This is a genomic window from Halostella sp. PRR32 (assembly GCF_034808085.1).
Lineage (GTDB): Archaea > Halobacteriota > Halobacteria > Halobacteriales > Natronoarchaeaceae > Halostella > Halostella pelagica.
On record NZ_JAXHGL010000007.1, the window covers coordinates 110,420 to 162,026 of the forward strand.

Annotated in this window: 59 protein-coding genes and 1 pseudogene (1 of these 60 only partly in view); 46 read left to right on the plus strand and 14 right to left on the minus strand. The window is 59.3% G+C overall.

All coding sequences use genetic code 11. The features are described 5' to 3' along the window. From SM753_RS18300 to SM753_RS18305, 3 genes are all read right to left on the minus strand, one after another. Positions 1 to 510, minus strand: partial view of a heavy metal translocating P-type ATPase gene (locus tag SM753_RS18300; protein ID WP_004594558.1) — the start only. Its footprint begins 2,175 nt before the window's first position; only the first 510 of its 2,685 coding nucleotides appear in the window; it begins with the start codon at positions 508 to 510; the stop codon falls past the left edge of the window. 126 nt (positions 511 to 636) lie between these two features. Continuing rightward, positions 637 to 825, minus strand: coding sequence for a hypothetical protein (locus SM753_RS21465; RefSeq protein WP_004594557.1), 189 nt, complete (start codon positions 823 to 825; stop codon positions 637 to 639). A gap of 20 nt (positions 826 to 845) precedes the next feature. Then, a complete protein-coding gene (locus tag SM753_RS18305; protein ID WP_004594556.1) occupies positions 846 to 1,250 on the minus strand; it encodes a hypothetical protein in 405 nt (134 codons plus the stop codon). Between the two features lie 481 nt (positions 1,251 to 1,731). Here SM753_RS18305 and SM753_RS18310 point away from each other — a divergent pair, with 481 nt between their 5' ends. Both SM753_RS18310 and SM753_RS18315 read left to right on the plus strand, forming a co-directional pair. Beyond that, positions 1,732 to 1,998, plus strand: a complete 267-nt coding sequence (locus SM753_RS18310) for a hypothetical protein (protein WP_004594555.1) — start codon at positions 1,732 to 1,734, stop codon at positions 1,996 to 1,998. Next, entirely contained in the window at positions 1,982 to 3,493 is a 1,512-nt protein-coding gene (locus SM753_RS18315; RefSeq protein ID WP_004594554.1) for a hypothetical protein, read from the plus strand. The genes SM753_RS18310 and SM753_RS18315 overlap by 17 nt, the downstream gene beginning before the upstream one ends. Before the next feature lie 60 nt (positions 3,494 to 3,553). Here SM753_RS18315 and SM753_RS18320 read toward each other — a convergent pair whose 3' ends face one another. The 4 genes from SM753_RS18320 to SM753_RS18335 all read right to left on the minus strand — a co-directional run bounded on the left by SM753_RS18320 (position 3,554) and on the right by SM753_RS18335 (position 7,873). Continuing rightward, positions 3,554 to 4,624 carry an iron transporter gene (locus SM753_RS18320; RefSeq protein WP_011222433.1) on the minus strand — a complete coding sequence of 357 codons (1,071 nt, stop codon included), beginning with the start codon at positions 4,622 to 4,624 and terminating at the stop codon, positions 3,554 to 3,556. Positions 4,625 to 4,853: 229 nt separating this feature from the next. Next, the gene (locus SM753_RS18325) at positions 4,854 to 5,915 is read right to left on the minus strand and encodes an iron transporter (RefSeq protein WP_004594552.1); all 1,062 of its coding nucleotides are present in this window, start codon (positions 5,913 to 5,915) and stop codon (positions 4,854 to 4,856) included. After that, positions 5,902 to 7,209 carry a twin-arginine translocation signal domain-containing protein gene (locus SM753_RS18330; RefSeq protein WP_011222434.1) on the minus strand — a complete coding sequence of 436 codons (1,308 nt, stop codon included), beginning with the start codon at positions 7,207 to 7,209 and terminating at the stop codon, positions 5,902 to 5,904. The genes SM753_RS18325 and SM753_RS18330 overlap by 14 nt, the downstream gene beginning before the upstream one ends. Before the next feature lie 76 nt (positions 7,210 to 7,285). Next, entirely contained in the window at positions 7,286 to 7,873 is a 588-nt protein-coding gene (locus SM753_RS18335; protein ID WP_004594550.1) for an isoprenylcysteine carboxylmethyltransferase family protein, read from the minus strand. A gap of 230 nt (positions 7,874 to 8,103) precedes the next feature. Here SM753_RS18335 and SM753_RS18340 point away from each other — a divergent pair, with 230 nt between their 5' ends. Beyond that, positions 8,104 to 8,382: a hypothetical protein gene (locus SM753_RS18340; RefSeq protein WP_225935279.1), complete on the plus strand. Its 279-nt coding sequence runs from the start codon at positions 8,104 to 8,106 to the stop codon at positions 8,380 to 8,382. After that, positions 8,379 to 8,897 (plus strand): winged helix-turn-helix transcriptional regulator, encoded by a 519-nt coding sequence (locus SM753_RS18345; protein WP_004594548.1) that lies wholly within the window; start codon positions 8,379 to 8,381, stop codon positions 8,895 to 8,897. The genes SM753_RS18340 and SM753_RS18345 overlap by 4 nt, the downstream gene beginning before the upstream one ends. A 71-nt stretch (positions 8,898 to 8,968) precedes the next feature. On the opposite strand, the gene SM753_RS18350 is transcribed toward SM753_RS18345, so the two are convergent. Continuing rightward, positions 8,969 to 9,262 (minus strand): PadR family transcriptional regulator, encoded by a 294-nt coding sequence (locus SM753_RS18350; protein ID WP_004594547.1) that lies wholly within the window; start codon positions 9,260 to 9,262, stop codon positions 8,969 to 8,971. 133 nt (positions 9,263 to 9,395) lie between these two features. Here SM753_RS18350 and SM753_RS18355 point away from each other — a divergent pair, with 133 nt between their 5' ends. The 4 genes from SM753_RS18355 to SM753_RS18370 all read left to right on the plus strand — a co-directional run bounded on the left by SM753_RS18355 (position 9,396) and on the right by SM753_RS18370 (position 11,807). Further along, the gene (locus tag SM753_RS18355) at positions 9,396 to 9,563 is read left to right on the plus strand and encodes a DNA-binding protein (RefSeq protein WP_004594546.1); all 168 of its coding nucleotides are present in this window, start codon (positions 9,396 to 9,398) and stop codon (positions 9,561 to 9,563) included. A 75-nt stretch (positions 9,564 to 9,638) separates the two neighbouring features. Further along, on the plus strand, positions 9,639 to 10,691 hold the full coding sequence (gene xseA, locus SM753_RS18360; RefSeq protein ID WP_004594545.1) for an exodeoxyribonuclease VII large subunit: 1,053 nt from the start codon (positions 9,639 to 9,641) through the stop codon (positions 10,689 to 10,691). 3 nt (positions 10,692 to 10,694) lie between these two features. Then, the gene (gene xseB / locus SM753_RS18365; protein WP_011222436.1) at positions 10,695 to 10,877 is read left to right on the plus strand and encodes an exodeoxyribonuclease VII small subunit; all 183 of its coding nucleotides are present in this window, start codon (positions 10,695 to 10,697) and stop codon (positions 10,875 to 10,877) included. Between the two features lie 705 nt (positions 10,878 to 11,582). Further along, on the plus strand, positions 11,583 to 11,807 hold the full coding sequence (locus tag SM753_RS18370; RefSeq protein ID WP_199242302.1) for a hypothetical protein: 225 nt from the start codon (positions 11,583 to 11,585) through the stop codon (positions 11,805 to 11,807). Positions 11,808 to 11,827: 20 nt separating this feature from the next. On the opposite strand, the gene SM753_RS18375 is transcribed toward SM753_RS18370, so the two are convergent. Continuing rightward, positions 11,828 to 12,031, minus strand: coding sequence for a hypothetical protein (locus tag SM753_RS18375; RefSeq protein ID WP_004594541.1), 204 nt, complete (start codon positions 12,029 to 12,031; stop codon positions 11,828 to 11,830). 139 nt (positions 12,032 to 12,170) lie between these two features. Here SM753_RS18375 and SM753_RS18380 point away from each other — a divergent pair, with 139 nt between their 5' ends. The 8 genes from SM753_RS18380 to SM753_RS18415 are packed head-to-tail and all read left to right on the plus strand — an operon-like array spanning position 12,171 to position 26,061. Then, on the plus strand, positions 12,171 to 12,593 hold the full coding sequence (locus SM753_RS18380; protein WP_004594540.1) for a hypothetical protein: 423 nt from the start codon (positions 12,171 to 12,173) through the stop codon (positions 12,591 to 12,593). Next, on the plus strand, positions 12,583 to 14,274 hold the full coding sequence (locus SM753_RS18385; protein WP_004594539.1) for a hypothetical protein: 1,692 nt from the start codon (positions 12,583 to 12,585) through the stop codon (positions 14,272 to 14,274). The genes SM753_RS18380 and SM753_RS18385 overlap by 11 nt, the downstream gene beginning before the upstream one ends. Then, positions 14,274 to 15,176: a hypothetical protein gene (locus SM753_RS18390; RefSeq protein ID WP_011222439.1), complete on the plus strand. Its 903-nt coding sequence runs from the start codon at positions 14,274 to 14,276 to the stop codon at positions 15,174 to 15,176. The genes SM753_RS18385 and SM753_RS18390 overlap by 1 nt, the downstream gene beginning before the upstream one ends. Beyond that, positions 15,169 to 16,542 (plus strand): hypothetical protein, encoded by a 1,374-nt coding sequence (locus tag SM753_RS18395; protein ID WP_004594537.1) that lies wholly within the window; start codon positions 15,169 to 15,171, stop codon positions 16,540 to 16,542. Before SM753_RS18390 ends, SM753_RS18395 begins: the two co-directional genes overlap by 8 nt. A 6-nt stretch (positions 16,543 to 16,548) precedes the next feature. Continuing rightward, positions 16,549 to 17,562, plus strand: a complete 1,014-nt coding sequence (locus SM753_RS18400) for a hypothetical protein (RefSeq protein ID WP_004594536.1) — start codon at positions 16,549 to 16,551, stop codon at positions 17,560 to 17,562. Next, positions 17,559 to 19,643: a VirB4 family type IV secretion system protein gene (locus SM753_RS18405; RefSeq protein ID WP_004594535.1), complete on the plus strand. Its 2,085-nt coding sequence runs from the start codon at positions 17,559 to 17,561 to the stop codon at positions 19,641 to 19,643. The genes SM753_RS18400 and SM753_RS18405 overlap by 4 nt, the downstream gene beginning before the upstream one ends. Then, positions 19,636 to 24,006 (plus strand): type IV secretory system conjugative DNA transfer family protein, encoded by a 4,371-nt coding sequence (locus tag SM753_RS18410; protein ID WP_004594534.1) that lies wholly within the window; start codon positions 19,636 to 19,638, stop codon positions 24,004 to 24,006. Before SM753_RS18405 ends, SM753_RS18410 begins: the two co-directional genes overlap by 8 nt. A 39-nt stretch (positions 24,007 to 24,045) precedes the next feature. Further along, entirely contained in the window at positions 24,046 to 26,061 is a 2,016-nt protein-coding gene (locus tag SM753_RS18415) for a hypothetical protein (RefSeq protein WP_134671650.1), read from the plus strand. A gap of 43 nt (positions 26,062 to 26,104) precedes the next feature. Here SM753_RS18415 and SM753_RS18420 read toward each other — a convergent pair whose 3' ends face one another. Next, positions 26,105 to 28,084, minus strand: coding sequence for a hypothetical protein (locus tag SM753_RS18420; protein ID WP_004594522.1), 1,980 nt, complete (start codon positions 28,082 to 28,084; stop codon positions 26,105 to 26,107). A gap of 525 nt (positions 28,085 to 28,609) precedes the next feature. Between SM753_RS18420 and SM753_RS18425 the strand changes: the two genes are divergently transcribed. From SM753_RS18425 to SM753_RS18455, 7 genes are all read left to right on the plus strand, one after another. Further along, positions 28,610 to 28,900 carry a hypothetical protein gene (locus tag SM753_RS18425; protein ID WP_004594521.1) on the plus strand — a complete coding sequence of 97 codons (291 nt, stop codon included), beginning with the start codon at positions 28,610 to 28,612 and terminating at the stop codon, positions 28,898 to 28,900. After that, positions 28,900 to 29,226, plus strand: a complete 327-nt coding sequence (locus tag SM753_RS18430) for a hypothetical protein (protein ID WP_011222441.1) — start codon at positions 28,900 to 28,902, stop codon at positions 29,224 to 29,226. Before SM753_RS18425 ends, SM753_RS18430 begins: the two co-directional genes overlap by 1 nt. Before the next feature lie 156 nt (positions 29,227 to 29,382). Next, positions 29,383 to 29,733, plus strand: coding sequence for a hypothetical protein (locus SM753_RS18435; RefSeq protein ID WP_004594520.1), 351 nt, complete (start codon positions 29,383 to 29,385; stop codon positions 29,731 to 29,733). 6 nt (positions 29,734 to 29,739) lie between these two features. Then, positions 29,740 to 30,069, plus strand: a complete 330-nt coding sequence (locus SM753_RS18440) for a hypothetical protein (RefSeq protein ID WP_004594519.1) — start codon at positions 29,740 to 29,742, stop codon at positions 30,067 to 30,069. Positions 30,070 to 30,153: 84 nt separating this feature from the next. Next, positions 30,154 to 30,411 (plus strand): HalOD1 output domain-containing protein, encoded by a 258-nt coding sequence (locus tag SM753_RS18445; RefSeq protein WP_004594518.1) that lies wholly within the window; start codon positions 30,154 to 30,156, stop codon positions 30,409 to 30,411. A 587-nt stretch (positions 30,412 to 30,998) separates the two neighbouring features. Next, positions 30,999 to 31,859 (plus strand): hypothetical protein, encoded by an 861-nt coding sequence (locus SM753_RS18450; RefSeq protein ID WP_004594516.1) that lies wholly within the window; start codon positions 30,999 to 31,001, stop codon positions 31,857 to 31,859. A 231-nt stretch (positions 31,860 to 32,090) separates the two neighbouring features. Beyond that, entirely contained in the window at positions 32,091 to 33,428 is a 1,338-nt protein-coding gene (locus SM753_RS18455) for a helix-turn-helix domain-containing protein (protein WP_011222445.1), read from the plus strand. Positions 33,429 to 33,433: 5 nt separating this feature from the next. Here the strand turns inward: SM753_RS18455 and SM753_RS18460 are convergent, their stop codons facing one another. Next, positions 33,434 to 34,183: a hypothetical protein gene (locus SM753_RS18460; RefSeq protein ID WP_011222446.1), complete on the minus strand. Its 750-nt coding sequence runs from the start codon at positions 34,181 to 34,183 to the stop codon at positions 33,434 to 33,436. Positions 34,184 to 34,404: 221 nt separating this feature from the next. On the opposite strand from SM753_RS18460, the gene SM753_RS18465 reads away from it, so the two are divergent. The 3 genes from SM753_RS18465 (at position 34,405) to SM753_RS18475 (ending at position 36,712) form a co-directional block, all read left to right on the plus strand. After that, positions 34,405 to 35,325: a transcription initiation factor IIB family protein gene (locus SM753_RS18465; protein ID WP_049938512.1), complete on the plus strand. Its 921-nt coding sequence runs from the start codon at positions 34,405 to 34,407 to the stop codon at positions 35,323 to 35,325. Positions 35,326 to 35,588: 263 nt separating this feature from the next. Beyond that, a complete protein-coding gene (locus tag SM753_RS18470) occupies positions 35,589 to 36,458 on the plus strand; it encodes a hypothetical protein (RefSeq protein ID WP_011222448.1) in 870 nt (289 codons plus the stop codon). Positions 36,459 to 36,511: 53 nt separating this feature from the next. Continuing rightward, the gene (locus SM753_RS18475; protein WP_264084018.1) at positions 36,512 to 36,712 is read left to right on the plus strand and encodes a transcription initiation factor IIB family protein; all 201 of its coding nucleotides are present in this window, start codon (positions 36,512 to 36,514) and stop codon (positions 36,710 to 36,712) included. Here SM753_RS18475 and SM753_RS18480 read toward each other — a convergent pair. Together SM753_RS18480 and SM753_RS18485 are read right to left on the minus strand one after the other, a co-directional pair. Beyond that, positions 36,709 to 37,197 (minus strand): hypothetical protein, encoded by a 489-nt coding sequence (locus SM753_RS18480; protein WP_011222449.1) that lies wholly within the window; start codon positions 37,195 to 37,197, stop codon positions 36,709 to 36,711. The two genes, SM753_RS18475 and SM753_RS18480, sit on opposite strands and share 4 nt — an antisense overlap. Positions 37,198 to 37,214: 17 nt before the next feature. Then, positions 37,215 to 37,766 (minus strand): hypothetical protein, encoded by a 552-nt coding sequence (locus tag SM753_RS18485; protein WP_049938513.1) that lies wholly within the window; start codon positions 37,764 to 37,766, stop codon positions 37,215 to 37,217. Positions 37,767 to 38,101: 335 nt separating this feature from the next. Here SM753_RS18485 and SM753_RS18490 point away from each other — a divergent pair, with 335 nt between their 5' ends. From SM753_RS18490 to SM753_RS18540, 11 genes are all read left to right on the plus strand, one after another. Beyond that, a complete protein-coding gene (locus SM753_RS18490; protein WP_004594506.1) occupies positions 38,102 to 38,290 on the plus strand; it encodes a hypothetical protein in 189 nt (62 codons plus the stop codon). 86 nt (positions 38,291 to 38,376) lie between these two features. Next, the gene (locus tag SM753_RS18495) at positions 38,377 to 38,757 is read left to right on the plus strand and encodes a hypothetical protein (RefSeq protein ID WP_004594505.1); all 381 of its coding nucleotides are present in this window, start codon (positions 38,377 to 38,379) and stop codon (positions 38,755 to 38,757) included. 67 nt (positions 38,758 to 38,824) lie between these two features. Next, entirely contained in the window at positions 38,825 to 39,487 is a 663-nt protein-coding gene (locus SM753_RS18500; protein WP_004594504.1) for a DUF6735 family protein, read from the plus strand. Positions 39,488 to 39,524: 37 nt separating this feature from the next. Beyond that, entirely contained in the window at positions 39,525 to 39,809 is a 285-nt protein-coding gene (locus SM753_RS18505) for a hypothetical protein (protein WP_004594503.1), read from the plus strand. Between the two features lie 61 nt (positions 39,810 to 39,870). Next, complete coding sequence (locus tag SM753_RS18510; protein ID WP_004594502.1) at positions 39,871 to 40,620, plus strand: helix-turn-helix domain-containing protein; 750 nt, start codon at positions 39,871 to 39,873, stop codon at positions 40,618 to 40,620. A 59-nt stretch (positions 40,621 to 40,679) separates the two neighbouring features. Next, on the plus strand, positions 40,680 to 43,043 hold the full coding sequence (locus SM753_RS18515; protein WP_222923974.1) for a cation-translocating P-type ATPase: 2,364 nt from the start codon (positions 40,680 to 40,682) through the stop codon (positions 43,041 to 43,043). A 120-nt stretch (positions 43,044 to 43,163) separates the two neighbouring features. Further along, a complete protein-coding gene (locus SM753_RS18520; protein ID WP_011222452.1) occupies positions 43,164 to 43,586 on the plus strand; it encodes a hypothetical protein in 423 nt (140 codons plus the stop codon). 108 nt (positions 43,587 to 43,694) lie between these two features. After that, a complete protein-coding gene (locus SM753_RS18525; RefSeq protein ID WP_011222453.1) occupies positions 43,695 to 44,195 on the plus strand; it encodes a hypothetical protein in 501 nt (166 codons plus the stop codon). Between the two features lie 6 nt (positions 44,196 to 44,201). Next, a complete protein-coding gene (locus SM753_RS18530; protein ID WP_135306299.1) occupies positions 44,202 to 44,567 on the plus strand; it encodes a hypothetical protein in 366 nt (121 codons plus the stop codon). A 72-nt stretch (positions 44,568 to 44,639) separates the two neighbouring features. Further along, positions 44,640 to 45,035, plus strand: a complete 396-nt coding sequence (locus SM753_RS18535) for a hypothetical protein (RefSeq protein ID WP_011222455.1) — start codon at positions 44,640 to 44,642, stop codon at positions 45,033 to 45,035. Between the two features lie 82 nt (positions 45,036 to 45,117). Further along, positions 45,118 to 45,693 carry a hypothetical protein gene (locus SM753_RS18540; protein ID WP_128904646.1) on the plus strand — a complete coding sequence of 192 codons (576 nt, stop codon included), beginning with the start codon at positions 45,118 to 45,120 and terminating at the stop codon, positions 45,691 to 45,693. Positions 45,694 to 45,706: 13 nt separating this feature from the next. On the opposite strand, the gene SM753_RS18545 is transcribed toward SM753_RS18540, so the two are convergent. Then, on the minus strand, positions 45,707 to 47,071 hold the full coding sequence (locus SM753_RS18545) for a restriction endonuclease (RefSeq protein ID WP_128904647.1): 1,365 nt from the start codon (positions 47,069 to 47,071) through the stop codon (positions 45,707 to 45,709). Between the two features lie 122 nt (positions 47,072 to 47,193). Here SM753_RS18545 and SM753_RS18550 point away from each other — a divergent pair, with 122 nt between their 5' ends. The 9 genes and pseudogenes from SM753_RS18550 to SM753_RS18590 form a co-directional block, all read left to right on the plus strand. Continuing rightward, complete coding sequence (locus SM753_RS18550) at positions 47,194 to 47,598, plus strand: DUF6166 domain-containing protein (RefSeq protein WP_128904648.1); 405 nt, start codon at positions 47,194 to 47,196, stop codon at positions 47,596 to 47,598. A gap of 19 nt (positions 47,599 to 47,617) precedes the next feature. Continuing rightward, a complete protein-coding gene (locus SM753_RS18555) occupies positions 47,618 to 47,896 on the plus strand; it encodes a hypothetical protein (RefSeq protein WP_128904649.1) in 279 nt (92 codons plus the stop codon). A gap of 39 nt (positions 47,897 to 47,935) precedes the next feature. Continuing rightward, complete coding sequence (locus tag SM753_RS18560; RefSeq protein ID WP_128904650.1) at positions 47,936 to 48,607, plus strand: RNA polymerase subunit sigma-70; 672 nt, start codon at positions 47,936 to 47,938, stop codon at positions 48,605 to 48,607. A 73-nt stretch (positions 48,608 to 48,680) separates the two neighbouring features. Then, positions 48,681 to 48,902 carry a hypothetical protein gene (locus SM753_RS18565; protein ID WP_128904651.1) on the plus strand — a complete coding sequence of 74 codons (222 nt, stop codon included), beginning with the start codon at positions 48,681 to 48,683 and terminating at the stop codon, positions 48,900 to 48,902. A gap of 53 nt (positions 48,903 to 48,955) precedes the next feature. Then, positions 48,956 to 49,255: a hypothetical protein gene (locus SM753_RS18570; RefSeq protein WP_128904652.1), complete on the plus strand. Its 300-nt coding sequence runs from the start codon at positions 48,956 to 48,958 to the stop codon at positions 49,253 to 49,255. Positions 49,256 to 49,410: 155 nt separating this feature from the next. Beyond that, positions 49,411 to 50,097, plus strand: coding sequence for a DUF6166 domain-containing protein (locus SM753_RS18575; protein ID WP_128904728.1), 687 nt, complete (start codon positions 49,411 to 49,413; stop codon positions 50,095 to 50,097). Further along, a complete protein-coding gene (locus SM753_RS18580) occupies positions 50,097 to 50,252 on the plus strand; it encodes a hypothetical protein (protein ID WP_164932745.1) in 156 nt (51 codons plus the stop codon). Before SM753_RS18575 ends, SM753_RS18580 begins: the two co-directional genes overlap by 1 nt. After that, entirely contained in the window at positions 50,249 to 50,785 is a 537-nt protein-coding gene (locus SM753_RS18585; protein WP_128904653.1) for a hypothetical protein, read from the plus strand. The genes SM753_RS18580 and SM753_RS18585 overlap by 4 nt, the downstream gene beginning before the upstream one ends. A 171-nt stretch (positions 50,786 to 50,956) precedes the next feature. Then, positions 50,957 to 51,529, plus strand: a pseudogene (locus SM753_RS18590) (hypothetical protein); the annotation flags it as partial. Between the last annotated feature and the right edge of the window lie 78 nt (positions 51,530 to 51,607).

The window sequence follows — 51,607 nt, forward strand, 5'->3', positions numbered from 1 at the left end:
TCCGGTCGTCGGCTGGGTTTCGAATGTTGTAATTCCCTCGACCCTCTCGAGAGCGTTCTCGATTTTGCCAGCACACGACGGGCAATCCATTTCCGGAACCGTGAATTTCGAGGACACTTCGCCGGTGTCCTCCACGGTGTACCCGGCCTTTTCGACCCGATTAGCAATCGCGGTGGCACTCGTTTGTTCGCCGTCGTATGAAACGGTCAGCGTCCCTTTCGTCACTTGCGGGTCGACGCTGCGGATTCCGTCCAGTTTTTCGACGCTGTTCTCTACCTTTCCTGCACAGGATGGACAATCCATCTCCGGGACCGCGAATTGTGCAACGTCCCCTTGGTCTATGGGTGGAGAAACGTCGTCGACGCCCTGTTCTGTGTGTTGGGCGTGTTCGTGATCACTGTGGTCGTGGTCATGCGTGTGACTATGCTCGTGGGACCCTTCTTCGTGTTCGTGGGCGCGATCCGGTGGCTCACCACTCCTGTTGTGGGAATCGTCGTCGGGGGAGGTCATCACTCTCCCCTAGCCACTACACATTTATTAAATCGACTGCTATAAAACACCCATTTTCTGCCAATACCTAATAAATACTTTGCCCTATATTATTAACTCGGCCGTTGTCTCATCTCAAATGCAGACCTAAGTATGGTTTGCTCGATACTCACCGTGTTTGACCTCGAGGAAGAGCGTAAAGACTCCAAACACGACGAGGCCGACGCTCACCATCATGACTGTACTTTTGCTCGTCGGACTCATCATCGTCCCACCAATTATGAGGGTGAGCAGGACCCCGAACGCGATTACCGTTTTCGTGTTATCGAATTCCATCGATAGTTTGTTACTGAAACTCAATCAGATGTTGTTTCCGACGTCTCTGCTGTCGATACCGTTGCGCGGGTCTTCCTTCGAACGAAGCCTACCCAGACAAGTGCACCAACGAGACACAGGATACCAGCGATCGCAATCGATTGACCGCGGATTGTCGTCCCGGTCTGGTTCTGTGTGATCAGCAAGATACCGATGCCGAAGAGGACGAATCCTTGAACACCTGCTGCTTTCGCTGGTTCAGTAATATACTCCGCCTCTGTGAGAATGCCAGCAACAGATCCGACGAACAACAACAGTCCCGCAACAGAGACAGGACGAAGGCCGAGAACGACACCGACCTCCGAGAGAGCAAATCCAATAGCGACAAAGAGTGGCCATGGACTCGCTCCCGTGAAGGTTGAATCCGTGTCTTCGGAATCGCTCATTATCTCGAGTTGAGCTTCACGATATAATAAATCGGCTGTTATTGATACCCCTATAGTTAATAGAAAATGGCTGTAATTCAGCCGTTAGTTAATATTGGTGCGGTATAACCTCACAGTCTGAAGCTGGTAATACTGCTTAGTCCCGATTCTCCGCGCTATCCCATCTTACGGTCAAATGGTTTTATAGAGACGCTCTGCCTACTCTTTTTTATGTGCATCTACTGCGACGCCTACGAAGAAGAGCGAGAAACGGAGAGTCAGTCTCCAGTCGAAGACAACCACTCTGAACAAAAGACTACTTCCACGCTGTCAAAGGGAGCGTTTGGACAACTTCGTTCTTCGCTAGCAGATCTGTTGTAACCGACCATTCTGGCCATTGATGACGCCACGTAGGTCGATACGCGAGCGGAGAAGTTCGAACGTCGAACCAGAACGGTTTCAACGCTGACTGGCCTACGGCCGAATAACAGCTTTCGAGAGTATGTCATACGAAGGCACTACGGTTCCACGGCGTGACTCACCTGCAGGGGAGTGTGATTACTGTGGGCATCCGTTCCCGACGACCGACCGCCTCGTCCTCCACAAAGGCTTAGAACATCCCCAAGAGCTGGATGACGACGAGGAGGACGCATTCCTCTCTGCCCGAGCAGACGAAGAAGACGAGTTGCGTACACTCCGTCTGAAAGCGCTTGGAGCCCTCGTGCTCCTGTACTTCGGTCTTCTATTCATGTATGCTATCTTTGCCTGACTCAGATACGAACACCGGGGCAAGCGAAGAGGTACACATAGAGTCAGGTCCAGGGTCGAGGCTTCGTCATTGGGTCGTCTCGAACACGAAGCTCAGACTCTTCGTACAGTTTGTACTCTGGGTCTCGATACTGACGCTGTTTACCGAAACAGTCGCTGCCGGTAACGGGATGACGCTCTCGAAGCAGCCTCGGGATACCCTTGCCGTTCCCCGATGGCTGTATCTTGCCACTGGCGGCGCCACGATCGGCGCCTCTGCCCTACTTGCGAGCTTCGTTACTGATCGAGCCTTTATCCGCTATCTCCACAACTGGTCACTCCCCGGTCCGACGGTCGACGACTGGTGGACACCGATTCGATGGATCGGACGTAGTTTTGGGATTGTCGTCCTTGGACTGGCAGTGTATCTCGGACTGACCGGACCGCAGCTCCCGACAGCAAGCTTCACCATTCTCGTCACATTTGTCGTCGTTCGAGCGGGCTTGCCGATGCTTACGTATCTTGGAGGGAACGTTTGGCCAGCACTGAACCCCTGGCGAGGGATCGTCTCGCTTCTCCCAGCTGGACACAGAACGTATCCAAGAGAATTAGCCCGATGGCCAGCTGTCGGTGGCCTATTACTCCTTGTGTGGATTGAGGTGATTTTCCCTGTCAGCACGATTCCGTCAATTCTTTCGCTTGCGATCCTCGGCTACAGTGCCGTCACAATCGCAGGCGCAGTACTCTTCGGTCCTGACGCGTGGTTCGAGAACGCAGATCCGTTATCCGTCCTGTTCCGATTTTTCGGGGCTGTCGCCCCTGTAAAACGGCGGGACGGGAAGCTCACTGTAAAACTGCCCGGTAGCGACCTGACTGACTCAGACTTAATCACGGACACCTCCGATGTTGCGTTCGTCATTGCGCTGATTTGGGAGCTCACGTACAGCGGCTTCATCACGACGCAGACGGGCGCAGCAACTACCGAGGCACTCGTCAGCCTCTCCAATATTGGAGTGGGAGCCGTACAGATTCGTGCGATCCTCATCTACACACTCCTTTTCGTCAGTGGCTACGTCGTTTTCTTCGCCGCGTATTGGTATGCGGGCGTACTCTCTCGGCGACGGACCGGGACATACATCACAGCGAAACGTATCGCCTTTCGGTTTGCACCCTCGCTATTGGCCATCGCAGCGGGATATCACCTCGCCCACTACACCGGACTGGCTGTATCCCTCAGTCCGGCTCTAGGCATGGCAATTCTCTCTCCACTGTCGCCCCCAGCGAATCCCCTGACATTGTCTCCACCTGGGTGGTTCGAGGGTTTGAGTATCGCCTACGTGCTCATCGGGCATCTCCTCGCTATCTGGGCAGCGCACGCGACCGCCTACGAACTCTTCTCGAGTCGTCTCGTCGCAATCCGGAGCCAGTACCCGTTCATCGGTGTGATGATCGGGTACACCGTTATTAGCCTCTGGATTCTCTCACTTCCAGGAGCGACGCCCCCATATCTACCCTGATTCTGGTGGTTTCGAGAGAACAACGGATCGCACACTAAGGTCAGAACTCAACCAGAAAGATCACTCGGCAGTGAACTCAATCGGGTCCATGTCGAGAAACGCGGTTTCGTAGCCGTCGTGGCGCGCCAGTTGGGGTGGTGTCTCTACAGTGATTCTGACCGTATCGCCAGTCTTGAGTTCATCAATACCCATCCCATAGAAACTCCCGAGGTCAGGATCAAGGGACGCTTGGAGTGTCCCTTGTGTGATTGTATCCCCTCCACGGTCGAGTGTTGCTGAAAGAGCCATCCTCGGGAGCATCACGCGATTGTAGGGTGTGCGTGGAGAAACGATTAGGAAGGGTCCTTCAGTATCACTAAACCGATGGTCACCGTCAACGAGAGCAACCAGCATCGTTGCGTCACCGGATTGCCCTTCGTGGAGTAGTCGACCGGGAAGCTCGGATTTTGTCGGCACGACCGGTTCAGGAATCATTTCCATATCCATTAGATCGACTGTCCCACGGGTGCCTGCTTTGTCCCCTAACCGGCGAATCTCCAAATTGTACGTCTCATCCGTATCGAACGTGAACTGCATCGTGGCAGACTGTCCCTCTGTAAATCGCCCGTTGAATGGACTCGTACGAGCTGTCTGCAACGGGCCAACCTGGAGCGTCACATCGTACTGTCCTTCCCCCGGGAGAGCGATATTGTCGCCGTAGTGGAACCCCATATTCGGCGAGATCATCGGCCAGAGGTTGGTCGAGGACACTCGACCGTCGCTGTTACTGATTTCGACAGAGACGTCGACCGGGAGGATCGTCTCCGTCTCGGTGTCCCAGACACTCGCCATCAGATGCACCGAATCATCCGACTGAACGACGACTTTCGTCTTTCGTGAGCCAGTGAGGTTCCAGAAACGGTGCGGGAAGGAGTGCATCAGTGCAAATCCGAGACTGCCTGCCGTCGTCGTTCCGTACATTCCCATCCCTTCGATGATTGCCGGATAGTAGACCGCGTCAGGTCGATCCTCCACGATCGGTGGATCACGCCATGCAGACTGCGTCTCGAATCCGAGCCGCCCCAGGCAACCAGACAGTACCAGGCCCCCCGAGAGAGCAGTCCCCTGTTTGAGAAACGTTCTCCGATTCATGTTCTCCTCTGAGATACTATGTTTGGTAGATTCATTGAGTCGACCTCGCTGTCGTCAACCGGGGGTTTCTGTAACTGCCAGCCTCGGCCATTCTGTGACTGTCTACGCTAAGCGAACGACGAATCCGGTGAGTACCAGGAGTGAGACAACGCCAAGTAACGTCGCCAGTAGGAGGTGCTTCTCTTCCATAGATTTGGCTTCGGTTGGAATTCTAAAGACACCTTTGGAACTACAACGTCACCTGCACATCTGGCATATCAACGAAGGCTGTCTCGTATCCTTCATGGCGAGCTGTTTGTGGGGGCGAATCGACCGTGATCGTCAGCTCATCTCCCGTCTGTACATCTGCGACCGTCGCTCCGTAGTGATAGCGGAGCTCTGGATCGATGGTTGCCTGTAGAATTCCGTCGAACACTGACATCCCGTCACGGTGCAGTGTTCCCGAAAGCGACATCATCGGCAGCATCGTTCGATTGTAGGGTGTGCGCGGAGAAACAGCGAGATACCTCTGCTCCTCGTCCCCACCGAAACGTGACGCGTCTTCGAGGATCGTAACCACGAACTTCGCGTCCCCACTCGTCCCCGAGCCACGAACGTCCCCCGGGAGCGCGTCCGGTGTCGGCACTTGCGAACTCGGTAACATCTCCATGTCCATCAGGTCGACAGCACCCTTCGTGCCTTCTCTGTCGTCGGGAATGTCCGTATACGAGATCTCGTTGAGCGTCGATTCGCTGAATTCGAACTCGAACGTGAACGAGGCGTTCCCCTGATTCTCGGCCAGCGACCCCGTCCGTCGCGTCGACGGCCCGCCGATGCTGACCTCGACAGTGTATGTGCCGTCGCCCTGGAGCTGTGCGTTATCGCCGAAGTGAAACCCCATCGGCTGGGAGAGCATCGGCCACGGTGCGAACTGGTCGACCTGCTCGCCGTCCTGTGTAATCGTGAGCTGTGGATTGATATCGGGTGGGATGATCCCCGTCTGTGTCTCCCAAACGACCGGCATCAGGTGAATCGAATCTTCGGATTGAATCTCGACCTTCGTGATCCCATTCGGCTTCATCAGCCAGAACCGGTGCGCATACGAGTACGTGAGCGCACAACTGTACCCGCCCTGTTCCTTCATTCCGGGCATTTTCATGCCCTCGTAGTGGGTCGGATAGTAGACTGCGTCCGGGCGGTTCTCGGGGAGCGGTGGTGCCCGCGCTGACCGCGTCTCAAACAGGCCGGTACACCCCGCGAGCCCCACGAGTGACGTGCCCCCGACCGCCCGAAGCACGTCACGACGATTCATGCGTCACCTCCTGTGCGTTCTCGACCGGTCGCGCAGGCGGCAGCGAACGCAACGACCGTGGGGGGACGAGGAAATTACCGCGACGCTCCGTTCGGATGTACTGCAGGATGCCGTTGTTGTTTCGCTGACCGACGGCCGACTGCTCGGTGACGTCAGTGCCATTCATCGCTTCTCTCGTGTCGACGAAGTCGGTGATCCGTCGCTGGAGCGCAAGGAAGTGGAGGCTGGCGGTTTCACCGTCGGTAGAATCGAAGTCGCGCCGAAGGATGAGAGGCGAGTCATCGTCATCGCGAGCGCGGGCGGATTTCTGGGAGTGACCGACGACGCCCATCTCGCGGGCCGTCTCATCCGTTGGCTGACAGTCGTCGATTTTGCTGCTGGTTCCGAGATTGTCTCCAGCGCCCTCGATTACGTCGTTCTCGGCGTGGTACGGACAGAACATCTTCGCCTCACGCTGCCAGCGATCGTCCTGATTGTACCACTGATTGAGATTGAGCTGGAGCTTGGAGATGTGCTGGGTCGTTCCACCGGCGAACGGCCCCGACTGGATTGTCACGCGATCTTCACTGGCCTGGTTCTTTTTGAATCCCGATTTGAATCCCATAAACAGCGGCGCGTCCTCTGGGACCTTATCTGCCGGAACACCCTCTGCATCGTCAGCATTCTCCGCCGGCAACCCGTCCCCAATAAAGCCCGTCCGCCGGTCGGCGATTGAGAAAACATCGGTCAGTGTAGCGTCAGGCTGATCGACACCGTTGAGGGTTGATTTGTTCCCTTTGAGGGCTTCTTCGGCACCGAGCACCACCTGTGCCGTGTTACTCGCGAGATGGACGACTGCATCGGGCGTATCGAACTCGGGATCCTCAAACGGCGCAAGTGCTTCTGGATCAGGGAGGTCAACGTCTTCGGGAAGCGATTCGTCGAATCGGTCGAAGTATGCCGGAGAATAACTCACCGTGAGCAATAACCCGCCCCCGCTTCGCTCGTAGGCGTGTTCGATCCCACGGAGAGCTGTTTCAACTTGGTCACGGTCGTCTTCGTTCGGGGGCCCGTCTCGTCGGTAATTTAGATAGAGGAGCACACGATGGCTCGGAGCGACGACGTTCCCGTGGTCGTCCCGTGGGAGGGCCTCATTCCAAGCGTGCTGACGTTGTGGATACGACGAGAGATCATCCGGCCCTGTTGGGACGTCAACATCTTCACGGCCTAAACAGGCACTGAATGCCGCTGCGCCTCCGATAGCGACGGCCGACTTGAGGAATTCTCTGCGAGGGATACCTCTCTCATCAGTCATTGACGACAGTTAGGAAGCCAACGGAAAAGGCGGTTCTGGTAGAGTTCTTGAATCCCCGCTCAAGGTCGGTAGTAGACTATCTGGTGATGAGCTTCTTCACCAAGTTCCACCCGATAAATCGGGGGGCCCGCTTGCGGTATTGCTCGTATTCCTGGCCATACTGCTCTCGCAGCCACGGTTCTTCGGCAAACGGGAACAGTGCGTACACGAGGATGGTCAAGATGCCGTGTACAGCCAGTTTCCGGGAGTTCACTGCAATGATCGCGCCGACGATGAACGTAATGAATCCCACGCTCTGAGGGTTGCGCGTGTACTGGTAGATACCGTTCGTCCGAAGTTCCCCTTCTCTTCCACTGCTTTCCATCCACCCAAGTTCGAAGAGTGCTGAGAGGGCAAATCCCATCCCGAGTGCGGCGATACCGCTACCCGTGAGTTTGCTCCAACGTTCGGTGAAAATGAAGGAGTCCCGATCGAGCGCGCCCAGCACGGGAAACCCAGCGAACACGACGGAGAGCGCTGACCAATTGAACCACCACCGCCAAGAGCTGTCACCGATGGGCCACACTCGACGGTCAGGATGAACCGCACTGATGGCGTACCCGAGAATCAGCGTGACATCCGCGACGACCGCCGTCAGGAGCGCACGATCTGAGAACGAGGACATACGTGTATGTCGTGATAGTGAAGGACAAAAAAGTGAGACAATCTTGGGTTCGCATCTGGGTACTGCTCCCTCTGAAGAGGTTTGGAACCACCAACCACTCTCTACAATTCTAACATCCGGAGTAACTCGAATCGACGTTCTCAGGTAACTGCGTTTCAAATTCAGCCCACATGGCGGGATTTGTCCCACTCCATAGCGGGTTTACCGGTTCGCAGTCCCTTCCGTTGCTCGTGGTGATCACCGCCGCGGCTGCGGGTACAGCGGTACTTCTGGGACTTGCGATCGGCGCGTTCGTTCAACGCCAATCCCGTCCATATCTGTTAATCGTCGCTGCATTGGCTGCCCTTCTTGGACGCTCTGCGGTTGCGGGGATCTCCATCGTAGGCCTGTTTTCACAAGCCGAGCATCACCTCCTCGAACACGGGCTTGATGTCATTCTTGTAGCGCTCGTTATTGCTGCAGTCTATCACTCCCGAACCATTTCGAACGAGACCAACTTCGATACATGACACACCAACGTGACCGAATTCACGAGTATATTGCCACCCACCCTGGAGAACACTTCAACGCGCTCACGCGGAGACTCGACCTCGCACCAGGACAGGTACAGTACCATCTCAGGAAACTCCAGAATCAAGAGAGAGTGGTCAACCTACCTCTCTATGGCCGGACCCACTATTACACACCGGAATATGATGCGTGGGAGCGGGGAGCAATCGCTGTCCTTCGCCGGGAAACAGCACGCGACATCTTATTCTGTGTTCTCGAACAGGGAACATCCAGCCCGAACGCTGTCACAGAGTCCCTCGGGATTGCTCGGGGAACCCTTGAGTGGCACTTGGATCATTTGACGGAACAGAATCTCATCGAGAAACACCGAGATGTCAATAATCACGTGACGCTGGTCGCAGCCGAGCGGACTGAGACCGCTCGCCTCCTCGAAGAGATCTCCCCCTCGCTGTCCGATCGGATGATCGACCGGTTCACCCGCCTCGTCGATAACCTATTGGCGGATGGATCGTAACGAGCCCTCGGATGTATTTCGTTGAAACGAGAACTTGATTGTTCGATTACTGCACCCACTTGGATAGAACGCTATGCAGTCCCTGAGTCCACGGTTCCCAGATACTGGGTTTCCCACTCACGACGTGCCTCTATTTCACGCTGACCGCGCTGTGTAACTGTGTATACGTTCGTCCGCCTGTCGAGTTCACCCTTCTCGAGCAGTCCTTTGTCGACGAGGTCGTCGAGATTCGGATAGAGGCGCCCGTGGTTGATCTCCTGTTCGTAGTAGTCGTCGAGTTCGTCTTTGATTGCGAGCCCGTGTGGTTCCTTGAGCCCGGCCGTTACATACAAGATGTCCCGCTGGAACCCAGTTAGATCGTGCATCCGTCTGTTCTCTATTTTGAGGGGTGGCATATGTTCTCTCTGGTACCCCGAGGCGATTTTGGCTTGACTGGGTCGGGATATCGCGTGAAAACTTCGAACCTTTATATAGTGGACAGGTGAATTCCGCGATGGAATGTCTGACCTAATCGTCAAAGCAGCCGTGAAGGACGCACTCTCGGACAACAACGTCTCGGCAGATTTCTACGACACGCTCAACGAGGAGGTCGCCGAACTGCTCGACGACGCCGCAGAGCGTGCCGAGTCCAACGACCGGAAGACGGTCCAGCCCCGCGACCTGTAGGCCTGCGTAACGCAGCCAAGCCCGTCACTCGAACGTAGCTTTTTGAGGTTCCTGTACAGAAGTTAGGAAACGAAGATGGCGGACGCACCGGATACTGAACGGCAGGCGGTCGAGCCTGAGGCAGGAGACGTCCTCAGCGTGTCACAGCTGAACGACCGAATCGCCTCGGTCGTCGAGGATGCGCCTGCCCTCGACGGTGTCCGCTGTATTGGCGAAGTCACGGATCTCCATCAGAACAGTACAGCGCTCTACTTCACGCTTACCGATGGCGACGCCGAGCTCCCCTGTATGATCTGGGCAAACCGCTATCGGAAGATGGACGCCGAGCTCGAGGACGGGACTGAGGTCATCCTGGAAGGCGATATCGACTACTGGACTGAAGGCGGGAAAATCGACCTCAAGCCGTGGGAAGTGATCGTCGTCGGCGACGGCGACCAAGCGGCCGCGGTCGAGCGACTGCGCAGCGAGCTCGAAGAGCGTGGCTGGTTCGACGACGAGCAGAAACAGCGCCCGCCAGCGTTTCCGGAACGGGTCGGTGTTGTGACCTCACTCCGAGGGGATGCTCGGTACGACATCCAGAGCGCGATCCACGAGCAAGACCCTACAGTCGACATCCTGGTGAAGGATGCGACCGTCCAAGGGTCAGAGGCACCGACGTCTATCGCGAACGGGATTCACCATCTGGACCGCTCCGAGGACGTCGATTCAATTATCGTCGGCCGCGGCGGTGGGAGCGATTCGAACCTTCAGGCGTTCAACACCGAGCGGGTCGCGGAAGCGATCTTCACCGCGAACACCCCGATCGTCACGGCAATTGGCCATACTGACGACCGGCTAATCGCGGATCGGGTAGCGGATATGGCCGCGATCACACCGACAGCGGCCGGCGAGTACATCGCGAAGTCTCGGAATGACTTCCTGGCTAGCGACATTGGCCCGCTTGAGCAACAGCTTGAGGCCGCGTACGAGACCTTTGAACAGGAGCACGAACACGAACAGGAACTGGCCGAGGCAGTCGAAGAGGCGACCGCGCCTGAGGGCCTGTCGCCAGTTTACTACAAGGTTGCAATTGTCGTGCTCCTAGTGCTGTTGCTGCTCATTACTGCACTCTGGCTGGGGGTGATCTAATCGATGGCAAAAGACACGGACATCAGGAGTCGGATGAACCGAATCGAAGAGATTATCGACCAACTCGACGCGGATGAGGTGTCACTTGATGAAGGGAGTGAGCTGTACGAGGAAGGGCAGGAGTTACTAACTGAAATCCGCGAGCGACTCCACGAAGGCCAGGGCGAGGTCATCGAGATCAAATGAGGAACGGCAGCGGTATCGACTGTCTCTCCGCGTTAACCAACAGCCTGCCGTTGTTCACGAGCTTGTTGGTTAAGGTCGCTAGCCACGGTTACCCTTCAGGCTTATCTGCGATGTCCTCCCATTTCGAACCGTTCGACGGTAGTTCCAATGTTCCATGAGACGGTTCTGATATTCGGCGTCTACCTACTCGCGTGTGGTGTAGCGTGGATCCTCCATGAGTCCGCACACTACGCCGTCCACAGGCTCTATGCGGAATCAGTCTCGTTCGGTGTCAATCGACGTGGCCCATACGTTGACGCCGTTTACGCCCCGTCTGCTCCGACGGTCGCTATCCGACTCGGTTCGATCGCGCCGACTCTCCTCTATACCCCTATTGTCGTACTCGGAATTGGAGCCTATCTCTCGTCGAATCCGGTTCCACAGTTGGATCCAGTCGGGTGGTCGCTTGTCGCCGTTCCTCTCGTGATTTTGACTTTTCCGACTGGTGCTGATATCCAAGCGTGTCTCAACGCCTCAGAATAGCGTTTCTTAACGTGTATTCGGTCGGCGTCAGACAAACACTTCATTAGTTACATAGTCAGATTTTAAGAAAGTCATTGGCCGTCAGTATTTAGTAGATAAGACGCAAGTATGTGCAAATGTATCATGGCACAAGCCAGTCCCCGCAGTACCCCCCGTGAAACTGATACGGACGAGCGGTCCTCCGTGTCAGTTGAAGCGTGGTTGGAGGCGGTCAGTAGAGAACTGGATCCCGCCGAGTGTGAGGACCTCTCCGAACTCGGCATCTACTCGATCCACGAACACAGCAGCGCCCGCACGATCACCCTTCCTGAGGATGCGGACGAGTTCGAGGACGCGACGACGGTAAAGCAGTACTATTTCGAGGGCGAGGATTGCCCGCTTCTCATCGTTGCTCCGCTGCAGGTCTAAGTCGCCCTGTGGGTCGCAGATCAGCAGTCGGTGTCATCTTCTTTGTGGTCGGAATAGAACTGGATGAGGTACTGGAATCGGCCTGTATCACTCGTGAATGAGTCGAGTTCTTCCTGTAACCACTCGTATTTGTCCTGCGGGATTCGCATATTGATTCGGGCCACATCGTCGCTAACATCCGAGTCGGAGTTGCTGGCGCTGGTTGCTGTGTCCGCGTCTGACATTAGTTCGACCCAGGCTATGCGGTCGCATATATCCCAGTAGAATGAGAACTTCTCTAGAGAACTTGGAGAACTTTGAAGATCTACAAATTCATTCAAATTTTCTGACCTCTTTTGGTCGTGCTATCCTTTCCCACAAACGATGTGTGCTAAGGTCCCCTCCGGCGAGACGCCGGCCAGTACTGAGGAATCGACGTCCGTCATTCGGATCATCCACAGGTCCATCGGCCCGATTCTGCTGGCGCTCCTCCCGCTGATCCTGTTCGTGGGGACGGCGGCCGCACAGTCGGATCCGGGGAGCGCATTCTGCGACTCGAACATGGCCGACACCATCCAGAACATCTTCACCATCATCCAGTTCGGTGGGCCGCTCATCGGCGGCGTCCTCGCGCTCGGCGCGACGGTGGCGATCCCGTTCACCCGTCGCTCGGACTGGAAGAAGGAGATGAAATCTGTCCGGAATCAGGGCCTGCTCTGGGGCGTGATCGTCGCCCCCCTCGGGACGGAGATCGTCCAGTTCATCCTGAACAACATCGTGGTCGGTGGCACGAGTTGTGGATTCTAACCACGCACCAGGATTCGCACTCGTCATGTCCGCCGTCCTCGTCGCATCGACAGCCGCCGTTCCAGTGGGCGCCCATCCCCCGAATAGTACTGACCACGGCGTTCCGGAGGAGACCTTTCACAAACTGTGGTCGGGGGATCAAGACGGTGCGACCGACGGTGCGAATCTGAGTAACGGGTCGGCGGTCGAGCAGCTTGGCGAGGGGACCGATGTCCCGTTCGATTCGCCCCCGCGTGCAGTTGAGCGATGGAACCGTGGCGACCACTCGGAGTTCCCGGCGACCAACAGCTCCGTGTCGATCCATCCACCAGATGCGGACCTCACCAGCGACCAGTTCATCAAGGAAGCCTATACTGAGGTGTTCGCCGTTCAGCCGTCCACCCGAGCGCGCCTCTCGTCGTCTAGACAGCCGCTTTACGTCGCTCCAGACGGGACGCTCCGCGGGACCGTCGATTACCGGGTGGCGGTGCCGCCTGACGACACCTCCGGCGATCGACGTGTCTACTGGAGTCTGGAGAGCCATCAGGTTGAGGAGACGAGACTCCTCGTCGACGGCGACGAGGAGACGACGGCTGGTGGTTCCCACACGCCGGCACTGTCGTACTCCTTGGATGGATACGCCGGCGAGGACCACCAGCTCACGCTCCAGGCGAATATCTCGGTCCGACTTCGGAAGGAGGTCGAAGTTTGTACCGCTCACAACGACGAAGGCGATTGTACCAACTGGGAGAGTTCCGTTTCATACCCGACCGAGACCGTCACGGTAACCGATTCCATCGAGGTCACGAAGTATGACCTCGCGGTATCAGGGTTCATCGCGGAGTATCCGAACGGTGATCTCGGCCTCGTCGTTTACAAGAACCAGCCGTGGCTCGGCTACCAGTTGCCCAACGGTGATGTCCGAGGTGTCTGGCGGTTCTACTCAGCCCGAGACAAGGACTGGGATACGCTGGTCTACAGCTCGGACGACGGACAGCGGACCGCCCACTCACCGCTCCATCCACTCCAGGTGAACGCGTACCCCATCGAGACGGGGCCGACGCCGTCGCCCCGCCGGAACGTGACGATACTGGATGTGTACGGGACGTCGACGTCGCCGCCGACGCTCCCGTCGAACGTTCACCTGGATGTTCTCACGGAGTCGTACACGGCCAGCTACGGCATCGCGACGCGGGCCACGACCGACGAACAGCCCGAGACTGTCCGTGCGTGGGGGCTCGTCAGAGGGGTTGAGGCAGAACGGCCCGCCGATGAGTTCGCTCGAATCCAGATCGACGAGAGCAACCTCTCTCTGGAGGTGGTGAACCAGACCGAAGATACGGTCACCGTCCGGGTGACCCTCCAGAACGCGAACACCGGCGCACCAATCAATACCGACGAACGGGACGGCTACGTCGTCGTCAACGGGCAGCGGGTGAACACGACCGGGAACGGAACCGTCACGACGACGATTGAACGTTCCCCTGGCGGTGTGTCGGCCCGATACGAACCCGGCCACTGGTGGCTCAATCCTCCCGGCTATACCGGCGACTCGGATACTGTCCTGCTGCAAGGCTCAGTGCTCCAGTTGGTGTCGACGCTGTTCCGGATCGGCGTTCCCGTCTCGCTGTTCCTCCTTGCAGTGTTCTTCATCGATCGGATTACAGGGTGGCGTATCTGGCCCCCGTGGAGGTCACTATAATGATCAGAGAACATTCAGAATCCCATGACCGGAATTCGGAACGGTGGATTAGTCGACGCCGTCTTTTGGCTTCGTCTGGAACAGCCCTGCTTGCAGGAGTAGCAGGGTGTTCCGGAACCGATGGTCCCGGCAACCAGACTGAATCCCCAACAGGTTCGTCCTCTACGTCGCCGTCTACAGATTCGGTATTTGAGGAAATCAGCTTCGCGGGACCCAACCTTGTGGTGACGCTGGCTGATGATCACGATGTCGACCAACTCAATCTGATTGGTCCAGATGGTACTACGTTCGAACAGTCAACCGTTGCACAGGGAGCTACAAGAGTCGAAATACAGATTGTCTTCAAGACTGGTGGGACGTACTCTGCCGGCGAGTACGAGTTAGTCGCCGTTTCGGGCGAGACATCTGAGTCGATGTCCCTGGAGCTTCGGCCCGATATCCAGATCGTCGATGTCGAACCGGAGTTCGATGAAGATGATGGCTACAGTAGCGGTCGGCTCTTTGTGACGGTCGAGAACGTCGGTACTGGTCCCTCTTGGGTGTATAATATTGGCTTCCGGAATGCGCCGTATCGGAACGCACCTGAGGTAATCGAAGGAGACGGCGTTGCTGATACCACGTTCGAGCGTCCGGAGGCGAGCGAAGAATTCCTCAGCCCCGGTACTGAACGGGAATTCCTGAAACAACGGGGTGTTCTCGTCATCGATGACAACGACGATGTCTCATGTGAGAGTGATACTGCAGAATTAACCGTTGTTGTTCAGACCCCACACGGAGATATTGAGCAACCGATTCGGGCGGAACTGTCCGGTGGATACCACATCGACGATCAAGGCGCAATCCAACACCCGTGTAAAGACGTCCAGATTGAACTACTGGACGGGGGTGGAGACAATGCGTAGTCCCGTCCGATTCCTAGTTCGCTCTATCTTCGTCTTTTTCGGGCTACTGACTACGGGCACTGCTCCGGTTTTAGCTCAAAGTGACGGAGGCAGCGATGGAGGTGCTCTTGGAGACATTATCATCAGCGCTATCCAAGAACTCCTTGAGATACTCTTCAGCCCTATAGAGACCGTCATAGAGAATCACGGTGATGCAGTCTTGCGGACAGTGGTGGGTACTCCCCATCCAGATTCGGTGTTCAATCAGCCGACGAACGCAGCGTGGCCCGGAATTTATGACTACTACTGGGAGATGATTATCCCGCTTTCGCTATCGCTGTACGGCCTCTCGATTGGAATCGTCATTTTCCTTGAATCGACGAGCCACTTGTTCAACGGATACCATCGCTCGAAGCTCAAGAAACGCGCCTTCGCTGGACTGCTCGGTATCTTGTCGTGGTGGTGGATCTCAGCGCTATCGTTGCGGTTTATGGATGCATTGGCTGGGTTCCTCGTCCCCTCGGTGTCAGAAATCTCGCTATTCCAGACGCTGTCGTTCACTGGGATGGGCGTGCTCGGCACGGTCGTCGCTCTCTCAACGAATTTGCTCCTATTCGTGTTGATCGGCCTGATTTACCTAGCGAGACAACTGGCACTCTACCTATTTGTGTTCCTGATGCCACTACTCATTGTATTCTGGATCCCTGGCGTCGGGCCGTTCGCCCTAGTCTCGAAATTCATGAAGAAGTTGGCCGGGTTCTACGTCCCTTTCCTGTTTATGACGGTTCCAGTTGCTCTCCTGTTCCGTCTCGGGGACATCTTGGGGACGAGCTTCGGCCCCTCAGCCGGTGAGTTCGGGGCTTGGTTGACGGCACTCGTTATCCCGCTTCTCGCCGTTGCCTCTCCGTTTGTTTTGTTCTGGCAGGCCGGGGCGTTGTTCTTCATCGCCGACAGGGCGGCCAGGCATATGTCTGCTGAGAAGGCCCGTAGTCGGTTGTCTAGAGGGCGTGAACAAGTCCAATCGGCCAAACAGGGTGGGAGAAACTTCGTTCGAGGAGTGCGCGATGAGCCCGCAGTCAAGAGCGGTGGCCAATACGTCTTGAACTCTGGTGATTCGAGAGCCCACTCTACCGGCCAACGACTCAATACGACTGGCTCTCGCCTCCGTGAAGCGATCACCGACGGCAGCGGTGGAGGGGGAGGAAACAGCGGAGGCGGAAACCTCGGCGGCGGAAATGATGATTCTACGGCCGGCTCCACCACCAGCGAGGATAGTAGTGGGAACGACGGAGGCGAGGAATTCGATCGAGACGATGCGTTCCGGGACCCCCAGACTCGGAACCGGAATCCAGATTCAGCAGATGACCCGCCACGCTATATCCACTAACAACCCATGAGCTCCGCAACTGACCCCGCGAAACGAATTCCGAAGTCACTCGGTACCGACACCCAGTTCCTCGGGAAGTACTCGCTGACGGACCTCGCCGTCGCCGGTCTTCCCGGTGTACTGGTAGTCCTGGTGACGCAGGTCGTTATCCCACCGTCACTCACCGTTCGTGGCATTCCGGTGTCCGCCCTCACGATCCCCCTCGCAGCGATTGCGATCGCCTTCGGTGGGCTGTTCGTCTACCTCACGCCCGGCTACACCAACAGTCTCGACTGGCTCGGTCTGTTCGTGAACTTCCACCGCAGCGAGACGGAGATCGCCCACGAGGAGGCGAAGGAGTACACTCACGTCGAGCGCGTCTACCCGCGACAAGACGCCATCGAGCGGACGGACCGGGCTCTTGTCGGAGCCGTTCAGGTGTCGCCACCGACGATGGCGCTCGCGACCGACGAGGAGTGGGCCCAGAAGGCGGAGGCCTTCCAGGACTTCGTCAATACGACCGTCGAGTTCCCGATCCAGATTTACTCGACGACGCAGGCGTTCCCCGCCGACGAGTACGTCGGGCGGTACGAAGACCGGTTGAGCGACCCGGACGTCAAATCGAACGAGAAACTCCAGGCGCTCATCGAACACTACGTCGACTGGTACGACCGGGAGCTGGCGCAGCGTCAGATGACCATTCGCGACCACTACGTCCTGATTCCGGTACGACCTGAGGAGGTCCGATACGAACGGGCCAGCCTCCTCGAAAAGCTCGCTAGGATCCCCGTACTGGGCATCCTCATCCAGATTGTCACGGCGCCGCCGGAGGAGGAAGAGCGAGCCGCGATGCTCGAGGAACTGGACGAGCGGCGCCGGCGGGTCGAGCGCGGCCTCCGCGGCATCGAGGGGTGTGACACGCGCCCCGTTGATGCGGCCGAACTCACCCGCCTCATCGCGGAATACTGGACCGGCACGGAAATCGAGTACGGCGACCCCGAACAGGTGCTTCGAACGTCCCCCGTCATCAACAAGTCATGATTGGAAACCTGCTGCCCTTCACCGGCTCGGATAGTTCAGAAACTGACGACGAGGCGACCGCAGACGAGGCCCCCGACGAAGAGGGGGAAGATGCTGAATCACAGTTTACCGTGGACTACGAGGCCGACGGTGAGGCAGTCGACGGCATCCCCGAGATCCATCAGACCGTCGTCTCGCCGTCGAGTATCGAGCGAACGCCCAGCGCCCTCCGGACTGACACCCAGTGGGCGCAGAGTCTGTGGGTCGGTGAGTATCCCGATGCTCCGATGGATGGCTTCCTCGAAAAACTGTACGCGGCCGCCGAGACCCAACAGACAGATGTCAGCATCCACATCGATCCTCGTGATACGCGAGAGACGTTGGATTCGCTGGAGAACAAGATCGAGGACCTCGAAGCCGACTACGAGTACCTGACCGAGAAGCATCGTGCGAGCGCCCGGGGCGTCGAGAAAGACCTCGAGGACCACCAGGAGATGTACGACGTCCTTCGGAACACGACGATGCAGGCGTTCGACGTCTCGATGTATCTCACGGTCAGGGGCAACGATCGCGAGAACATCGACGCCGAGTCGGTGTCGACGACAGCCCGACAAGCGCCTGCGAATCTGACGCCGGTGACGCCCCGGTGGTCACAGCTGAAGACGTTCACCTCAGCGAGCCCGATCGCCCTGGATCAGTTCAACGAGACGCTCGACAGCAAGACGCCGATGCTCGGCGGGGCAGTCGGCGCGATGTTCCCCTTCGTTTCCGGTGCGTTTGCGGAACCCGGTATCGAATACGGGACGTACGCGCTGAATTCGAGTCCACTCATCCTCGACCGATTCAAACGGCAAACCGGCTACTGTATGATGGTTATCGGCCGGCTCGGCGCAGGCAAATCCTTCGCGACGAAGCTCCGGCTCGTGCGGCGGGCGATGTTCGACGAGGATACGGTCGTCATTATGCTCGACCCGATGCGGGGGTTCGCCGGCGTCAACGAGGCGCTCGATGGCGAGCGGATCACGGTCGGTGGCCGGCGGGGGCTGAACCCGCTGGAAATCAAACCGACGCCCGACCACGTCCTGCAGGAGGTCGACGACATCGACCCGTGGGGCGAGCAGATCAACTGGGTGATGACCTTCTTCGCGACGTTCTTCGAGCACGTCGCAGACCATCCACTCGGCGAGCGCAACCAGACGCTCCGGCGGGCCGTCCAAGAAGCCTACGAGAAGCGCGGGATCACCCGCGATCCAGAGACGCACACCCGGGACTCGCCCACCATCCACGACGTCATCACGGTCCTCGAAGAGATGGTCGAAGACCCCGAGGAGTACGGCTACGTCACGGATGGGGAGCAGGAAGCCGTCCAGTCCGATGCTCAGTCGCTACTCAAGGACCTCCGACCGTCATTCCGCGAGGGCGGTGAACTCGAGAATCTGGCTCGCCCCTCCGAGTTCGACCTCGATTCGAAGGTCATCTACCTCGATCTCCACCAGGAGGAGGGGACCCGTGGCCGGGCGGAGACCAGCCTGATGATGCAGGTGCTGTTCAACAGCGTCTACGAGCGGGTCAAACAGACCGACAAGCGCGTCGTCTTCTGTATCGACGAGGCGCACTACCTGATGAACGACGCCGTCTCGTTGGACTTCCTGGAGACAGCCGTCCGGCACAGCCGCCACTTCGATCTGAGCCTCGAATTCATCACGCAAACGGGGGGTGAATTCGCGCTGACGCCGGAGGCACGCACCATCGCGAACCTCTGTTCGTTGACCGTCCTCCACCGCGTCAATGAGGAGAAAGAGAAGATCGCCAAGTGGTTCGACCTCAGCGAGCGGCAGGTGAACTGGGTTACCTCCGCGAAGGCCGGGGAAGACGAGGACGGCTACTCTGAGGCGCTCGTCGGTATCGACCAGGAGGGATGGTTCCCACTCCGAATTCGGGCAAGTGACTACGAGGCTCACGTTATCGACGGCGGCGCTGCGGACGTGGCCGAGCTTGAACCCGAGCCGACGACGAGCGTGACGAATCCAGATAGCCGACCCGCCGGAACGCGTGCCGACGGCGGTGAACCAACTAGCACTACCACTCAGGAGGATGACTGAACAGACCCCGTCAGAAATCCCGTCAGTGGCTAACGGCGACGAGTACATCCGGATCACTCCCTCCCGGAGCGATCTCGCGCCGGAGACCGTAGTCCGTCAACTGGCCGGCCTCCACGGCCTTGACGCTGGCAACGACGGACTTCTCGCAAGTATCGGTCCCTTCGGCGATCCGCCACCGGTGTTCGAGTTCCTCGCAGTGAGTGAGGGGGCAGACGAGCCGGTCGAGTTCTATTACGGGGCCGACCGCCGGTTAGATGCCTTCGAAGAACGCCTCCGGACGCTGTATCCTCCGACCGTCACGTTCGAGCGGGTCACCCTTGACTTGGAAACGAAGCTACTCCCATCGACAGCAGACCCGTCTCAGGACCACAGTGCCGGAGGTGACGATAGCCACGGAATGAACCCCAGGACAGCTGAGGAATTCTCCGGAGACCCGAATTCGGATTCAGAGCCCGTGACTCTCTTCGATTCGACGGGGCAGGAACCGGTCGGTGATGGCGGAAGTGTGCTGTCGGAGAGCACTATGTCGCAGGACGAGGACGAAGTCTTGTTCGAGGCCGATTCGAGTGACGAGTCCACAGCGGCTGGTCCGTCCGACTCCGAACTCGATGCCGATCACCAGCCGGCTCATACGCAACCGACCGTCGATGAGACGACCCCACTCGGAATCAGTTGGCACGGGCAGGCTACCCGGCGGGAAGACTGGATGACGACACTACCCCAATTCACGAATACGGAAGACGACGATGACGATCACGCTCGGGCCCCGCTCGCGTCACTCATCGATCAGCTGACCCGGGCCGAACACCCGATCGCGTTCCAGGTACTCTTTCAGCGGAAATCGGACTGGACGCACGAGGCACGAGAGCGCCAGCGGAAGCTCCGTGAAGGCGAAGACCGGGTCGTCGACTGGTTCTTCGGAGAACTCCTCGGAAACACAGAGAACGAACCACAGAGTCCGTCGAACACCGGGCGACAGCGTCGGTATCTCGACATCGGTGGGCGAGAGCGGGTCGAGGCTATCGACGAGAAGGAGCCACAGCACACGTTCACGGTGAATATGCGGGCACTTTCGCTCGTGACCTCCGACCGACAACGAGAGCGGGTTGACCATCGTCTCGATGATATCGGGTCGGTATTCGATCACCTGAACGGGCCGCACTATCGGCTCCGACCGAAGCGCATCCGCCGTGGGCTTCGAAAGGGGCGGCGAGCCAAGAAGCACGCCGACCGGGTACTCAACGCTACGTTGGCTACCAAGAGCGACTGGCGGAAGACCCGCCCCGATCTCGTCCTCGGGCCGGCTGAGTTGGCGAACTTCGTGGTCGTTCCGCCGGCAACTGACCTCACGACCGAGGGCGGGCGGGGGTCCGACGCCGAACCCGAGAGCCGGACGCCCCTGCCACTCCCGGCGCAGGACCACATGGATGCGTTCACGGACGCCGGGATGGCGATCGGCCGCGGTCTTGGGGAAGACGGTACGCCCACGTCGGAGCCGATGCGGATTCCCCCGCATCTACTTCCGTTCCACGTCGGCCGGTTCGCGAAGAGCGGCGCCGGCAAATCGGTCGCGCTTGAAAACGACGCCCTCTCGCTGTACGACCAGACGAACGGGCCAGTGTTCATCATCGACTCCAAGGGCGGGAATTTCCCCGAGAACTATATGCGGGCTCACGCGAAGCGCTTCGGCACCGACGACCTCGAGGAGAACGTCCTCCACTTCTCGGTGCCCGACATCCTGCCTGGCTTCGCGTTCTTCGACATCACGCCGGCATTGGAGGACGGCGTCCGACGCGTCGACGCGATTCAGGACAAGGCCGACCACTACGAGGAGCTCATCAAGCTCGTGATGGGGCCGGAGCGGTACGAGGACGCCATCGCCTCGCCGACGCTCATCAAGTACCTCATCAAGGCGATGTACGACGAGGAGTACGGCCTCGAAAACGGACACTTCCGGCAGGATACAAACTACTTCACCCACGACCAGTTTGAGCAGGCGGTGACCCAGTTCCACGCCGCCGGGCCACCAGATTCGACACCCGAAGATGCACCGCGAGCCAGCGACCCGCAGGTCGCCGAGAAACTGGAGCGACACCTGCGCTCGAACCCGGCGACGTTCTCGAACGTCGTGAGCGGCATCAGCAACCGGATGGACTACATCACGCAGGACGCCCATCTCCGGCGGATCTTCAACAATACCGAGTCACAGTTCGACTTCCGCGACCTCCTCGACGAGGACAAAGTAGTCATCTTCGACCTCGGCGATCTCCGCGACGAGGCCGCCCGTGTGATGACCGGCGTCATTCTGACGCAGCTCTACGATGCTGTCAAGCGTCGCGACGGCGACGAGCTGGCCCGCAAGCCAGACGACTACGTGGCGAACCTGCTCATCGACGAAGCGTCGTCGGTCGTCGTCTCTGATACGCTGACGACGCTGCTCGAAAAGGGGCGGGAGTTCCGGCTATCCATCGAACTCGTGACGCAGTTCCCTGAGCAGATGAAGGAGGCCGGCAACCGCGAGGTCTACCTGAACGTCCTGAACAACATCGGCAGTCCGCTCGTCGGGAAGATCGCCGTCGACGCCGACATCGCCGAGGCACTCTCACACGAGGCAATGGATCCCGTCGAGTTCAAGAATCGGATCAGTTCCCTCCCGCGTGGCGAGTGGATCGCACAGCTCCCGAGCCCAGAGTTCGGCGAAACCGGCCCCGACCCGTTCAGTATCGAACCCCTTCCGATTCCACCCGGTCATCCCGATAGCGAGCAGCCACTGACCGGGACGCAAGAAGAGCGATTCCAAGACGCCTTGGACGCCGTCCACGAGCATACCCGCGAGGAGTACGGGGTCGCCGGCGGGACGACCGTGGAGAGCCGTGACGCTGCGACTGACGTCGCTCTGGAGAACGCGGATGACCTACCGTTGGAAGTCGCGATGGCCCGTGCGATTCGCGCCGTCCAGCTGTCGAACGACGTACGTGAGACGAACGGCTGGGTCTCCGTCGAGGACGTCGATGAGGAACTGCTCTCGCGCATCGAGGAAGACACCATCGAGGCGCAGGGCTACGAGACACTACCAGAAGTGAGGGAGGCGTCCTCGCTCATCGAGGTCGATCTCCCGGACGGTGGTTCGTCGGTGCAGTGTCGGCTCACAGACGAGGGTGAGCAAGCAGCCGCGCCCGACACGTCGACATCACCGACCGGCGGGGGCGAGCACCACGATGCAGTCCTTGAAACGGTCGAGCAATCCCTCGCAACTGCGGGGTTCTCCGTGGAGGTCCTCGATCAGAACGGGGAGTCCCGCCCCGATGCCATCGCGACGCATCCGGATCTCGACCGGGAGCTCCAGGTGGAGGTCGAAACCACCACCCACGTCCGGCCGGCGAAGGTCCTCACGAACCTCCGGAAGGCCCAGGAACAGGAGCGAATCCCGCTGTTCGTCGTCGCAGACCACGACGATCAGCCGGCTGACGAGATTGCCGACCGGCTTGCGAAAATCCTCAGCGAGCCGCGAAATCAGCTCTCCTCCGGGGAAACACGGCTGTATACGATGAACCACAACGTCACATTCAACGGTGGTGCGCGAGCCGCGGATGGAGTGACGGCCGTCCGACCGGCCACTGGTGGTAGTCGCCACACCCGCTGGTTCGAGCGGGACGGTGCGTTCGTCCTCGAGGATAGTGCCGGAGACCAGCACGCCCGGATCGACTCCTTCGACGCTGTGTCGAAAGATCAGTTCCCGGCGACGTACAGCTACGACGCCGAGAGCGAGTCATACACCGTCTTTAGGCCGGGAGAACTTCCCGAGTCCTACGAGTCACGTGAGGCGTTCGAAGCGGATTGGGTACCTGTCAAGCGCCCGTTCGTGCCCAGTACCGACCTACCCGTTCCGGAGTACACGGATGATTCGTATGCGATAGGTGTCATCGAGGATGAGCAGAATCTCGAGCTCTACACTCGAGACTCTGACGCGACCAAAGACCTTGCTGGGCTCATTGAGGCGATCGAAAACAATGAACTCCATCTGGCAGGTGTGGAGCCAGACGAACCTGCCGATAAGCAATCTATGAAGCAGGAAGACCACGAGAACGATCCGTTCGGCATCCAAGCATTCGTCCGCGATAGCATCGTTAAATCCGGCGACGGGGTCGTCGCGGTCGCTGAGGTCTACGATGCGTACGAGCAATATGCGACGGCCGAGGAGTACGAGGTGAAGCCAAAAAACCGGTTCACACGTACGCTTCGCGACCACGTTGCGTTCGAGCGTGACAAGAAGTGGTTGGACGGTCAGACGCGACGCTGTTACGTCGGAATCGAGCTGGACGACGCCGGCGACCAGGAGGAACCGAATGATGCCAGTGCGTAGTCGTTTCGCTCCCGCTCAGGAGGTGCAGGAGCACACGAAATGACGCTCTCCGAGGCAGCCATCCGCGAGCACTACCGTCGTGCCAAACCCATCTACGAGGCGCTGGCGACTGTCAAGAACTATCCAACCATCGGGTTGAACGACTTCGTCGGATGGTACATCAAACGCGACCACGACGACGTCGAGGCGATTAAGGCCGGGTATCCGCAGCGCGGACGGGTTGCCCGCCTCGATCGTGACTACGACGAGATTCACGACCGCCTCAACCGGACCCTCTATGCCGTCACCACCTACAAGACACCGACCGCCTTCCAACAGTGGGAACCCTGTCGCTACGACGAGTCTGAGGGGACGACCGTTTGGCAGGATGAGCCCCCAACCCCCGGGTATGCCGACCTCCGGGCAGTTCCCACCTGGGGCGATATTGACCTCGCCGACGACATCAAGCCGCAGCGAGGCGACCTGGATGGCGAGACGCGTGCCCTCGTCGAGCGTACCCTCGACGCCTACATCGACGAGTATGCAACGCTCTACGGCACGCGGAAGGCGGTGTATGCGCTGGACTCCGTCGGGGGCGCGTACGTCTTTGGGGCCCCGGAGGCCACACTACCAATTGCGGACCACTTCAATGACGATCCGGATGCGCTCGAACGGGTGTTCAACGAGTTCCTCGACCGCTCGAACGCATGGCTCCAGAAGGCAGAGGCCCGCGTGAACGAGCGCGTCGACGGCGCCGGCGACGTCATTCAGCCCGATTGGGTGAACAACAAGAACCGCCAGTACAAGCCGCCACTCTCGATCCACGCCGACCACGATGCCGTCGTCACGCCCATCGCGACCGACAACGTCCGCTACGAACTCCGTCCGTTCGAGGGTGTCGACGACGCACTCCTCGAGCAGGCGGTCAGTTGGGCCGATGACCTCACGCGAGTCGAGCACACGGACTGCGTCGACTCGCTTGTCGCGACGCTCTGGCCGGACCTGTACGAGGACCACGGGGGGTGGCAGGCCACGCTGGAGGAATGGGTGGAAGCGGAGCGTGAGCGGGAACGGGAGCGCCAGCGACAGCGTGAGGCAGCGCTCCAGCGACGCGAAGAGCGAATGGCAGAACTCGACGGTACCCTCGAAGGCCGTCCCGTTACGCCGTTCAAAGAGGACGTCTACGAGGCTGTCGAGGATATCGACATCACCGAGATTGCCCGTCACTACGCGAGCGATGCCTACGATACGGATCCGAACCAGCCGCGGCCGCAGTTCGACCCGTGCTGGCGCCACAGTGAGAGCGGGCAATCCTGTTTCGTCGACGAGCAGGCCAATACCTTCGGCGATTCGAAGGTTAACGCCGGGGGCGGGCCGGCGAAGCTGATGGCGCTCGCGACGGGGATTATCTCCGCCGCCGATGCGGACCTCGACGGGGAGGACTACTGGGCTGCCGTCGACGAACTGCGGAGCGCCGGCTACGACATTCCGGTGTGGGTTCCAGAGGCCGGATCGGACCGCGTCGACGGCGGGACCTACGACCAGATGCCGTTCTGGGCCGTTCGGAAAGCGGCTGTCGCGCTCGAGATTTGTCCGGAGAATGCGTTCGTCGATCGTGAGGGCGAGGAAGGAACCTACGAGGGATTCCCCGGGTACGAAACCTACAACGAGACGCTAGAAGCCATCGAAGACACGGACCTGAACCACGGGCGCGAGCGGGTCACGCCCGAGGAGAACGCAGCTGACGATGAATCGAAGTCACCCCCCGAATCTCCTACGAGTGACGATCGACCTGGTGACTTGGACCGGGCTCACCTTCGCGAAAAGAACCGTCTGTTGACAGCGAAAATCAAGCGTCTCGAATCTGAACTGGAGGAGAAATCGGAGCAAATCGAGGGGCTGGAAACAAAGGTCAACCATCTCCAATCGGAGCTCGCTACCGTCCGCTCTGAACGTGATCGGCTAGAGGCTGCTCTCGAAGAACGTGAGTTCGAGCAAGAGCCAAATCAGGGAAACCAGGACGAGAATCGATCCCCACTTGACAGGGCGAGAAGGTTCATTTCATCCAATCGGTAGACATCTCACTCACTCAGCATCAAATCTTAAACTACCTCAACAGTCACGTCTCCGGCGAATCCTCTCTATCAAACGCCCCCTCAGACACTGGGAAGATATCGATAACGTGCTTATCAAAGGTTCCCCACATAGTCTCGTGCCCGAAACGAATCCGATGACTAAACTCCGATTCAGCCTCCTCCCTATCAACCTCCGAACGCTGGAGCTCACCGACCGTCTCCCCATACCCTTCTCGCAGCTTATCAAGTAACTCATCAGGTGTATACTTCGTCGACTCAGGGTGTGTCCAGCGTACTTCCCCAGGAAAACGTTCCATATCATCCGCATCCTGAGATTCGCTCAAACCCATTATAGCACGGAGCTCGCCTAAATCCTCAGCGTGTGCCGGCTCATCCTCATCAACATCTACATCCGAGAAATCACCCTCCCAGACAGCAACACCCACTAATGACCGCCGAACCTTTTCACCTCGCTCCTGAAGCTCAGAAAGAATCTCCTCTGCTGTATCAGAGTCCAAATCGGAATCCTTGTAGTCATCGTACACCTCCCGATGCTTCTCCGTGATAAACTCCGGAAGAGGAATCCGAGTATCCGTCGCCAACCCCACACGTTTCACAAACTCGAGGATATCACGATCCTCGGGCTCAGGTAAATCGATACCTTCGAAAGGCTCCTCAAGCCGCTGCTGATACGTCTTATCCGAATCTGGGAATTCAAATTCTACCCTCCGGATATCATCCTTATCCTGGATTTTGAGCATCTCAAAGTATTGCTCAACACTCAGATCATCAGGATCAACATTAAAATTGAACTGGCCTTCTCCGAATTCGTGGATATCATCGGCAGTCTTCTCCCAATTAATCTCAACGTGGATTGGATGCTCAGGTGTAGGCTCCGAACCAAACTCTACCTCAAACTCCAGCGTGTCGCCGGCAAGAGACCAATTACCGATCCACTCTACTGTTGACTTTTCTGGAACCTGCAAATCCTCAATTACATCCGGCATTACATTTCTCGGCAATAGAATCCGAGAATCAGGATTAGCGATATGTATCAAATCATTCTCATCCTGGCCACCACCACCGGTGGACTTCCAGAAGCTGAGATTAATCTCTTCACCCTCATCTAAAGTCGCCACATCATATGCCTGGGTATAGAGAGTATACACATCTTCGACGACATTCAGAGTCTTCTCTTCCAGAATCGATCGAGGAATAGTCAGCAGATACGGCTCACCATCCTGTGAATCAGCAGAGTACTTACACAGGAACTGAATGACTTCATCATCGAGAACAATTCGATCATCGAGTAACTCGTCATTCCCGAGCTCAAACCCAGTACTGTCACCAACCGTAACCCGATTGCCGTGTTTAACGGCGTTGTACGCCTCTCGGAAATTCAAATAGAAGACAGCAATATTCTTGAGTTTATTTCTCAGATTCTCAATCGAATCCTCGACTAACAACTCCATCTCCATCGACTCAGGGATATCCTCACCCTCACCTTCGTGAATCTCTATATCAGCCAACCCAACATCAACTGGAACATCTTCCAGTTCTTCCTCTGAGAAACTAATCGCTCCCTCTCGCACCGCCTGATACCCAAAGATCAAACTCAGAACCTCATTCGAGTCAGCCTCAACATCTCGTTTATCAAGATACCCATCAAGTTCCTCCTCCAGAATAGCCTCAAAGAGTGGCCGTATATCTCCGCTTGAAGTCCGGATAATCTCATTAATATAGGATTCCTTATTCAAAATGAGATATCTGAAATAGGATCCAAACTCCTCGATATACTGCATCGTTGCTCGGAAAAGATCCACGACCGAGTACACCTTTACAGTATCCCGCTGGTCCTCAGGTACCGCATCCAACCCTGCGTTGATTGTCCCTGCGATTTTACATATGTGAGCGTACGCTATCTCCGGGTCTTGACGATCCTGAATAACCTCTTCGGGATCCTGAGTCTCTGAGTCAGAATAAAACTCGGTATACTCGAAGAAGCTTTTCTCATTTTCAGACATACTATACAGTATATAAAAGAGGGTGAAAAGCGTTTGTCACCAGAATTTCTTTCACTTTCTTCAGAGTTCGACAGGGCCATTTCGGTTAAATCGTCCGAACAGTTAACCTGACACCAGCGACGACCTCCCCTAGACACCAGGTATGCTGAGAGTCGTGCTGAGTCAACAAATCGTAGGACGGCAGCACTAGACACCAGACTCACCGACGAGGGAGTTCCCGGACAGCCCCCGAAATCTGGTGTCAGGTATTGCTGTCTTGCGATTTGGAGGCGAATTGTGCCACTAGACAGCAGGAAAATCAACCGATATGTGGTGGGGGTGGCGGCCCAAAGTTATGTTCGCGGCCACCAGGGCCGAGATGCCAGGCCGCTGGCCAAGCGAGAGTAGGCTGCCACCCGGACGATGGCGTGGGGCGTGGAGGGTGAAGGAGCAGATCGACATCGTGACTGAGAATGGTGACTGTGGCGACTGTTTATTGTGCCCCCGAGTGGGTGCGGGGCGGTTCCTGTGCTGCCCCTGATTTGTATGTCTGGTCCGGATAGATACGACGATACGGCAGACGATCACGAACGGTTCGAAGCGGAATTGCTCGCTCAGGATCGGGATGCGCGGTCACCATCGACGGCGGATCTTGACGACGAGACGGCCCGCCAGCTGGTTCGAGAGCTACTCGATGCCGGGACAGTCACACCGGTCGTCGACCAGCGGCTCCTCGTTCACGAGCCCAGCAACACAGCGTTCGAATCGATGCAGCAGCTCGCCGTCTTCCACACAGGCTGGACGGCCGCCCGGGACGCCGGCGAGGGTGATGGGTGATGCAGCAGACGCTGGCCGGCTGTGCCTTCTGCGAGGCTCCATCCGGGATAGAGACTGGGATCGCCTACACGTGGGGGAAGGAAGAGCGGGTCAACCACCCGATTTGCGTCGACTGTGCGATCCAAGAGACGCCGGATCCCGATGATCGTGATCACTACGCCTGTGACAGCTGTGGCCTCGTCGTCAACGCGCTCGCAGCGCTCACACGGTTTCGAATCGAACTCGGCCATCTCGAAGGCCCGATACAGGTCTGTGCGCGGTGTAGTCCAGGCGGGCCAGCAACGTACTGGACACGCGACCTCGAGGCACACATCGTCTCTGACTGACCCGCCGAGCGGTCGTCGACGCGAGTGGTACGGCGACCACTGCGGGAGGGTCACAGTTGTCCGTAGCTGTCCCACCCCGCGAACTCAGCAGCGCTGGTTGTGTCGCTGTCTCGTTGCTCCGCTATCTTCAACAGACGGGCGCTCCTCGGGATGACTATGGACTGCCCCGCGTGCGGGTCCCCCGTCACCCTCGAGGTCGGACCAGACCGGCCCCTGTCGACGTCGCTGTCCGACGCCGTCCTCGCAGCGGAAGAGGACGAGCAGATCGAGGTGACCCGCGATTGTTGGGACTGTGGCTGGCACGAAACGCGGGCGCTTCGCGTCGCATCGATCGACAGGACCGCCGGCGACGAGACTGCCGTCGAGCGAGCCGCACTCATCGACGAGATTGCCGATGAGCTCGCAGCGATCGGCTGTGTGGGTACGCTTGAGGAGACGCTGGCTGCAATCCGTGAGCAACGAGAAACCGACTCGGCGACGACCGATACGGACGACGCGGCGGAGTGACTCGCAATGCCTGATACAGAGGCCAACTATAATGTTCGTGAGCAAACCGGGAATCCCGAGCACGCATCGGTCGACGATGTGGTTGACCTCGTGATCTACCGGGCGCAGAACCCGCGAACCGAGCACGAGGATGCACATTTCGATACGGCGGTCGCGGCTCTCGTCGACAGATACGGAACGGAGTCGGTCCGGACAGTCATCAACCGCATCCTCGTCGACGACGAGCCGTTCCGGACCGCCACGAACGGCCTTGAGATGCGCAACGTCGACGGCGTTCGGATCGGAACCGCAGCCAGCTGGTTTCTCGAGGAGCTAAACGCACAGGACGACCACTGAGGGACCGGTTGAAAGGCCGCAGCGACAGGCCGTCGAGCCCCCATTTTTAACTCCTGTTCGTCCTATCTACCCGTCGAGGCCATAATGGCACCCTCCACCCCGAGAGACTCAGATCCATCCCCCGATCTACTCGTTGAAATCGTCGAGACACTGGAAGCCCACGGGCTCCCCACCGACTCGTATCAGCTCCACGACGCTGTTGACGTCGAGGCACTCGAGCAGCTTCTCGCATCCTCAGCCGGGGACGTGGAAGTCCGGTTCACCGTGGAGGGGATCCAACTCGCCGTCACCCACGACGGCGTCGATGTCCTTCTCGACGAGCCAGCCGGGGCACCGGATTAGTAGCGCGATCGAATTCGTCGACAGCGACACTCCCTGAAAGCCCTCGGCCGCTCGGCATCCCGCGACCACCGCTGCGCTCCTCGTCCCTGCGGTGCTTGCGGGGTCGGGGGACGACCGAGGCGGCCTCGCCCTTTCTGAGTCCGCCAGGACGGTGAATGACCATCCGAGCGGCGCAGCCGGGTGGACAGGTGTGTCCGTACCGGCCCGCCCCGCTCGCCGCTGCCGCCCTCCGCGTCGCTCGCGACCGACCATTCCGGGCTGCCTGCCTGCGGTAGCGGGCGGGCTGCCGGGCTAAAGTGAATGTGCCCTCGGCGCCAGCGGGAAAGCGCGGGGGGTTGCGCGGCGTGGCTGCTCACCCCCCACGCTTTCTCCGCTGGCCGCTCGCTCCGGGCGGGTCGGCGCGCGGTGCTGGTTGGGGTCGCCGCACTCGGGCGCGCTCTCGCTCGCGCCCGGTAGGGCGCTCGCGAAGGCGCGAGCGAGAGCGCGCAGTCGGTGCTATCGGTCGTCGACGTCGTCGGAAAACCGCGATGTTAGGGGCATCGCGGTGGCGGCGCACGAGCGCCTTCAGTGGTATCTGGAGGATACCAATGTCAAGTAACAACTCGAGTCGCAAGGTCGTTACGGTGGATGAACAGGCATTCGAACGAACCGAAGACGCCGGCGTCGACGAGGACGGCTTCAAGGTCGTCGACGACAAACCGGAGTTCCGAGCGACGGTTCAGCAGGAAAAGCAGGCGAAGGTGGATTCCAACCACCCAGACGGCATCGTCCAGGACTTCTCGCACCTGCCCCTCGCGCAGGAAGAGAAGATTCGCGCCCGGGAGGCCGAACTGGACCACATCAGCGCCCAGGCGGAACTCGGCACCCAAGACGGGCGGGCGAAGCGAACTCGCAAGGTCGTCACCGAACGGCGACAGCGTAAGCGGGCGGAACGCACCCCGGACCGGACGGATCCGCGAGAGCGTCTCTCCCGGATGGAGCTGGCGAAGGTGAACCAGGAAGCAGACCGGATGGCACAGCGGCTTCGCACCGGTCACAGTCGGGCGGCCGTCTCGCGGGCGCTCGCAAAGCGGGTCGCCAAGGGGCAAGACATCACCAAAGCAGTGTTCGACACGATGGATGCACTCAAGGCGGCCCCCGGCGCCATCTGCCCGATCGAGGACGTCCCGGACGTGCAGACGGATGAGGTGAGCATCGAAGGAGAAGTCGTTCAGCTCTGGGATGCTTCCAGCCGGAAGATCGCTCAAGTGGGCTTGGTCGCGGACGACACCGGGAAAATCAAGTTCACCTCGTGGCGAAAATCGGAGCCTGCCTTCGTCCAAGAAGGGGACACCGTCCGAATGCGGGCGGTTAAGAAGAACTGGTACGAGGGACGATGTTCACTCGCCGTGACCTACGACAGTATGATCGTCTTCCCAGAACGCGACCGCCGCTGGTGGGAGGAGTAGGGGCAACGCCCTTTCTTTTTTCGTGAGTGCCGGACCGGCCCAGGCCCCACCGCCCCACCCACCGCTCCGTGCTCGCTCCCGCTGGTCGCTGCGCGCGCAGCCACAACCTCAAGAACCGAGCTGAGATGTATGTCAGAATTCGGGAATTCGCTAACCGCGTGTATCCGTCCGAAATAAAAAGCAACTACCGCCTAGAGAGGTTTTTAGGCTGACTAGAAACATAGAGGGAATATGGTTAAATCGGGAGACGTGGATCAGCGGTGGCAGGATCTATTGCGTAATCCACGAGAAGAGGTCCATCGTGAAATCAAAAGCTGGCTTGATCTGTCTGATAATGTGGACAAGGCAAACGTAGCAAAAGCGATGCTCGCATTAGCGAATTCTGGTGGGGGTCAGATTTTGATTGGATATGAGGAGGTCGGTGAATCATGGGAACCGGATCCATCTCGACCACATCCGATTGACCACTACGATCAAGATACGATTAATGGGATCGTTGAGAAGTTTGCTGAGCCCCAGTTTCACTGTGAAGTATACCATATTGAACATCCAGAATCTGGTGAAGTCTTTCCAATTATCGATGTACCGGGAGACCATCGGGTGCCGATTCGATCAGACAGTGCTGGCCCTGAAGACCAACACGTTACCTACAACACATATTATATTAGGCGGCCAGGGCCAGAAAGTGCAGCACCGAAGACAGGACGTGAGTGGGACGAATTGATTCGGCGGTGTGTCACTGCCTCACGTGATGATCTGTTAGATCGAATGCGAACCGTACTGACGGGGTTCGAAAAAGGAGCAAGTGAAGAAGAGATTGATCCGCTGGATCAGCTTGCTTCGTGGACTGAGGCTATGCGGGAAGACTGGGAAGCCAACGTGATGGACGAGTACGGAAATATGGATAATTCACCCTATCGTCACGGGTACTGGTCATTTGCTTACAGTCTGGATTCTGAGTTTGATCAGCCATCTCTCTCTGAGTTCTTAGATCTACTACGGGAGGTGAAAGGTCATGAAACGGGGTGGCCGGCGTGGCTGATCAGCGAGGATCAGGTACATCCCCGCGATGAGACAATCGAAGGGTGGTATACCGGCGGAACATTCGATGACCCAGCGCACGCAGACTACTGGCGTGCATCCCCAGACGGGATGCTGTTCTTGCTTCGTGGCTATCAGGAAGACAGCAAAGATGAACTTGAGCCAGGTACAGTTTTGGATTATATTCTCCCAATCTGGCGAGTCGGTGAATGCTTGCTACATGCGAAGCGGTTGGGGCGAGAACTCGGTGAGGAAAACACGTCGGTCACCGTGCAAGCCCGATGGACGGGACTAGAGGGACGAACACTGGGCTCAATTGAAAATCGCCGTGGACTTTTCCCTCCGATTGAAAGAGAATCACATCAAGCGACAGTTACGGCCAGTCAACGCTTCACTGTTCAAGATTTTGAAGACGCTCTACCGGAAGTGGTTGAGACCTTGACCCAACCGCTATACCAGATCTTTGATTTCTACGAGCCGCCATCCGATCTAATCCAGAATGAGCTGGACCGGATGCAAAGCCAGTAACAACGCTACTCTAGATGTTCATCCAATTCCCACGCACCTTCATCATCGTAATAGAAACCGGGATGATATCCGAACTGAGAGTTTGATAATGGTCGGAAAAGCGGTGTGAGTTGGTCACGGATACCGTCTTCATCGGACAGACTGAGAGGTGTGAGGCGCGAGGTGCGGTTAGGTTCAGGAAATGCTTCAACCCGGTCAACCTGCCGATGTTGGTCTATTGTCGCGTTCGTGAGATTTGTCCCACTGAGGATTGCATACACCTTCTCGCTGTGTTCATCAGGAAGGACGTCACGATAGAACTGGAGGACGGTGACGAGACTTAATTCAAGATCCTGTGAACTGACTGCATAGTCACAGTCGTATGAATGACCGGTTGGATAGCAGAGCCCGCTCCCCCGGGCCTCATATATGCCAGTATCATACAGAGTTGCCACTGAACTCAGGTCTTTTCGATTCTCGTAGCGAGCGACAATATGGTTCCATGTCGGATCCGCGTGTTCAAACAGTCTATCGGGCCGAAACGATGGTCGACACGTCGCGGGAACAGGCAGTTCCTCAAGTTCTGTGATATCGACAAGACGCGATCCATCAAGAGCACTTTCAGGAACAATATGGAACAAGAGCTGTGGAATTGCATCCTCTGAATTAAGCATATCGAAGCGCTGAAGGTGGTATTCGCGATATAATGTCGACCGATCAACCGCCGGATATTCACGGTTGAGTTCATGGAGACGCCGAAGATGTGAATCACTCATATGCTCCCCCTCTCACCTTAGATAAATATGTATTCGGTCCCCTGTTGTGGCCTTGAGTGCCGCCCCAGTTCCTGCATAGCCAGTTCATTGGTATAAGAATCAGACTCGGTCGCTGTACGCCATCGGTTCCGAGATATCTGAACCGTCTTGTAGAGGTTTATTCCACCCATAATGGGTGAAGGATTCGCTGTACTGGCGAGTTCCTGAACATGGTGAGAACGATGACTACCAGAGACATCTACGAAACTGGCTTCGACGAAGACGTCCAAACAGAGTCGAGCGCTACCCAGTGTCCAGAGTGTGACGGCCGGGTCACTACGAATGCGGTCGAAACGATCTGCGAGGACTGTGGACTTGTTATCGAGGAACAACGTATCGATCACGGGCCGGAGTGGCGGGCGTACGATGCAGACGAGCGCGAGCGAACAGGCGCACCACTCACTACAGCCCGTCACGATCGAGGCATCTCGACCGAGATCGGCCACGGAACCGACGCACACGGGAACGAACTCTCTGGTCAGAAACGCCGGCAGCTGGCCCGGATGCGACGTGAGCAGACCCGTGGTCGCTGGCGGTCCAAAGCGGAACGGAATCTCGCACACGGGTTGGGCGAGGTACGCCGGCTGGCGAGTGCGCTCGAGCTCTCTGAGTCGATTCGTGACCAGGCGTGCCAGCTCTTCCGGAGCGCTCAGAGCGAGGATCTGCTTCGAGGCAGATCCATCGAAGCCATCGGTGCAGCGAGTATCTACGGTACCTGTCGATGTAACCAACACCCGCTTCTCCTCGAGGATGTCGTCGACGCCGCCCGAGTCGAGTCCGCTCGTGTCACCAACGCCTACCGAACACTGAATCGCGAATTAGAGCTCCCAGCACCACCAATGCGCCCGACGTCGTTCATTCCACGCCTGATCTCGGCGCTGGAGTTAGACCACGACATTCGTCGGCGCGCGAACGAACTCGCAGAACGCGCCGAGGGGACAACCCTCACGAACGGCTGTCAGCCATCGGGCGTCGCGGCCGCCTGTGTCTATCTGGCTGCCCAAGAGCAGGGCGCGTTGATTACCCAATCCACCGTCGCGTCGGCAGCAGAGGTGTCAGTCGTGACGCTCCGAAGCCGGCGAGACGAACTCCAAGCGATCTGAGACGCCTCCGGTAGAGGAATACCTACATACAGGCAGAGAGTCTACAAGGGGGTATGGATCTGGACGAGACTGTCGAGTATCTGTCGACAGAACTCGATATCGAGCGGAGTGAGCACGTTCGCGAGGTCGGTCGAGCGGTCGCCGAGCTCCGTGACTGAATCGGTCTCAGGCGGTCAGATTTATCCCGTCGTCGCCGAATCCGTCCCCGCATTTTCTCACCCCTGAGTTTAAATACCAAACCGGGGGAAACGCGGAGCGAATCGATGACTGACCACAACTCAGACCGAGAGGCGTTCCAACCTGTCGGGGAGGGCGCTCTGGTGCCGGACCCAGCGCTGGATCAGCCAGCAGACGGCCAGCCAAGCCGCCAGCGTGAAGCCTCGCATTCGGGTGGGTATCCGGACGGAACAACCGACACAGACCGATCCTGTGTCTCCTGTGGCGCATCGATCCCGGCGTCGCAACGAAAATGCCGGTTCTGTCTCGAACACGAACTTGACGGCGCGTCGGAGTCGGGTGCTGCGAGTTCCGAGCAGACACTGCGTGGTGTGATCCACTTCCTCGTCGAATCGGGGACGTTCTACGGCGCCGTGGCAAGGGGAGCAGCAGCAGCGACACTTCTCTCGTCAGGTCACGACCAGCCCATCGACGACTGTACGCTCATCTACGATCTCGACGACGAGCCCGCACCCCAGCTAACCGAGCGCTGGCCTACGCTCCCCGCTGCTACTGAGGTGACCGCAGCGGCTGGCGACGCGTTACTAACAGCGGCCCGTGAGCGGACAGCGTGGAACGAGAGGAGCGATCGTTCTCAGACGGAGATTCCACGCGTCTATGACGAGCGTGGCCAGGGAATTCGCGATGAGTCGTCCCTCGAGCACACGCTCGACGACAGCGATCAGCTGTGGATCGTCCCAGCAATCGCTGTGGAAACAGTACCCCGCGAAACGAAATCCTCCAGTACCAGAGCTGAAATCCCGACCGTAACAGCCCTCGAGTGCCAGCACTGTACGAAAGAAACAGAACATCGCTTCAGTACACGCGAGTCGCTCCCTGACGAGACCTGGACGGGCCAACCAATCTGGGAGTGCCAAGTGTGTGGCACAGGTCGCTACGGGCCTGCTCCCGAATAGGGCAGTAGGAATCTCACCGTTTAACCAACAGTCTCCGATGGAGATGGCTTCTGTTGGTTAACACGGTGAGTACCCGCAAGTCCGACGTCAGTCATAGCGGGCGTTCATTCGGCAGGTTCGCAGCGGCCTGTCTCTACAAAGCGGGGCGGGAACAGGGGGTGTGGGTAACGCACCGTGACATCGCCAAGTCCGGAAACGTCACGCCGACCACGGCCTGGACGCATCACCAGAGGTTCGATGAACTCGCTGTCTAGACGGGCCAGGTAGGGAGCGAGGGCGCTCCATTCTTCCAGTGGATCGCATCTAGCGCGGGCGGGAACTGCTGTAGTCGGTCATCGAGGACGGCGAGTGGGTGCGCATCGAGAAACGTCGCCTTGTGCCGATCAACCGGCGTGTCTTCGTGATTGAGTTGGATATGACAGGGCCCAAGGTCCGGATGGTCGGCATCTTGGTGGAATCCGAGCATCAGATTTCGGTCCGGTTCGACCCAGTTTATGCGGTAGTATTCGTGGTCGACGCCGGCGGGGTACCAGAAGCGAATCTCCAGTCGTGCTGTCGCCGCGTCGTACGAGTCACTCAGGAACGTCGTCGGATCGACACCCGCGATGACGTACCGGGGTCGGCGTCGAGACGGGCGATAGCGGACCTCTTCACACCCTGGCTGGTTCGTCAATCGGTCGTGAACGTCGCGGAGGAGGGTCCGCTGTGTATAGCGGTCGCGACCGGCAAGAAAGATCATTCTGTGAGAGAGGAGGGTTAGCTCGTGGCGCGGTCAGCCACGTCGGTCATCTGCTCGCGGGCAGCTTCGACGTCGGAGTAGAGTTCCAGTGCGTGCTTGATGAGGCGGCGATCCTCCTCGTTCTCACGCCAGAACGCGATGACGTCGCGGCGGTCCCGGAGCTCCGCACTTGTGAGGTCGCCGTCGGCGAGCGACTGTTCAAGCTCTTCCCACGTCTCGACGTCGTAGGTCGCCTGCCACTCCTCGATCTCCTCGGTAATCGCGGCCAATTCACTCCGCAGCTCCTCGCGGGTATTTTCCTCGATGAGCGTGCGGATCTCCTCGAAGAGCAGTCGCGTGTAGTCCGGTTGGTAGCGCGTCGTCTCGCCGGCCTCGACGCGACGCAACTGGCCCTGGTCGACGAGGTCCTGAAGTTCCTCGTTGGTCGTGCTCCAGGCGGCGTCGGCCTGCTCGCTGATCCAGTTAACTGAGCGGGGTTCGCGAAGTGACTCGGCGACCGCCCGAATGCGGTCGCGGGCGCTCATCGACTCAGTCCACGATTGGACCCCATCTCGCGAGGATTCGGTCATGGTTGGCACCTCTTGGGACAGTGTTCGCGCCCTACTCCCATATATGTTTGTACTGTCTCGCATAATCAAGAATGCCTTGCGGGCGAAGGCGTCCGGACGTTGAAATGCGATACCGACAGAAGGTATGGCCAACCGATGTACGACCGATATTCTGACGTTGAGGAACTACGGCCGACCGGCGAGGCATCCCACAGCCCGGACACAATGTTGGACGACGGGTGTGAGAGTGACCTCCTGGCGGCAACGCGTCGCGACGAGCACTGGTGGCGACCTGATGCGACGACGACAGTCACGTGGAGTGTCTATCCGCGCCGGCGAGTGGTGAGGCGCTACCGATGAATCAGCAAGTCGAACAGGGCTACTGGATGCATCGTGTACTCAGCAATCTCAGCCGCCTCGACGTCGAGCGGTTGGACGACGCGGATCGAGAGCGAGTCGAGACTGCAAGAGACCTCCTGGAAGAAGTGAGCCTACTCACGGGACCAGAGGACGGGAGCGGACCAGACGCCCCAACAGACGACTGATCGTCATCGCCGTCGACGCCAGGGGCACTTCCAGTGTCGGTTTATCGCCCCCCAAGAGGGGTGCGGGGCTTCCCGCGAGTCCAGACATGGCGACACTACAAGCTGCGACGACGTCAACCGGCGCGATCGTATCGGATCCACAGGCTGTCCGCGAACTCTGTGAGAGCTACTGCTTCGGGACGCTCGACTGGGAGGTCACCGACAAGGGCGAACTCACCATCTGGGGGTACGATGACTTCGAAGTGTACGAGGCGCGGGAGAACGGCCTCCCGGACTACGAGGGCGGCATCGTGACCCACGAATTCTTGCGAGAACTTGCCGACCACCTCGAAGCTGACGAGGAACTCGACATCCAGACAGCGGGGTTCACGAAGTGTCGCTTCCCAGTGCTGGCGAAGCGGTACGTCGTTCGCGACGGCGAAGTCCTCTACGCGGATCTCAGTTCCCCCGAACCAATCGAGGAGTAGCGTTGTTCGTCCCCCGAGAGGGGTGCGGGGCGATCCAGTAGCGGTCGCCCCGTGAGGTGATTGCTCGATGGGCCACCGCGCACTCGTTGCGTACGAACGCACAGACGGACAGTACACGCTCCACTACAGCCATTGGGGCGCAGCGAACCTCAAGCTCAAGCACCGAATTTCGGCTGAGTCGCCGTTCGGTGGCGACGACACCAACTCCAAGTGGGCGAAACAGCTGCTGGCTGAACTGGCCGATGGCCTCGAGGCAGATGCGGTCGACGGCTACCTCGCTGACGAGGATCGACCGTCGACGGTCGTCGAGCCGAAGCCCCGCGCCACCGGGCTCACCCTCGACGAGATCATCGCTGACCATCTCGACTACCTCCACCACGAGGCGTTCTACGTGGTGTCACCGACCTTCGAGGTGACCGCCTACCGGACGCTGTGGTTCGGCCTGCAGTACGATTCAGAGACAATCGACAACGGTGAGACGGTCGGGAACGGGGCGCTCGCGACCGTTCGGTGGCACGACGGCGAGCCGGTCGGCGACGGCCATCTGAAGGGGCAGTTCCGGGCGCTGAAGGACGTCGTCGGCGATATGGTCGACAAGGGGGTGTTCACGCCGTCGACGGCGAGGCAGTACCTCAAGCAGAAACTCGGCGAGTGGGTCGGCGAGCGCCAGGAACTGCGCATCCCTGGTGGTGAATCACCGTCGAAAACTGCGTCAGTCGACCGATTATAACGCCAATCCCTTTCTGAGTCCCCACGAACGTCTGGATATGTCAGATCGGGCTGATGACGAGGTGCGAGTATGGCTCGTCGAACGTACCTACTCCGATGATGAACAGAACCTAATCATCCTCACCTACGCGACACCCGACGGCAAACAGTATTATCGGAAAGAGCGGGCACTCACGTCCTTCACCGATATTCGAGATACGACAGCGGCAGTCGATGCGGGGCCCGGCAATCTCGGCACGGTTGATGACCCCGATCTCCAGGACCAATACGCGGCCGAAGCGCAGCGAATGCAGGAGGTCCACGACCCGAACGACGTGATCTGATGCTCACCAGTAGACGTAGTCCCGTGCCATTGGTTATGTCGGAGGAGGCCGTAGACGGGGTATGCGCGAACTCGTCTTCGCCCTCGAATACGAGCCGGGGTGCAATAGGGTGGCGGATGCCCTTGCCGACTACCCCGACGCCCGTGTCCGCTCGCTTTCGTTGCACGCGACTGCCGACCAACTTTGGCGAGTCGACCATGCCACCGGCACTCCGGACGCACTCGACGCCATCGAGGACGCGTTTCGAAACAGCGACTACTACGCCGACTGTCTCGCCACCGAGGACTGCGGCGCCACCCAGACCACCCGCGTCCTTGACCGCACGGACGACACGCTCGTCCTCTACTCCGACTGGGAGCGAACCCCCACCTGCGCCTCGGTTCCCCACATCGCCCGCGACCATCTCGGGGACGGCGTGCTGTTCGAGACCCGTCATGAGGGCCGCCACTACACGTGGCGACTCATCCACTCGGGCGACGGCGACGTGGCGGCATTCTTCGACTCCCTCGAGGTTGCCGTCGAAGAATGCGCTCAGATGGAGATGCTCCGCACCGCGGACACGACGACAGCAGCTGGAGGAAGCGACGAAACACCGAGCGGATTACCCCCGGCGCAGGAAGCCGCCCTCCAAGCCGCCGTCGAACACGGCTACTACGAGTCGCCCCGCGAGGTCGATGTCGGCGAGTTGGCCGAGCATCTCGACGTGCCTCGGTCAACACTTACCTACCGGCTCCGTCGGGCGGAAGAACATTTGGCGAAGCAACACGTCGCCGGCGAGCGGGTAGCGGAAGAACGGCTGGCATCGCACTGACACCGCGGTTGGAATATTCCAACAAAGACATATCGAACTCCCGCTCCTACCGTGAGGTGATGACAGAGAATTCCGATGTGGATACAGCGGGACCACCGAACGGCGGCGGGCAGCGGGAGTTGACTGCCCGTCTCACGGTCCCCGAGATGGACTGTCCGTCGTGTGCGCAAAAAGTCGACAAGAGCCTCCAGCGCGTCGACGGCGTCGTTGAGGCCACGCTCCAGCCGACCACCGGGACAGCTACCATCAAGTACGATCCGGACCGGACTACCAAAGCCGACGTCGTCGCGGCGATCGAAGCCGCCGGCTATGACGTGATCGGCGGAGCAGACGACGAAACCGACGAGTCTGCCGACGGCGTCGATATCGCGCCACCTTCGGAGGTCTGGACGAGTTCTCGCGCGAAGAAGACGTGGCTCGGCGCAGCGTTCGTCATCCTTGGTCTAGTCTTCGAGTTCCTTCTCACCGGCCAGAACGCCGCGATAGCGAGCATCCTCGACTACCCGCTACACATCGCAGATGTCCTGTTCCTCGGTGCCGTCGCGGCCAGTGGCATCCCGGTCGTCCGCAGCGGGTACTACTCCGCGAAGAACCGAAGCCTCGACATCGACCTCCTGATGGGGACAGCGATCATCGCCGCAACCGGCATCGGCTACTTCGTCGAGGCCGCGACGCTGGCCGTCCTGTTCAGCATCGCCGAACTGCTCGAGGACTATGCGATGGACAGGGCACGGGATTCTCTGCGCGAGCTGATGGAACTCTCGCCCGACGAGGCGACCGTCCGTCGCGATGGTGAGGAAGTGACCGTTTCCGTCGAGGAGGTCGACGTTGGCGAGACCGTCGTCGTCCGCCCTGGCGACAAGATTCCGCTCGACGGGACGGTCATCGAAGGCGAGAGTGCAGTCGACCAGTCGCCGATCACGGGCGAGAGCGTCCCCGTCGACAAGACCACCGGCGACGAGGTGTACGCCGGCGCGATCAACGAAGAGGGGTACCTCGAGGTAGAGGTCACCTCGACCGCTGGCGATTCGACGCTCTCGCGTATTATCGAAATGGTACAGGGCGCACAGGCGAAGAAGACCGAGTCTGAGCAGTTCGTCGACAGCTTCTCCGGCTACTACACACCCCTCGTCGTCGTGCTGGCAATCCTGACCGCCGCTATCCCGCCGCTGGTTATCGCTGATCCGGTGGCGGTGGACCTAGCCGGTTACGGGTTCACCTTCGCGGGCGACTGGCAGACGTGGTTCATCCGTGGGCTCACGCTGCTGGTGATCGCCTGCCCGTGTGCGTTCGTCATCTCCACACCCGTCTCGGTGGTGTCGGGCATCACGAGCGCCGCGAAGAACGGCGTCCTGATCAAGGGCGGAAATTACCTGGAAGCGATGGGCGAGGTCGACGCCGTCGCCGTCGACAAGACCGGGACGCTCACCAAGGGCGAACTCGCCGTCACCGACGTCGTTCCGGTGGGTGACACTACGGAGGACGATCTGCTCCGTCGCGCCGCTGGGCTGGAGCAGCGCAGTGAGCATCCCATTGCTACGGCGATTCTCGCCCGTGCTGAGGAGGCGGGCGTGGGCAACCTGCCCGACCCGACGGGTTTCGAGAGCCTCACTGGGAAGGGCATCCGCGGCGAGATCGGCGGCGAGACGTACTATGCGGGCAAGCCCGCGCTCTTCGAGGAACTGGGCTTCGACCTCGCTCGGGCACGCCGCGAGACGGACGGCGGCGTTATGACGGAAGAGGCGACCGAGGGCGAGAACGGGGCGTTCGCCGAGGATGCCCTCTCCGCGCTGGAGCGGGAGGGCAAGACTGTCGTTATCGTCGGGACGGAGTCGAAACTGCTGGGTGCGATCGCCATCGCCGACGAGGTTCGCCCGGCCTCGAAGCGGGCCGTCGAACGCCTGCACGAGCTGGGCGTCGAGCGCGTGGTGATGCTCACCGGCGACAACGAGGGCACCGCCCGCGCAATCGCCGAGCAGGTCGGGGTCGACGAGTATCGCGCAGAACTCCTGCCCGACGAGAAGGTCGACGCTGTCGAGGAGTTACAGGCAGAGTACGGTGATGTCGCGATGGTCGGTGACGGCATCAACGACGCGCCCGCGCTCGCCACCGCGGAGGTCGGCATCGCGATGGGCGCGGCCGGCACCGACACCGCTCTCGAGACGGCCGATATTGCGTTGATGGGCGACGACGTCGGGAAACTCCCGTACCTGTACGACCTGTCGCATACGGCCAACGGGGTGATCCGGCAGAACATTTGGGCGAGTCTCGGCGTGAAGTTCCTGCTCGCGCTGGGCGTGCCACTGGGGCTGGTCAGCGTTGCGTTGGCGGTCGTTGTCGGTGATATGGGGATGAGCCTCGGTGTCACCGGGAACGCGATGCGGTTGTCGCGAATCGAGCCCGATCGGTTCTCCGACACCTGACTCTGCGGCGGGAAGTGCGGGCAGGACGCTCCTCTTTCGCGACTTTCCTGCGCTCTATCGAGACAATTTGCAGTTTGTCTGGGGCAGTAGAGACTGAGCCCCACCGCAGGCTCTGATTTGATGCCCGAGAATCCAGACGACGATCCACTCCACGATTGCGAGTTAAGTCCCGACGCAGTCCTCGGGACGCGCACCTTCCACGATGTCCTGTTCACTGACGATACCGAGACGCCGGTAAACGTGCTCACCGGCGAGACACCCGCACATTCGCAGGCGACCGTCGAGGAAGCGAAGGCGTTCGCTACGAGTATCGATACGGACACACCACAAATCGCGCTCCCGGCCTCTGTCGAGACGCAGATCGAAACCCAGAGCCAACCCTACACGGCGGCCGCGTTCTTCCACTTCAAGGCGACCGGGTCGCTCGAACTGCACCGTGCCTACCACGCCGCCTACGACTCCGACGCGTTCAGCACCGACTTCGAGGCCGACTACGAGTCGGGCGACCTGACGATCACCGTCGAGCAGACTGCCGATTCCTGAACGCGGTCTCCCGAAGCGAGGTTTTTCGAGCGCCGGCGATGGGTGCCGGCGCACCGAGCAGACAGCGCCGAGCGGCGCCCGGTGAGTCGGCACTCCGAGGTGAACCAGATGCATATGGTCATCTACGCGCTGGTGGAAGCACCGACACAGCACGACGCCCTGGTCGAGGGGAAAGCAGTCTTCGACCGTCTCGTCGGCGCGAATCCCCACGGCTGCGCCGTGTTTGATTACTACGTCACGTTCGATGAAGACGACACGACGGTCGCCGGGAAGGCCCGCTGGGGTGACCTGCCGACGGCGGCCCCCATCAACTCAGAGGAGGGCGGTGAACTGCTCGACCGGGCTTGGAAGGCCACGAAAGAGGAGTTTCAGCGGAATCTCGACCGCGTGAAGGAGGCGCTCGACGAGCTCAGCGACGAGGCGATCATGCGCGACGAGGACCTCGCCCGCCACGCGTTCCACCAGGTCGGCGCGTACGAAGGGCCCTCAATCCCGATGTACGACCAGCACGCCCAGGGGATTCGGCATCGAGGCCAGCTCGACCGAGTCCTCGAGGAAGACGAGGACAGCCAGACGCTCTGGATCGTCCCCGCAGACGTTCATTTCTGACCAACGATGCCACGAATCACCAACTGGTCACGAGAGAGTCGCTCACCAACACTCGCGTATCGAAACACCGAGACTGGAGCGCGAGCTGTTCTACACCGGGCGCCGGATTCATACCGGTACAAGTGGCGCGGAGCGATCCTCGTCGACGGCTACCCGATCTGGTCGCGAGGCTTCGAGACGAAGAAGGCGACAACGTTCCGGGATGCGCTTCGGGAGCGGCCAGCGCCCGAACTGAACTGTCCGGAGTGTCCAAACGACGACGTCCTCGTCGGTGAGAAGACAGCTGATGGAGCGACGGTACAGCGCTGGTACGACTGTCCGGACTGTGGGTACGAAGCCCCCTCGCGCATCGTCTACGGCCCTGAACGCTGAGGACGTACACACGCAGGGTGTTTTTCGGCCGGGGCGGAGAGAGTGACCCGGTCGAACCGGGTCGGTCCAACAATGAGTCTCGAAGTACTCGACCGACACAGCGAGGCACTGTTCGAGTTCCTCTGGTGTCCCGTCTGCGGGCAGGAAGTGTTCACCCACATTCCCTTCGAGGGAGTGTTCTGCAAGAACTGTAACACGCAGGTCGTCCTCCAAGAGTCTCGAGAAGACCGTGGCTACGAGGAGGCTGTGCTCGCGTGCTTCGACACCGACTCAACGTGGAACCTTCACGTCGACGAGAAGCTCCGCCGCGACCTGCCTGACGGCTCGGCACGGGCAAAAATCCTCGGTGCACCGGGTGCCTATGAGATCGACTGGTGGAGTCCAGCACCTGGGGAGGATTGGGAGCCGGTCGAGCGTGGTGAATTCGACGACGTGGAGGAACCAGACGAGGTGTCACATCTCGCGTAGCGGATTGCAATCCCGCTACGACTGTGTGGTGTTGTTTCAGCGCCGGCGATGGGTGCCGGCGCACACGCGCCGGCGAGTACCGATGTCGACACGGAGCCAACTCCGATTCGTCCAACGAGTCGAACAGACCGGTGAGACAGATGGCAGCGCCGACCGCGTCGCGCAGGTGTACCGGCATTCGGACGGGTATCCCGGGAGCGTCCTCCGGGATCTCGCACAACTGAAAGAGCTTCTCGATGCGACCCGCGCAGAGCGGGGACCGGGCTACACGGCGGCGACCTTCGTGTTCCTCGACAAGCTCTCGACGGTCGACCTCTACCTGGATGGCGACCCAGAGCGAACGATCGACGCGGCTCAGCCAGCGGATCTCCTCGAGCCGTCCAATATGGAGCACCTGGACCAGCCGCTGTTCCTGCTGGGCCACGGCGTCGAGAATCCGGCCGACGGCATCCACGGCGACGAGGAGTACCTCTACGTCGTCGAACTCCCGACGGAGAACCCGTTCGACGAGCCGACCGAGTGGACAGTCAAAGTGAGCGGTCATTCCGCATTCCCGCGCTGGGATGGGCCGACCGAGGAAGCCTTCGAGCGGGCTAGCTGGCAGTTCCACGGCCCGCTTGAGCACGCGCTCGAAGAGCTGGTCGCTGAGCCGGCGTGAACACCGAGGCCGCTTAGATGATGCCGCCGATGACGAGTAGTCCGACGATGAGCAGCAGCGTCGCGACCACGCTCCCCCCGGCCAGCCACTTGTTCTCCATCGCCTTTTCGTGAAGCGGCATTTCGGCGTACTCCTCGCGGAACGCCTCGAGATTCTCCTCGTCGTAGAAGTACTTCGTCTTCAGCGCGAACCGTTCCGTCACCGCACAGCCCGTACAGATCGACTCACCTTCCAGCCGCTCCGTTTTCGTGTGGCTGGTGCAGGCGATCGCCCCGCAGTTCGGACAGTACGTGTACGTTTCGTCGATGCCGCTCGTGTCACAGTGGACGCACCGATGGATGCCGTCCTCGGCGGTCATTCGTGAGGGGCCCGCCGCGTAGTACTCATAGGGATAGGTGTACTTCTGGTGGTCGGTGGTGTGCCGAACCTCGGGAAGGTACACCGGCTCGATCGACTGGACGGAGATGTCCGAGCGGTTCGGCTCGCAGGTCTTGTTGTAGGTGACGTTGTTGTCGCCGGTGTAGGTGACCGTTTTCGTGTGGTGCTGCTGGAGCCGCTCGACGGCCCACTCCTTGTACTCCGTCTGAGTCTGGCCGAACCGCCGCTCCTCGACGTCGTCGAACACCTCTCCGAACTGCTCGGCGTCGAGATCGACCGTCGCGTGGAGGTTCTCGGTGACCAGCGTCGCGACGTCCTCGTCGACGACCTGCGGCTGCCCGCGTTCGGCGTGGGCAACGAATCGCGTCCGATCGTTAATCCGGTGGATGACGCCCACCGACGTCTCGAAGACGACGTTCGTGTCCGCGGTGACCGCCACCACCGGCCGGAACGTCACCGATGAGTGTGGGTCTGGGAGGTCGGCGGCCTCGATGTTCTCGACGTCGCGGAACGCCTCTTCGACGGCCGCGTCGACGTCGGCGGCCGGGTCGTAGGGACGTAGCGTTTCGTCGCAGAGAATCTCGATGCGACCGTTGTAGAGGTCGAGGCCGATCTCGTCGGCGATCTCCCGGAGGTCCTCGCCATCGAGCAGCTCGATTGGATGGGGGTCGTCGTTCTGCTGGAGGCGGTCGGCGTACTCCTGAGCCGGGTTCGTGAACCGGCCGGTCGTGACGACCATCCCGCGTTTGGGGCCGTCGAAGTCGAAGGTCGCGATTGCTGAGTGGAGCTTCTGGACGACCGGCCGTCCGACCGTCCCCGTGTGCTTGCACTCCACGATGATCGCGCGCCGGGTGCCGTCGACGACCTCCTCCATAATAACGTCGCGACCCTCGTCGGCGGTTCGGTCGGCCTGACGGACGTTCTCGTAGCCGAGATTGCGGAAGACATCCTCTATTACGTCCTCGAACTCGAACCCTGAGAGGTCGTCCAGTACAGCCATTCCGATATACCTGGACAGTACGTTGCAACTGTCAAATACGTTGCCGAACGCTTCGCCGTCCTGTTTATGAACCCCCGAGAGGGGTGCGGGGGTGATCAAACGAGCCTCCCGCGAACCAACCTATGAGTGGAATCAGCGACCCACGCTCACACGTACAGTCACGGACCACGGCTGATCCCGACGTCATTTACGTCGGTTACCGTCGTCGAGGCCGCGCCATCGTCGAGAAGCAATCAGACCAACAACAGCTCACGCCAGAGCGGAGTCTCGAGCTGGCAAATCACAGTCCTTCGGGCTTCGAATGGGGATATGGTGGCAGCGGGCCGGCCCAACTCGCACTCGCCCTCCTGCTCGATTACACCGACGATGAGGAGGTAGCGCTTTCGGAGTACAAGGCGTTCAAGACCGAAGTAGTGAGCCAGCTAGAGTGTACAGGACCCGACGGCTGCTGGCGACTCACCGGACGCGAGATAGATGCTACCCTTCATGAGATAGTCGACGACCCAGTTGCACCGTCCGTCAACTAACGATCACAGAGCGCAATCAATGTCAGAACACACTCAGCAGCCTCGTGTGGACTCAGAATCGCAACAGAACCGTGAGCGTCAGGTGCCAACCGAGTACGTCGAGCGAAGCGATGTCGGCGTCTCACTCACCGTCAAACTCACTCGCGGTACTGGCACCCGCGATCAAGACAAGATCACGGCCAAAGTGAAGGGTAAGACGCTCGAAGACGCCCGCGAGGATATGGAAACCCTCCGCGAGTATATCCACGACCTCGCTGAGGACACTCGCCAGATCCAGCCAGCCGACCCACACGAATAGTACTTTTTTGACTATTGCACAGAATTGTGTAGCCGCAGGATGTACGAAGTGTGCGGTGAGAAGGAACTCAAGGTTATCCTCGCGCTTGATCCAGGCGATTCCATCTCAGGCGTCGCGCGGAAGATCGACGAGAACCGGGAGACGATCCGTCGCGTCGTGAATAGCCTCGAGGAGGCGGGATACGTCGCGTACGACGATGGGCTTCATCTCATCGATCAGACGCTCCGAGACGCCGGTCTCGAGTTCCTGACAGCGTCAGCGGACATCTCGCCGCCGTCAATCTCAGAAGCCTATGTCCTCCCGCAGTTCACGGGGATGGAGTATGCATACACTGGCATCGATGCGGTCTACGTCTGGACTCGCGGTGGCTACCAGGTCGCTCGCGACCCAGAGGACTATCCGCTGTTCATCGCCGTCCACGAGTCTGACCTCGATGCCTGGACGGCGTTCTTCGATCGGTTCGAAATCCCGACTGCGGAAGAACGCCTGCCTGCTGCCGACCTCGATGGTTCGATACAGGTGGTACTCAAGCCGCGGCCACAGATCGAGGCCGAGATGGTCGACGGACGGCCTGTCATCCCACTCGAAGAAACTGTGGCGTTCGCAAACGAGCACTACGCGCACTTCCAGTCAGCGCTCGACATGCTCGGCCGTATGTACGACAGCGTCGACACTGACGCGAACTACCGCCAAACTGACGTGGAGTTCTGACAGGAGATTTCTTCGACTGGGAGGGGCCTGGCCGCTGTTTGTTGCCGCCTTGAGAGAGCGGAGGCGAACAAAAATGAGCGATTCGTCAGATCTATCCGTCGAATCAGACGCTCTCACACCGAAACAGCGTCTCGAACCGCCAAATACCCGTCTCATCAATGCTGGTATCGCGACGATTCATGACATGGAGACGCTGCGAGCCTGCGTCGCCTACGAGAATGCGAATCAGCAACGGATCCCGATTCTTCGCCGGCTCAAAGATCGGGCCAGCGAAATTCGCGCAGAAGACAATTGACGCAGCACTCGGGGATGTCTGTCGGAGCCTCGGTGGGTGGAGGCTCGAATGAGATGAGCGATCAAGCCGAGATCGAAATTCAACGACAGACCGCATTCGGCGACGATGGCCAACTCGAAGTAACTGAAACGAGCGTCGAGACCTCACTCGAGGACTTCGGTGCTGACGTGGATCATCGCGACCGGGATTCACGTCTTGATCGGCCCGAGGCCAGTGTGTTCGGCGTCGACGATCGACCCGCAGTTGAGCAATCAACCGAAGGAGATCAGTCAACACTCTTCGCTGATACGGACGAGGATCAGCAGACCCTCGCTGGCGACGATGCAGCCGCTCGCTGTCTATTCGAAGAATAAACAGTCCCTATTGATTAGTTATCTGTAGAAATGTTATAGTTTGAACTATAATAGTCTGAGTTCTAACTTTGAAGCGACGCTGAGGGGTTAATAGCCGGTGGTAGTTTTTCGACCCCCAGCAGGGTGCGGGGAATCCGAACGCCCGCATGCAACCGATGGAGATGAATTCGACTACCGACCCACGAGCAGTCGTACAGGATGCGAGTGAGCGATGGCAGGCGAGTGCAGACTGCGTTGAGTACGTCGGAATGCGTGTCGACGGAACGCCAGTGGTCCTGAACCTCACCGCACACGAACGCCTCTCCCCAAATCGAAGTCTCGGTCTCGTGCGGCATAGCCCGGCGGAATTCGACTGGGGCTATACGGGAAGCGGACCGGCACAGCTCGCCTGTGTGCTCCTCCTCGATTACACCGACAACGAAACTGTCGCCCAGCAACACTACATCCAGTTCCGCAACGACGTGGTCAGTCAGCTGGTGTGTGATGGCCCGGCCGACTGCTGGCACCTCACCGGGGAGGATATCGAGGCGGCACTCGCCGAATTCGAAGAGTACCGAGCACTCACGCCAGATGGTGGGGCGCCGTCATCGTCACTGCCGGCGAATTGGAGTGCGGTGAGCCGGACAGATCGGACAGTCTTCCAACGTCGAGATATCGACCACTACGTCGTCCGCGCCAAAGGGAGCGAAGAGTGGTTGATCATACTTTGTGCGCAGGGGGACCGGGCGTATCCCGCCCCGCTTGACCATCGAACACTTCCGGTCGAGAACGACCCTGTCTCTGCCGTTCAGGCACTCGTCGCTGAGAGTAACGACCTCGTCGAGCCAGAGGAGGCCAACTGATGGAGAAATTCCGACTTTCGCGAGCAACGTACCAGCTCATCGAACGCGCTGTCACGGCGCTGGAGTGCATCGGCCGAGAACTCAAGCGATACAACGACCGGCACGAGCGAATAGCTGGGAAAGACACAGACGAGACGAATCCCGGCGAATCATGACTGGCGAAGCGACGCTTGATGACTTCGAGAGCGAGACATCATCCGGAGAGTCCGGCTCGCTCTCACTGGAAGAGCGACTCCTCACCCCGATCTCGCCGTCAGTGGGACTTCGGCTGATTCCCGGTCGTGGTGATCCGCTCTATCTCCAGAACCGGGGCACTGAGCGGTATCTGTTCCGCGACGAGCACAACCGATGGTTCATCCTTCAACCCTCGGCGAAGGACTCAGAAGAGGCGTTCGTCCGCTGGGTGTATCTCCCAGCAGACCGGCCCGAACGGCTGGCACAGTCGGCGCTTCGTCGACGGACAGTGATCGGCTATGATTACGTTCAGCGGTCGGCCGCACCAGATCCAGTCAGATCGACGGTGACGGCGATGTTCGTCACGGAACCGTGGTCCGACACCGCCTACGAGTGTGGGTCGTGTGAGGCGCTGTTCGACACGGCACAAGAGCACGCCCTGCACTGCTGGGACGCACATCCGTGGGTGCCGAATCCTGAACAGGTGCGCCGTCGACGCCACGCCGACGAGTGAATTGAAGAGCCGAAGCCAGGTGTCGAGACCGTCCAGATGTTTAACCAACAGTACTGGATTCGTGGGCGGGGCGTTGGTTAAGAGTGGTTGTTTTTGCGCCCGTGAGAGGGGCGCAGGGCGCGTGATGAGAGCGCCGTCGCGAGCGACGAATTCGATTTCGAGGTGACTGCAATGAAAGACCCAGAATCCAGAACCGTGTTCGCTGGCGTCGACGGACGAACCGATACAGAACTACCCGACTGGTACCGCCGGAAGAAAACGGTCGACGAACCGAAGTCCTTCGCCGAGACGATTCGTGACCTCCCGCAGGCCGTCGAGACGACAGTCGCATACCGGAATCCCTACTCCGACGAGTGGGTCGAAACGGAGCGCTTCAACGCCCTGGTCGAGCCGACAAGAGCGCGCGACCACGCGACAGACGGCGAGCCCGACGCAGACCCACTATTTCACGTCCCCACGGACAGTTACGCGATCATCAACCCGGTGGATGTGTACAGGCCCTTGGAAGAGGTCCTTCGCGAGGAGACCATCGACGGGTCGCCGCTCGGGAACGTGATGTTCGGCGAGATCCGGCGCTACCGGGGCGGCGGCGAGGTCCATATGGACGTGATGTTCGACGGCCTCGAAGTCCGGCTGCCCGGGCGGTCAGACCCGATCACGATGGGCGTGACCTCCGGCTACGACTTCTTCGGTGAGCACGCCGTCTACGTCGAGGGATTCGCTCAGGACGGGTACTGCTCGAATTGGCTCTGGTGAATCGCCAGAAGGCGTTTGATTTCACTGTTTCACGGCTCGCTTGATGTTGTAGACCGTACACATCAG

Coding starts and splice junctions, on each gene's coding strand:
- SM753_RS18450 (WP_004594516.1), top strand. CDS start 30,999: ATGTCAAGTAACAACTCGAGTCGCAAGGTCGTTACGGTGGATGAACAG.
- SM753_RS18315 (WP_004594554.1), top strand. CDS start 1,982: ATGCTATCTTTGCCTGACTCAGATACGAACACCGGGGCAAGCGAAGAG.
- SM753_RS18465 (WP_049938512.1), top strand. CDS start 34,405: ATGACTACCAGAGACATCTACGAAACTGGCTTCGACGAAGACGTCCAA.
- SM753_RS18545 (WP_128904647.1), bottom strand. CDS start 47,071: ATGGCTGTACTGGACGACCTCTCAGGGTTCGAGTTCGAGGACGTAATA.
- SM753_RS18355 (WP_004594546.1), top strand. CDS start 9,396: ATGTCTGACCTAATCGTCAAAGCAGCCGTGAAGGACGCACTCTCGGAC.
- SM753_RS18345 (WP_004594548.1), top strand. CDS start 8,379: ATGACACACCAACGTGACCGAATTCACGAGTATATTGCCACCCACCCT.
- SM753_RS18410 (WP_004594534.1), top strand. CDS start 19,636: ATGACTGAACAGACCCCGTCAGAAATCCCGTCAGTGGCTAACGGCGAC.
- SM753_RS18505 (WP_004594503.1), top strand. CDS start 39,525: ATGTCAGATCGGGCTGATGACGAGGTGCGAGTATGGCTCGTCGAACGT.
- SM753_RS18420 (WP_004594522.1), bottom strand. CDS start 28,084: ATGTCTGAAAATGAGAAAAGCTTCTTCGAGTATACCGAGTTTTATTCT.
- SM753_RS18305 (WP_004594556.1), bottom strand. CDS start 1,250: ATGAGCGATTCCGAAGACACGGATTCAACCTTCACGGGAGCGAGTCCA.
- SM753_RS18405 (WP_004594535.1), top strand. CDS start 17,559: ATGATTGGAAACCTGCTGCCCTTCACCGGCTCGGATAGTTCAGAAACT.
- SM753_RS18560 (WP_128904650.1), top strand. CDS start 47,936: ATGTACGAAGTGTGCGGTGAGAAGGAACTCAAGGTTATCCTCGCGCTT.
- SM753_RS18440 (WP_004594519.1), top strand. CDS start 29,740: ATGCCTGATACAGAGGCCAACTATAATGTTCGTGAGCAAACCGGGAAT.
- SM753_RS18425 (WP_004594521.1), top strand. CDS start 28,610: ATGTCTGGTCCGGATAGATACGACGATACGGCAGACGATCACGAACGG.
- SM753_RS18510 (WP_004594502.1), top strand. CDS start 39,871: ATGCGCGAACTCGTCTTCGCCCTCGAATACGAGCCGGGGTGCAATAGG.
- SM753_RS18550 (WP_128904648.1), top strand. CDS start 47,194: ATGAGTGGAATCAGCGACCCACGCTCACACGTACAGTCACGGACCACG.
- SM753_RS18415 (WP_134671650.1), top strand. CDS start 24,046: ATGACGCTCTCCGAGGCAGCCATCCGCGAGCACTACCGTCGTGCCAAA.
- SM753_RS18585 (WP_128904653.1), top strand. CDS start 50,249: ATGACTGGCGAAGCGACGCTTGATGACTTCGAGAGCGAGACATCATCC.
- SM753_RS18460 (WP_011222446.1), bottom strand. CDS start 34,183: ATGAGTGATTCACATCTTCGGCGTCTCCATGAACTCAACCGTGAATAT.
- SM753_RS18515 (WP_222923974.1), top strand. CDS start 40,680: ATGACAGAGAATTCCGATGTGGATACAGCGGGACCACCGAACGGCGGC.
- SM753_RS18350 (WP_004594547.1), bottom strand. CDS start 9,262: ATGCACGATCTAACTGGGTTCCAGCGGGACATCTTGTATGTAACGGCC.
- SM753_RS18480 (WP_011222449.1), bottom strand. CDS start 37,197: ATGATCTTTCTTGCCGGTCGCGACCGCTATACACAGCGGACCCTCCTC.
- SM753_RS18535 (WP_011222455.1), top strand. CDS start 44,640: ATGAGTCTCGAAGTACTCGACCGACACAGCGAGGCACTGTTCGAGTTC.
- SM753_RS18430 (WP_011222441.1), top strand. CDS start 28,900: ATGCAGCAGACGCTGGCCGGCTGTGCCTTCTGCGAGGCTCCATCCGGG.
- SM753_RS18540 (WP_128904646.1), top strand. CDS start 45,118: ATGTCGACACGGAGCCAACTCCGATTCGTCCAACGAGTCGAACAGACC.
- SM753_RS18525 (WP_011222453.1), top strand. CDS start 43,695: ATGCATATGGTCATCTACGCGCTGGTGGAAGCACCGACACAGCACGAC.
- SM753_RS21465 (WP_004594557.1), bottom strand. CDS start 825: ATGGAATTCGATAACACGAAAACGGTAATCGCGTTCGGGGTCCTGCTC.
- SM753_RS18380 (WP_004594540.1), top strand. CDS start 12,171: ATGTGTGCTAAGGTCCCCTCCGGCGAGACGCCGGCCAGTACTGAGGAA.
- SM753_RS18530 (WP_135306299.1), top strand. CDS start 44,202: ATGCCACGAATCACCAACTGGTCACGAGAGAGTCGCTCACCAACACTC.
- SM753_RS18435 (WP_004594520.1), top strand. CDS start 29,383: ATGGACTGCCCCGCGTGCGGGTCCCCCGTCACCCTCGAGGTCGGACCA.
- SM753_RS18485 (WP_049938513.1), bottom strand. CDS start 37,766: ATGACCGAATCCTCGCGAGATGGGGTCCAATCGTGGACTGAGTCGATG.
- SM753_RS18325 (WP_004594552.1), bottom strand. CDS start 5,915: ATGAATCGTCGTGACGTGCTTCGGGCGGTCGGGGGCACGTCACTCGTG.
- SM753_RS18580 (WP_164932745.1), top strand. CDS start 50,097: ATGGAGAAATTCCGACTTTCGCGAGCAACGTACCAGCTCATCGAACGC.
- SM753_RS18575 (WP_128904728.1), top strand. CDS start 49,411: ATGGAGATGAATTCGACTACCGACCCACGAGCAGTCGTACAGGATGCG.
- SM753_RS18565 (WP_128904651.1), top strand. CDS start 48,681: ATGAGCGATTCGTCAGATCTATCCGTCGAATCAGACGCTCTCACACCG.
- SM753_RS18390 (WP_011222439.1), top strand. CDS start 14,274: ATGATCAGAGAACATTCAGAATCCCATGACCGGAATTCGGAACGGTGG.
- SM753_RS18470 (WP_011222448.1), top strand. CDS start 35,589: ATGACTGACCACAACTCAGACCGAGAGGCGTTCCAACCTGTCGGGGAG.
- SM753_RS18555 (WP_128904649.1), top strand. CDS start 47,618: ATGTCAGAACACACTCAGCAGCCTCGTGTGGACTCAGAATCGCAACAG.
- SM753_RS18400 (WP_004594536.1), top strand. CDS start 16,549: ATGAGCTCCGCAACTGACCCCGCGAAACGAATTCCGAAGTCACTCGGT.
- SM753_RS18495 (WP_004594505.1), top strand. CDS start 38,377: ATGGCGACACTACAAGCTGCGACGACGTCAACCGGCGCGATCGTATCG.
- SM753_RS18375 (WP_004594541.1), bottom strand. CDS start 12,031: ATGTCAGACGCGGACACAGCAACCAGCGCCAGCAACTCCGACTCGGAT.
- SM753_RS18335 (WP_004594550.1), bottom strand. CDS start 7,873: ATGTCCTCGTTCTCAGATCGTGCGCTCCTGACGGCGGTCGTCGCGGAT.
- SM753_RS18395 (WP_004594537.1), top strand. CDS start 15,169: ATGCGTAGTCCCGTCCGATTCCTAGTTCGCTCTATCTTCGTCTTTTTC.
- SM753_RS18520 (WP_011222452.1), top strand. CDS start 43,164: ATGCCCGAGAATCCAGACGACGATCCACTCCACGATTGCGAGTTAAGT.
- SM753_RS18330 (WP_011222434.1), bottom strand. CDS start 7,209: ATGACTGATGAGAGAGGTATCCCTCGCAGAGAATTCCTCAAGTCGGCC.
- SM753_RS18310 (WP_004594555.1), top strand. CDS start 1,732: ATGTCATACGAAGGCACTACGGTTCCACGGCGTGACTCACCTGCAGGG.
- SM753_RS18490 (WP_004594506.1), top strand. CDS start 38,102: ATGAATCAGCAAGTCGAACAGGGCTACTGGATGCATCGTGTACTCAGC.
- xseB (WP_011222436.1), top strand. CDS start 10,695: ATGGCAAAAGACACGGACATCAGGAGTCGGATGAACCGAATCGAAGAG.
- xseA (WP_004594545.1), top strand. CDS start 9,639: ATGGCGGACGCACCGGATACTGAACGGCAGGCGGTCGAGCCTGAGGCA.
- SM753_RS18455 (WP_011222445.1), top strand. CDS start 32,091: ATGGTTAAATCGGGAGACGTGGATCAGCGGTGGCAGGATCTATTGCGT.
- SM753_RS18445 (WP_004594518.1), top strand. CDS start 30,154: ATGGCACCCTCCACCCCGAGAGACTCAGATCCATCCCCCGATCTACTC.
- SM753_RS18320 (WP_011222433.1), bottom strand. CDS start 4,624: ATGAATCGGAGAACGTTTCTCAAACAGGGGACTGCTCTCTCGGGGGGC.
- SM753_RS18570 (WP_128904652.1), top strand. CDS start 48,956: ATGAGCGATCAAGCCGAGATCGAAATTCAACGACAGACCGCATTCGGC.
- SM753_RS18500 (WP_004594504.1), top strand. CDS start 38,825: ATGGGCCACCGCGCACTCGTTGCGTACGAACGCACAGACGGACAGTAC.